The following is a 56,087-nucleotide window of genomic DNA, read 5'->3' on the forward strand; positions in this document are numbered from 1 at the left end:
GCACCGCTCAACGCGTTCGAGATCGCCTTCCCGCAACGACTCACTCCAGGCCGAAAGTAACACTACGACAACCAGTTACACCGTTAACTTGACAGTCTCTCGACAAGGTGCACGCCGCCATCGAGGTCCGACCCGTGGAAGCAGGGGACCCGCAGTAGGAACCTGGAGCGCCGCCCGGGCGTTGGGTGACTATGGCAATGCGGCTGTTCCTGGTCTACGCGGTGGTCGAACTGGCCGTCCTGGTGGCGCTGGCATCGACGATCGGCTTCGGATGGACCGTGCTGCTGGTGGCGGGAACGTTCCTGGTCGGCCTCGCGCTGGCAGGCTCACAGGTGCGCCGCCACTTCCGGCGGCTGCGGTCCGGGTTGACCGCGTCCACTGCTCAAGGGGCGGTCACCGACAGCGTGCTCGTCGCCCTCGGTACGGTGCTCGTCGTGATACCAGGCCTGGCCAGCTCCGTTCTCGGCGCGCTGCTGTTGCTGCCGCCCACCCGTGCGGTCGCACGCCCGATGGTCACCGCGATGGCGGCCCGGCGTGCGCCGTTGATCGTCGGTGTCAGCACCGTCGGCAGTGCCGCGGCGGGCGCCCGGAGGGGTTACGACCCTCAACCCGGGCGCGGTGACTACATCGACGGGGAGGTCCTGGACGTCACCGACGTCACCGATGTGACGCCCGTCGACCAGCCCCGACTTCCGGAGTGACCGCCACCACCCTTCTGCTCAACGGACGGGTGCACAGCCCGGCCATGCCCGATGCGACCGCGATGGCGGTACGGGACGGGGTCGTCGCCTGGCTCGGCAGCGACGACGTCGGCCGCGCACAGTTCCCCGACGCGGAGGTGACCGACCTCGCCGGTGCGTTCGTCGCCCCGGCGTTCGTCGACAGCCATGTCCACATCACCGCGACCGGGCTGACGCTGACAGGGCTCGACCTGCGCAACGCGACGTCGCCGCGGCACTGTCTCGACCTGCTCGGCGCGTTCGCGCGGGCCCATCCCGACGGCGTGATCTGGGCACACGGCTGGGACGAGTCGGGATGGCCGGGTCGCACGGCGCCGAGCAGAGCCGATGTGGATGCCGTCGTGGGCGACCGGCCCGCGTATCTGGCCCGTGTCGACGTGCACTCGGCGATCGCATCGACAGCGCTGCGGCGCTGCGCCACCGGGCTCGACAGGGCCGCAGGCTTCGACGACCAGGGACCGCTGACCGCCGACGCGCACCACCTGGTGCGCCGGGCCGCCCGCGACGGTCTGTCCGCCGGGCAGCGCCGGGACGCCCGGCAGGCCGCGCTCGATGCGGCAGCCGCCTCGGGTATCGCGGCTGTCCACGAGTGCGCCGGTCCGGAGATCGGCGGCCTTGACGACTGGCGCGAACTCCACGCCCTCCACCATGGCGTCGAGGTCATCGGGTACTGGGGTGAACACGTCACCACCGCCGAACAGGCACGTGACCTGATCGCGGACACCGACGCCCGCGGGCTGGCCGGTGACCTGTTCGTCGACGGTGCGCTGGGCTCGCGCACCGCATGGCTGCACGAGCCCTACACGGACGCGCCCGAGCGCTGCGTGGCGCCGACCGGCAACCGCTACCTGACCGGCGACGAGATCACCGCCCATCTGGCGGCGTGCACCGAGGCGGGCATTACCGCGGGCTTTCACGTGATCGGTGACGCGGCCGTCTCGGCCGTGGTGGCAGCGCTGGAGACCGTCGTGGAGCGCTTCGGCCGGGTCGCCGTGGCGGCGTTGGGCCACCGCCTGGAGCACCTGGAGATGGTGACCGCCGAGCAGGCAGCCAAGCTCGGCAGCTGGGGCGTCATCGCCGGTGTGCAACCCAACTTCGATGCGTTGTGGGGCGGTGAGACCGGCATGTACGCGCAACGCCTCGGTGTCGAGCGGGCCCGTGGGTTGAACCCGTTTGCGCTGTTAGCATCCCAAGGCGTGCCACTCGCCTTCGGCTCCGACACCCCGGTGACCGACATGAACCCGTGGGCCACGGTCCGCGCGGCGACGACACACCGCACTCCCGGCAGCGCCATCTCGGCGCGGGCGGCGTTCGCGGCCGCCACCCGCGGGGCGTGGCGCGCCTGCGGGGTCCGTGACGGCGTGACGGGCACCCTCGTTCCCGGCGCGCCGGCCTCCTACGCGATCTGGGAGGCCTTCGGGGGAGAAGATGCGTTCGATGTCAGCGCCCCCGCCGACGCGGTGCAGCGGTGGTCCACCGATCCGCGCTCCCGGGTGCCGGTGCTGCCCCGCCTCGATGGCCGTCTCCCGCGGTGTCGGCAGACCGTGCACCGAGGTGCGGTCATCCATGGCTGACGTCGACCTCGAATCCGACCGTGGCGACGCCACGGGACCGAACACCGCGTCGCGGTCGCGGCTCGAGCGCCTCGGCCGGGCTCTGCTGGACCGATTGCCCGTGCTGTCGGTGACGATCGTCGCCGGACTGGCATTGTGTGTCAGCTTCCCGCCGTTCGGCTGGTGGTACGCGGCGATCCTGGCGTTCGCACTGCTGGGCTGGGTGCTGACCCGGCCCGCTACGACGGCCGCAGGGGGGTTGGGTTACGGCCTGCTGTTCGGCCTGGTCTTCTACGTGCCGTTGTTGCCGTGGATCAGCGGGCTGGTCGGAGCGCTGCCGTGGCTGGCTCTGAGCTTGACCGAAGCGCTGTTCCCGGCGCTGTTCGGACTGGTCGCGGCGCTCGTTCGCCGGCTACCCGGCTGGCCGCTGTGGTTCGCGGGACTGTGGTCGGCCCAGGAGTGGCTCAAGGCGACGGTGCCTTTCGGCGGCTTCCCGTGGGGTGTGGTGGGGTTCTCCCAGACCGAAAGCCCGGTGCTGCCGCTGGCCTCCCTCGGGGGGGCGCCGCTGGTGTCGTTCGCGGTGGTGTTGCTCGGGTTCAGCGTGGCGGCGATGACCTTGGAGGTCATCCGTTGGTGGCGGGGTGATGCCGCGGCCCGCGCCGCTGCGCCGCCCGCGGTCGTGCTTCCCGGCCTGTGCATCAGCCTGGTGCTGTTGTCGACGGCGCTCGCGTGGCCCGACGTCCGCAAGGCCGGTGCGGGCGCAGGCGACGACCCGCTGGTCACGGTCGCGGCGGTGCAGGGCAATGTGCCGCGCCTGGGCCTGGAGTTCAACGCCCAACGGCGCGCGGTCCTCGACAACCACGTGCGCGAGACGTTGCGGCTGGCCGAGGACGTGCGGGCGGGCCGCGCACCGCAACCGATGTTCGTCATCTGGCCGGAGAACTCCTCGGACATCGACCCGTTGGTCAATCCGGATGCCGGCCAGCAGATCGCGACTGCTGCCGCGGCGATCGACGCGCCCATCCTGGTCGGCGGTGTGGTCGCCGCCCCGGGTCACTCGAGGGACAACCCGGTGTCGACCAACTCGGTGATCGTCTGGAACCCCGAGACCGGACCGGCGGACCGCCACGACAAGCAGATCGTGCAGCCTTTCGGGGAGTACCTGCCTTTCAGAAGCTTCTTCAGTCGCCTGTCGCCCTACGCGGACCGGGCCGGCTATTTCATCCCGGGTCAGGGCAGCGGTGTGGTGCGCGCCGCCGGTGTGCCGGTCGGAATCACCACCTGCTGGGAGGTCATCTTCGACCGCGCGGCGCGGGAATCGGTGCGCAACGGCGCCCAGGTCTTGTCGGTGCCGTCCAACAACGCCACCTTCGACGAGGCGATGAGCGAGCAGCAGCTGGCGTTCGGCAGGCTGCGCGCGGTCGAGCACGACCGTTATGTGGTCGTCGCCGGCACCGTCGGGATCAGCGCCGTCATCGCTCCCGACGGTCGCGAGCTGGCCCGCACCGGGTTCTTCGAGCCGGCCTACCTCGACCAGCAGATCCGCCTGAAGACCGCACTGACACCGGCCACCCGCTTCGGCCCGATCGTCGAGGCCGTCCTCGTCGGCATCGGTCTCGCGGGTCTGCTCGGCGCGATACTGCACAATGGATCATTCGTGCCCGCAAGATCGAGGGGTCGGCGATCGACGACCGACGACGGCAAAGGAGCCACATGAGCGCCTCCGGTGGCATGCCCGCTGAGCGTCCCAGCGACCGCACGCTGGTCATCATCCCCACCTACAACGAGCGCGAGAACATCCCGCTCATCGTTGGCCGGGTGCACGCGGCGGCGCCCGACGTCCACGTCCTCATCGTCGACGACGGCAGCCCCGACGGCACCGGGGAGCTCGCCGACGAGCTCGCCTTCGCCGACCCGGACCGCGTCCACGTGATGCACCGAACTTCGAAGGAAGGCCTCGGCGCGGCGTACCTCGCGGGCTTCGCGTGGGGTCTGAACCGCGAGTACTCGGTGCTGGTCGAGATGGATGCCGACGGCAGCCACGCGCCCGAGGAGCTGCACCGCCTTCTGGACGCCATCGACGCAGGCGCGGACGTGGTGATCGGCTCGCGCTATGTCGACGGCGGCGCAGTGCGCAACTGGCCGCGGCGCCGGCTCGTCCTGTCCCGCACCGCGAACGGGTACTCGCGCATCCTGCTCGGCGTCGACATCCACGACATCACCGCCGGCTACCGCGCCTACCGACGCGAAGTGCTGGAGAAGATCGATCTCGCCGCGGTCGATTCGAAGGGCTACGGATTCCAGGTGGACCTGACGTGGCGCTCGATCAACGCCGGATTCACCGTCGTCGAGGTGCCGATCACGTTCGCCGAACGCGAGCACGGAGTCTCGAAGATGGATGGGTCCACCATCCGGGAGGCGATCGTCAAGGTCGCGCAGTGGGGCGTGCGGGCCCGTATCGACAGGGCACGCGGCTCAGCCCGTTGACCGGGCGCAGCTGAACCCAGGGCCGGCGGCGGTCAGCTGCCGCGGCGGCGCGTCTTGATGATGTCGAGCCGCTCCTTGAGCAACTCGTCGAGTTCCTCGACCGAACGCCGCTCCAACAGCATGTCCCAGTGGGTGCGCGGCGGCTTGACCTTCTTCGGTTCCGGGACGTCGCCCTCGATCAGGGTGCCTTCCAGACCGTTGCGGCACAGCCAGGTGCCGGGAATCTCGGCGTCGTCGGCGAACGGAACGTCGAACTCCTCGCCGTTGTCGGTGCGGTAGCGGGCGACCTGACGCGGCGCCAAGTCGTGGTTGCGGTCCGTCTCGTAGCTCACGGCTCCGAGGCGGCTGCCTCTCAAGACACGATCAGCCATCGTCAACTCCTCAATAAACGCAATTCGTCCGGGGTTTCAACGCAGAGGTCCCTCGTAGAGTTCCCGACGCGACCCCCCATGCTACCGGGATCGGGACGGCCCGCGGTTTACAGTCGGCTCGTGACCGCTGTGACGCCTCAGGCACCGCCCAGCGCTACCCGGACGCGGCCCCAGAGCTGCCGGTGGTGCGGCCGCGACGTCGCCGCCACCGGACTGGGCAGACGCAGGCAATACTGCAGGCAATCCTGCCGCCAGCGCGCCTACGAGCAGCGCGCCCTGATGAGAGGCACGGCCGTGCCGGACGACGCGGTGGTCCTCACCGCAGAGGAGGCCGCCCAACTGTCCGACCGGGTGTATCAGGTCAGGTGCGCCGCCGAGGACATGGCGACCGCGATCGAGGAAGGCGCGGACCGCGACGAGCTCCGCGAACTCTGCGACGCGCTGATGCAGGTGGCCCTGGCTGCAGACGGCTGGCGGTAGCGCCGGTCGGCGGTACGCTTAGCGCGATCTGTCCGCCTTCTACGGTCTTCGAGGGTTCTGGTGACTTGTGTCCAGCGCTGAGTCATCCCCGTCGTCATCCCCGTCCTCGCCGTCGGTGTGGCGGTGGGACGACTTCACCCTCGACACCGCCCGCTACGAGCTGCGTTCCGGTCAGACCGTGATCCGGGTCGAGCCCCAGGTGTTCGACGTGCTGACCCAGTTGATCACCAACCACGAGCGGTTCCTCAGCAAGGAGGAACTGTTCGACAGCGTCTGGGGCGGCCGGTTCGTCGGGGAGGCGGCACTGACGAGCCGCATCAAAGCCGCCAGGCGCGCACTCGGCGACGACGGCGAGTCCCAGCGCTACATCCGCACCGTGCGCGGGCGCGGCTACCAGTTCGTCGGCACCCTGCGCACGGAACCGCAACAGGCGCAGCAGGTGCAGGAGGCGCCCGCGACGCCCGAACCCGAACTGCCGCGCCAGCACATCGCGTTCTGCCGTGCGGCCGACGGTGTGCGTCTCGCCTATGCCGTCGCGGGCGACGGCCCCCCGCTGGTGCGTGCGGCGAACTGGATGACACATCTCGGCTACGACACCGAGAGCCCGGTGTGGCGACACTGGGTGCGCGATATGTCGATGCACCACAAGTTCATTCGCTACGACGAGCGCGGCTGCGGGCTTTCGGATTGGGACGCCGCGGATTTCACGTTCGAAGACTGGGTCGCCGACCTGGAATCGGTGGTCGAGGCGCTCGGGTTGGAGCGGTTCCCGCTGCTGGGTGTGTCCCAGGGCGGTGCGGTGGCAGTCGCGTACGCGGCCCGCCATCCGGAGCGGGTGTCCCGGCTGGTGCTGTCGGGGGCCTACGCGCGCGGCCGCTTGGTGCGGGCGTTGACCGACGATGAAAAGCGTGCTGCCGCACTTGATCTCGAGCTGGCACGGGTCGGCTGGGGGCGCGACGACCCGGCGTTCCGGCAGGTGTTCGCCGCCCAGTTCCTGCCCGACGGCACCCGCGCGGAGTGGGCGGCCTTCGACCAGTTGCAGCGGCGCACCACGTCCCCGGAGAACGCGGTGCGGTTCCTGGAACAGTTCGCGCGCATCGATGTTCGTGATCAGGCCGGCCAGGTGCAGTGCCCGACGTTGATCCTGCACTCCCGCGACGACCACCGTGTCCCGATGCGCTACGGCGAGGAGTTGGCGGCGCTGATCCCGGATTCGCACCTGGTGGCGCTGTCGAGCAACAATCACCTGCTGACGGCCACCGAGCCGGCGTGGCGCGTGTTCTGTGACGAGGTCGAGGCCTTCCTGGCGGGCTGAGCCGGCCGCACGGTCGATCTCCACACAATCTCCACGCAATCTTCATGCACCGACCTGCGCCCGCGTCCATGCTGCTCACATGAGAAAACACACCCGACCACTGCTCGTGGGGATCAGCGCGTTCGTCGCGTTGGGCACATTGTCCGGCTGCTCCGGCGGCTCATCGACCGAGGCGACATCACCGTCGCAGCCCGCGCCGACGACGTCGGCCGAGGCGCGGGTGCCCGAATCGGCGCGATACATGGCCGACATGGTCGCCGCCGACGGCAAGACGATGACGATCGGCATCAGCGTCGACGGCGCCGAGATCGCCGCGTACGCATGCAACGGAACCGACGACGAGGCGTGGTTCTTCGGCAACCAGACCGACGGCAAGATCGACGTCAAATCCAGGTTCCGCGACACCCTGCAGGCCGAGTTCGTCGACGGGGACACCGTGAGCGGTGAGGTCACGATGAACGAGGTCGACTACGACTTCACCGCCAACGCGGTGTCCGGCGTGGCCGGCATGTACACCGCCGAGTCCGACGGCGTCCGCGCCTCCTGGGTGGTGCGCCCCGACGGGACGGCGACGGGAGTTCAGTTCAGCGGGTTTCCCGAAGGCGAGCGCAACTTCGACCCGTTCAATCTGGACGGACTGACCGACTTCCAGGTCCGCGACGAAGTCCGCAACAAGCGCAGGCTCGGACCTGCGGGGCCGATCGAATTCCCGCAGGGCAGGCCGCAGTCGAGCATCAACGGAGTGCCGGTGTCACCGACGCTGGTCACCGGCACGTTCCGGCTGGGCTGAGGCGCCGGGTTCGTCTCACGGCGAACCAAACAACCTTCCGCGCCCGGTCGGGGGGTCGTAGCGACCCCCGACCTGGCCGCGCCACCGATGCAGGCCCCCACCGCGGCGACAGGCGGCTGGGCGCACCGCAAACGGGCGCTGATCCGGCTGGCATCCCCCGTCGCGCTCCAGGGGTTGTGGCCACCCGCACCTCGAAGAGGCGTCTTGGTTCGCCGAGGTCGTGTTGCCCATCCTGAAACGCAAAGGGGTCGCCTGACCGCACGATTGACGGTAAAGCTGAGGCGTGGAGGAATGGTTCGAACGCAGTCCGTTCGTCGGGTTCGTCCCGTGGATCATCTACTGGGTCGTCGCCGACGGACCGAGCACATGGATGTTCGGGGCGGTCTGCGCGGTGATCGCCACACTGATCATGGGGGTTTCCGCCGGCTTCGGTGGGCTGCGACTGCTTGACATCGTCACGGTGGTGTTCTTCACGGGCGTGACGATCGCGGGGATGGTCGTGGGCGCTGCGGACCGCGACTGGATGGACACCTACGCAACCGCGCTGTCCAGTGGCGCCCTGGCGCTGATGGCGCTGGGTTCGTTGGCATTCGTCCCGTTCACTGCGCAGTACGCCCCGCCGTCCGCGCCGCGCGAGGAGTGGGAGGAAGCGGCGTTCCGTCGCACCAACCAGGTTCTGACGCTGATGTGGGCGTTGGTGTTCGCGCTCATCGCGGTCCTCGGCTACGTCGCCGTCGCGTCGCCGTCGACGGTCCACTGGACCAAGGCCGTGATCCCGGTGGTGGTGATTGTCGGTGCGATCGGCATGACGCAGACATACCCCCAGAGGGCGAAGGAGCAGGCGCGCCCCGAAGCCGCCTGAAGCGCTACTATCTGCGTATGAATGCAGATAACGAACTCTGCTCCCGGAGGCTGGCGGACGAACAGGCCGATCTCGTCGTCGAGGTCTTCCGGATGCTCGCCGACGCCACTCGCGTGCAGCTGCTGTGGGCTCTCGCCGATCGCGAGCTGTCGGTCAACGACCTGGCCGCACACGTGAAGAAGCCGGCACCGTCGGTGTCCCAGCACCTGGCGAAACTGCGGATGGCCCGGCTGGTGCGCACCCGGCGCGAGGGCACGCAGGTGTTCTACCGACTCGAGAACGACCATGTCCGCCAGCTCGTCACCGACGCCGTGTACAACGCCGAACATGCCGGCGGCGCCCCCGCCCATCACCTGGACGGCGGCACGCTGCGGGTGCTGCACGACGAGGTCCTGGGCTGATGAGCGACCATCACCATCACCGGACTCCGCACAGCCATGACCATGCCGATCGTGTCGATGCCGCCCTGCGTGACAGTCGGCACGGTATCCGCGCCGTCAAGACCAGCCTCGTCATCCTCGGCGTCACCGCGGTCGCGCAGCTGGCCATCGTCGCGGTGTCGGGTTCGGTTGCGCTCTTCGCCGACACCGTGCACAACTTCTCCGACGCGCTGACCGCCGTCCCGCTGTGGATCGCGTTCGCCATGAGCCGACGCGCGGCGACGTCGCGGTACACCTATGGTTTCGGCCGGGTCGAGGACCTCGCCGGCCTGTTCGTCCTCGCGATGATCGCGCTGTCCGCGGTGGTCGCCGCCGTCGAATCCGTCCGTCGGCTGATCGATCCCGTCCCGTTGACGCATCTGGCATGGGTGGCAGCCGCCGGGGTGATCGGGTTCATCGGGAACGAAGCGGTCGCCCTGTACCGCATCCGCGTCGGGAAGCGCATCGGTTCAGCCGCGCTTCGGGCCGACGGGATGCACGCTCGCGCCGACGGACTGACGTCGCTGGCCGTGGTCGGCGGAGCAGCCGGCACCGCGATGGGGTTCCCCGCCGCCGACCCGATCATCGGGTTGCTCATCGCCGGTGCCATCGGCATCGTGCTCGTGGCCGCCGCCCGCGACGTGTTCGGAAGGTTGCTCGACCGTGTCGACCCCGGCCTCGTCGAGACCGCCCGGTGCGTATTGGCCGGACGGCCCGGGGTCCGGTCCGTCCGGCGGGTCAGGATGCGCTGGGTAGGCCATCGGCTCGAGGCGGACGCTGAACTCGACATCGACCCGGAACTGAGTCTCCGCGACGCACACTCGGTGGCACACGACGCCGAACACGAACTCGCACACGCCATTCCGAAGCTGGCCTCAGCAGTCGTCCACGCCTACCCGGGCCATGAGTCCGCGCTCAGCAGCTGAACGTGGGCCCAGCCCCCTGCGCAGGGGTCACCGGCTGCAGGCAGCCGAACGGCACGACCGCGGCGGCGCTGATCCACGCCGCGGTGCGATGCGCGTAGTTCACACAGAGCAGGCCCGCGGCGTCACTGCGGCACCGGTAGTCACCGAATGCCAGCGACTGGCCTTCGGTGAGGCGTGCGCCGATGCCCTTGACGAACGGGCCGGGATCTCCGTGCAGGGAGCCCACCTGCATGCTGGCCCCGGGGTAATCGATCCAGCCCGCTTTCCACTCGCCCTCGACCCCCTCGGGGCGGGGCGCGGGGGCGTCGATATCGAGCAGACAGATCAGGCCGCCGCTGCTGAAGGCCTCATCGGTGATGCACTGGGTCGTGCCGCCAGAGGCCCCGGAAGGTGCGGTGAACGCGATGTCGTCACCGAGCCTGGTGGTGACGCCGTCGAGGTAGGCCTCGTGATACGCGTCCGGGTCGGCGGGCGAGCCCGCCTCGGTCCACGCGATCACCTCGTCGATCGGAGCGCCCTCGCCCGGCGGTGCGCCCGCCGCGGGGGAGGGTCGCGGTGGCACGTCGGTTGTCGCCGTGGTGCTGCTCGGCGGCGCCGACAGCGGTGCGCTTGATCGTTCGGCCTCGCCGCCCACCGACTGCGAGCAGGCCGCCACCAACGCAGTGACCGCTATCAGGCCCGCTATTCGCATCCCGTCAGGCTAACGGCCCGACACGCATTACCTGGCCAGGCAGGGCGGGCAACAGTTCGCTACCGTCGTCAGATGCACGAGGAAACCGTTCGGGTGAAGAGCGCTTCGGGCACTGTCGAGGGTTTCGTGCGCGACGGCGTGAACCGCTGGCGATCGATTCCGTACGCTCGCCCACCGGTCGGCCCGTTGCGCTACCGCGCGCCCCAACCGGTGCAGCCCTGGCCCGGCGTGCGGTACTGCCACGGCTTCGGGTCGTGCGCGCCGCAGCAGCGTATGTACACGATGCTGGCGCCCGGTAAGTACCAGCCGATGAGCGAGGACTGTCTGACACTCAACGTGGTCGCGCCGAAGCGCGCCTCGGCCGGCGACGCGCTGCCCGTCATGGTCTTCATCCATGGTGGCGGATACATGCTGGGCAGCTCGGCGACGCCGATCTACGACGGTGCGTCACTGGCCCGCAAGGGATGCGTCTACATCTCGGTCAACTACCGGCTCGGGGCGCTGGGGTGCCTGGAGCTGTCCTCGTTGTCGAGCGCCGACGTCACCATCGACGACAATCTGTTCCTGCGCGATCTCGTGATGGCGCTGCGCTGGGTGCGTGACAACGTGGCGGCGTTCGGCGGTGACCCGGACAATGTGACGATCTTCGGCGAAAGCGCCGGTGCGCACGCCGTCGCCACACTGATGGCCACCCCAGACGCCAAAGGTCTATTCGCGCAGGCAATCTCGCAGAGCCCGGGTAGCGGAATGATCAGCAGCGCCGACATCGCCGCCGACTACGCCGCACGGTTCGCCAGACAGTTCGGAGCGAAGGGACATGAGGCGGCGCGCACGCTGATGACCGTGCGGCCGGCCGAACTCGTCGACGCGCTCGACCGGCTCGTCGTCGAGGGGCAGCGCGACATGGTCGGCGCTTTCGCGATCGGGCCGACGTACGGGACCCCCTACCTGCCCGAGGATCCCATCGAGGCGATGCACAGCGGCAACGCCCACCGCGTGCCGCTCATCGTCGGCACCAACGCCGACGAGGGGCGCCTGTTCACCCGTTTCCTGAAGTTGCTGCCCACCAATGAGAAGGCCATCGAGCGGTTGCTCGCACACGTGGAACCCGATGCGCGTGAACGGATTCTGGCCGCCTACCCCGAGTACCCGCACCCGGACGAGTGTGTGCGGTTCGGCGGCGACTTCATCTTCGGATCCGCGGTGTGGCAGATCGCCCAGGCCCACTCGGCGCATGCCCCGACGCATGTGTACCGCTACGACTACGCGACACGGGCGCTGCGCTGGTCCGGCATGGGCGCCACCCATGCCACCGAACTCCTCGCGATATTCGACGTGTACCGGTCTCGGTTCGGCAGACTGCTAGCCGCGGGTATCGATTCGCGGACGGCTCTGAAGGTGTCCGACGACGTCCAGAGACGATGGCTGAACTTCGCGGAGAACGGGGCGCCGGGCCACGACTGGCCGCAGTACCGTCGCGACAGGCGTGCGGTCCTGGTGCTCGACCGCCGTCGCCGCGTCGAGCACGATCCGCATGCCGAGCGTCGGATGGCCTGGGAGGACTTCTTCGTTGCGGCTCGCTGACGCCGACCGGCTTGGCCAATCGCTGTGCCACCCGCCGGGGGATGTGATTGCGTTAGCGCGTGTCGCAGCCCAGTGATCCGCAGCGGGGGGATGAGTTCCCCCTCGACCCGCTCAGCGCCGCCGAATTCACCACGGTCGCATCGATCCTGCGCCGCGAGTACGGCGTGGCGGCGGCGCCCGCGACCGCGGGCGATCTGGGGTGGCGCTTCGCTTCGATCGAGCTGACCGAACCGTCCAAGATCGAACTTGCCGCGTTCGAGGGCGGTGGACCGCGGCCGCCGCGCCGGGCGGAGGTCATCTGCTTCAACCGGACCGACAACGCCACCTACAAAGGCGTGGTGTCACTGACCGACGAGCGGGTCGAGGTGTTCGAGCAGATCCCCGGCGTGCAGGCGAACTTCACCGTCGACGAGTTCCTGGAGTGCGATCAGTTGTTGCGGTCGCACCCCGACGTCGTCGCCGCGTTGGCCGGCCGGGGGATCACCGACGTGGATCTGGTGTTCTTCGACACCTGGACCTACGGGGCGGCGGTGGCTCCGCCCGAGTTCCGGGACCGAAGGATCGGCTGGTCGGACAGCTGGGTCAAGGCCGCGCCGGGAGCCAACCCGTACGCCCGGTTGCTCAGTGGCCTGCACTGCGTCGTCGACCTGAACACGATGCAACTGCTGCGGGTCGAAGACGACGGTCCGTTCGCCGCCGGTGGGGTGTCGGCCCCTGAGGTCATGGGTGAGTACGTGCCGGGCCACATCCCCGAGCGCATCCGCGGGGCGACACGTCGAGAACCTCTCAAGCCGCTGCAGATCAGCCAGCCGGAGGGCCCGTCGTTCACCGTCGACGGCAACCTGGTGCGCTGGCAGAACTGGTCCCTGCGGGTCGGGTTCAACCACCGCGAGGGGATGACGCTTCACACTGTGCGCTACCGCGACGGTGGCCGCGCCAGGTCTGTCGCGCACCGGATGTCGTTCGCGGAGATGGTGGTGCCCTACCGTGATCCGTCGCCGGACCACTACCGGCGCACCGCCTTCGACATCGGCGAGTGGGGTCTGGGATTCATGACGACCTCGCTGGAGCTCGGATGCGACTGTCTGGGCGAGATCCGTTATCTCGACGCGGTTCTGCACGACAGCAAGGGGGAGCCCTACACCATCACCGACGCGATCTGCATCCACGAGGAGGACAACGCCGTGCTGTGGAAGCACGTCGACCACGACACCGGCGCCGAGGTGCGCCGCATGCGCCGGCTCACTCTGTCGTTCCACGTCACGGTCGCCAACTACGAGTACCTGGTCTACTGGCGGCTGTATCAGGACGGCAACATCGAATGCGAGGTTCGCGCCACCGGCATCATGGTGACCACGCCGCTGCCGCCGGGGGCGGCCAATCCCAACGGCACGCTGGTCGACGAGCGCACGTACGCCCCGTTCCACCAACACTTCCTGATCGCCAGGCTCGACATGGACATCGACGGTAGCGACAACACGGTGTACGTGTCGGAGTCCTTCGCCGAGCCCATCGGCCCCGACAACCCGCATGGGCTGTCGATGGTGGTGAGTAACACCGCACTGCGCTCCGAGGGCGAGGCCAAGCAGGACGTGAACTTCGCGACGCAGCGCGCGTGGAAGATCGTCAACACCAACGTCGTCACCGGTCTGGGCGCCCATCCCTCCTACAAACTGATACCCGGTGGCGCCATTCCACCGATGTTCGAACCCGGTTCACCGGTGCTCGAACGCGCCCATGTCATCGGCCACACGCTGTGGGTCACCCCGAACAGGCCCGACGAACGTTGGCCTGCAGGGCAGTTCGTCAACCAGTCGCTTCGGGACACCGGACTGGGCCGGTGGACGGAAGCCGACCGGTCCATCGACAACACCGACGTCGTGCTGTGGTACGTGTTCGGAATCCATCACATCACCAGGCCGGAGGACTGGCCGGTGATGCCGGTCGACGTCGTGTCGTTCTGGCTCAAGCCCTTCGGGTTCTTCGACCGTAACCCCGCACTCGATGTCGTTGCCACACCGCCGGATTCCTGCCACACGCCGACGACCAGCACGCACCACTGACACCCATGGTCGTCAAATCGGTATTGCTGTTCGCGCTCGCCGCGATCCTCGAGATCGGGGGTGCCTGGCTGGTTTGGCAGGGTGTCCGCGAGCACCGCGGCTGGTTGTGGGTGGGCGCGGGGGTCATGGCGCTGGGCGCTTACGGATTCGTCGCGGCGTTTCAGCCGGACGCGCACTTCGGCAGGGTGCTGGCCGCCTACGGCGGGGTCTTCATCGCCGGATCGCTGCTCTGGGGGATGGTGGCCGACGGCTTCCGGCCGGACCGCTGGGACGTCCTCGGTGCGGCGGTGTCCCTGGTCGGCGTCGGGCTGATCATGTACGGCCCACGGTGAGCCTCAGCCGAGGCGGGCGCTGTCGTCGTCGAGATCGTCACGGCTCAGGCCCATCGGCGTGCCTGCGGGAACGTCGCCTCCGGCCACCACTTTCCTGGTGATCGGCGTCAGGACGCGGAAGAGGGTCTCCACCTCGTCGTCGCCGAGTACGTCGAGCACCCGCAGGGCGAGCCTGTCGGTGACGTCCTCGATGCGTTGCTTGAGCTCCCGGCCCGCGTGGGTGAGTGCGCCCGCGGCGTCGAGAAGCCCTCGACGCTGCAGCGCCCCACGATGGTGGTCCCACTGCGCATCGTCATAGTCGCGGCTGCGTTTGATCATCGCCTCGGGAACCCGGCCGGCCGCCGCGTGCAGCACGTTGCATTCGCGCCCGGACACCCCCTCGGTCATGAGCACCGCGACATGACCGTCACCGCGGTGTTCCCTCAGCAGGGTGGCCGCGTGCCACAGCCGGGCGAGCGGTTGTCGCGGCCATTCCAGCGCCCGGTTGGCGGCGAACAGGGCACGGCCGCCGATATCGGCGCTCCGTGCGGCCTTCGCCGCGAGCTCGGCGGCTCCATCGGCGTCCTCGTCGGTCACTCCGTAGCGGCGCAGCGCCGCTACGGCTGACTGCTCCCGCACCCGCAGGGCGTCAGACGGCGCGGCGATGTCCCACGCGCCGGGCAGAGCCTTGGCGACGCGTTCGGGGGTGAAGTTGTAGAACGCGGCGGAGACGACGTCGGCGGGCACCACCCCGAACGGAGCCGAGCGGGCGGCGAAATAACCCATCCAGAACCCCCGGTAGCCGAGCGCGTCGAGTTCCGATCGCGCTTCCGGTGCGAAGTAGGTGACGGCGTGAACGGGTTCGATGCGGTCGAAGAGGCGCCGGGCGAGGATGGGGGATCTGTCCACCTTCGCAGTCAATCATGCAGGGATCAGGGGTTCTGCGTGGGTCGCTCCGTGTCCTCGGCCACCGCCGCAGCTGCCTCGTCGATGATCGCGCGCATCGCCCGTTCCGCACCCGCCTCGTCCCCCAACCGGATCGCGCGTGCCACCTCGTCGTGCAGTTCGATGGCCACCGGGTTCGGCGTGGCAGGCATCATGCCGTGATGGGTTCGGCCGCTGAGCACCTCGGCCACCACACCGTTGAGCGCCCTGAACATCTCGTTGCCGCTGGCCTCGAGGAGCGTGCGGTGAAAGATCTTGTCGGCGAGCAGGTATGCCTCGAGATTTCCCGAGCGGCCGTGCACCACCATGTCCGACACCGCCGCCGCCATGACTCGGCAGTGCTGCGGATCTGCCCGCCGCGCCGCCAGCGCCGCGGCGGCGGGCTCGAACCCCTTGCGGAGTTCGGAAAGTGACAGCAGCAGGCCGGCACGGTCTCCCGACTCCAGGCGCCACCGAATCAGCCTGGGGTCGAACACATTCCACTGGTGTGCCGGCTGGATCGTGATGCCCACCCGGCGGCGGGACGCCACCATGCCCATCGACTCGAGCACCCGGATCGCTTCACGTGCGACGCTGCGGGACATGCCGTGTTCGGCGCTGACACCTTCGAGCGTGATCACCTGCCCGGCCGGGTACTCGCCGGACACGATGGCCGTGCCCAGCGCAGTCAGCAGGCTGTTGTGCAGAGCGCCGACTTGCGGTTCCGGTTGCACCCATACATCTTGTCATAGCGTTTGCTGGCCACGATAAAACCGATGTTTCCGTGACCGAGTTGCAATCGTATGATCTTTGGCCGGCGGCCCGGGGCGCTCAGCCCTTGACGACCTGCGTTCCGCCGGCGAATTCGTCGTGCTTGCCCTGCTTGGTGGGGCTGCCGTTGATGGTCACCGCGATGACCACGATGGCGACGACACCGAGCAGGCCGCCGATGAACGGCACTATCGGCAGCAGCGTCCACGAGTTACGGATGGCCGACTGCTGGACCGTCGGCTTGGCCGCTCCACCGGGTCCGCGCACACTCAGGCCCAGCAGCTTCTTGCCCAGCGTCCATCCCTGCGTCACCTCCATGCCCACGTAGTAGGCGAAGGTGATCACGCCGGTGAACAGACCGGTGATCCAGACGTTGGATGCCAGGCCGATCGCGTACACGATGATGCCGCCGACGATGCCGACGATCAGGCCGTCGATTATCCGCGCCGCGAAGCGCAGACCGAGCCCGCCCGGCACGACACCGCCCCATGGAGGCGGATAGGACCCCGGGTACCCGTACTGGCCGGGTTGCTGAGGCGGGGGCGGGGGTGGGTAGTCGCTCGTCATGTCGGTCCGCTCTCTTGTGCGAAGTCAGCGATGCGACCTCACCGTACCGAGTGACCCGATGCCACGGAAGGGATATGACCCGCAGCGACGAAAGCGTGACCCGGCGATCAGCGCCTGCGGTGCTTCTTCTTGACCTCGGCCTCCGCGGTGTCGGCGAGTGCGGCGGCGCGCACGCGCGCCAACTCCGCCCGCTCGCGAGCCAGCTCCGCCAACTCGGTGCTGCGTCCGCGTGCTGCCTCCGCGAGCTCAGGGGCACGATCGCGGGCGACCTCGGCAAGCTCGGAGCCGCGTCCCCGGGCGGCCACCGCCAGTTCGCCGCCCCGTTCGCGGGCGACTTCAGCCAGCTCGGCTCCGCGTTTGCGTGCCACCTCGGCCCATTCGCCGGCCAGCACGCCGCCGCGTTCGCGGGCCACCTCGGCGAGCTCGCCGCCGCGTTCCTGCGCGACGTGAGCGAGGTCGCGGCCGCGCTCGGCGCCGACGTGCAGGCCGTGGCCCACCTTCTCGGCGAGCGCGCTGTCGGTCAGTGTTCCCCCGGTGGCAGCGCCGACGGGCAGTGCCGACGCCACGGCACCGGACACCTTTCGTGCGGCGCGCCGTCCCCGCCAGCCGAGTGAGGGTTTGCCCTCGGTGTCGACGGCGGCGATGATCAGACCGCCGATCAGGCTGATGTCGGTGACGAAGGCGCGTCGTTCGTCGGCCTTGCGCTGCGGCTCAGACTCGTTCCAGAACGCATGTCCGCCAAGCGAACCCGGCACCACGCTCAATGCGAGAGCGGCTGAGGCCACCCGCGGGAGTTTGCCCGTCGCCAGGAGCAGGCCGCCGCCGATCTGCACTGCGGCGTTGACGCGCGCCACCGTCTCGGCGTTGGAAGGGACATTCGTACCGACCGGGTCGGGCAGCTTGCTGAGTTCCTCGAGTGTGTGGCGCGTGGCATCGGCCGCGGGTTTCGGGCTTCGCAGGGCTTCGACTCCGCGGGAGATGAATACCGCTGACAGCATGGGGCGAGCGACACGTCGGATCAACATGGGGCCTGTGTTCCCCGGGTCATCGCGCGGCAAACCCGGCGTATTTCAGCAGAACGACGCCCCCGCCTCGACCCTGCCATCACTCATCGCCGCGGTCCTCGGGGGACGCGGCCCGGGGCCGCGGCCACTGCGGGCGTCCGAGTGGCCCGCCGGGGCGCGGGCGCATCCTGTCCAGAACGGCACGCAGCGGTGACCAGCCGCTGCGGCCGCGCCGGGTGACGGCGTAGGCGGTGAGGATGACGTCGGGGTCCTGTAACGGCAGCACGGTGACCCCGGCCGCCGTGGGCCGGGCGATCGGCAGCAGGCCCACCCCGAAGCCCCCGACGATGAGATCCTCGACGAGATCGAGGCTGTCGATCTGGTGACCGATGGTCGGCGTGAAGCCGGCCAGCGACGCCAGGGCGCGAACCGCGGTCTCGTCGGCGGTGTTGCGCGAGTTGACGATCCATGTCGCATCGGCGAACGCGGCGATGTCATGTGCGGCCTGCGCGGCCGGCACACCGAGCCCCCACCGGATCGACCACAACGGGACCGCGTCGAGCACCGTTCCCGGCGACGCGGGCGCCAGGTTGTAGTCGTAGGTCAGCGCCAGGTCGAGATCGTCAGCGGTGAGCAGGGCGAACGCCTCGACTGGCTCGTACTCGCTGATGACCAGCTGCACCCTGGGATAGAGCGCTGCGAGGTCGGGCACGATCGGCAGCAGCGAAACCCGGATCCCGGTGGCGAAACCGCCGATGCGCACGGTGCCCGCCGGCTCGGCGTCTGGGTCGAGATCGAGACGTGCGCTGTCCACGGCGGCGAGGATGGTGACGGCATGGTCGGCGAGCCGCAGGCCCGCCGGGGTCAGCCGCACACGGCGACCTTCGGGCTCGATCAACTGGGTTCCGGTGTCGCGGGCCAGGGCCGCGATCTGCTGGGAGACCGTCGACGTGGTGAGATGGTGTGCCTCGGCGACTGCGCGCATCGACCCGAGCCGCGACAGAGCCAGCAACAGTTCAAGGCGGCGAGTGTCCACTTCAGGATTGTGCCCGCCACGCCGCCGGTAAGTTCGCGACATGACCGACCTGACCGTCACCGTCGCTGACGGCGTCGCGTTGTTGACGCTCGATCGGCCCGAGCGACGCAACGCCTACACCGCGTCGATGGGTGAGCAACTCGGCCGCGCCTACCGGCGCTGTGATGACGACGACGATGTGCGGGCGATCGTGCTCACGGGTGCGGGGGAGACGTTCTGCGCCGGCGCCGACTTCGCCGCGCCGACGCACCCCTTCGCGGCGGCGGCCGAGCGCGCCGAGTTCACGGCGTCGCCGATCGATCCGGCCGCCTTCGAGCTGCGGACACCGGTCATCGCGGCGGTGAACGGACACGCGATCGGCATCGGGCTGACGATCGCGCTCCAGGCAGACATCCGGATCATGGCGGCCGACGCGAAGTACGCGGTCGCCCAGGTGCGCCGCGGTGTCATACCCGACTGCATGTCCCATTGGACCTTGCCGCATCTGGTGGGCGGTGCGGTCGCCGCCGACCTCCTGCTGACCGGGCGGACCTTCGATGGCGCCGAGGCGGCGGCGATGGGCATCGCGACCCGCACCGTGCCCGCATCGGACGTCCTCGACCACGCGATGTCGGTGGCGGCCGACATCGCCGTCAACGTCGCCCCGATGTCGGCGGCGCTGAGCAAGAGACTGCTGTGGGACACCATGATCGGCGGCTACCGGCCGCGCGACGTCGCCGCCCTCGAGACCGAGTTGCACCAGCGGGTGATGGGCACGGCCGATGCCCGCGAGGGCGTCGCGGCGTTTCTCGAGCGCCGCGCGCCGCGCTGGAGTACGTCGGTGTCGCGGCAGTGGCAGCCCCTGCCCGACATGGAGTTCGCGATCACGACGCAGCATCCGGATGACTTGGGGGAAAAGGGCTAAGCCGGGGCTAAGCCCCCGGCCGCAATCGGGTGAGCGTCCGCGTTCGGCCGTTACGGGGCGGGAACGCTGCCGCAGGCCACGCCGGGAATGCAGCCACTGGCTCCGCCCGGGCCTGCGACGCCGCTCGGCCCGCCCGGGTACGGCCCCGCGTCTACCGTCCATGAATTCTGAACGGTATGTCCGCAATAATCGCGTGGACCGAAATGGTCAGGGTCCCGTTCAATACGCTGGTGACCAACGATCAGGCCCGCGCCGGCGCGCTCATGGCGGTGGGATCCATGGTGTGCGTCCAGTTCGGCCTGGCGATCGCCGTCACGCTGATCGACGAGATCGGCGTCGAGGGTGCAGCGTGGCTGAGACTGGCATGGGCGGGGATCCTGCTGCTGGTCATCGTCCGTCCGCGCCGTGTCGCCTTCATCTGCAGCAGCTTTCTGATGTGTGTGCTTCTCGGCATCGTCACCGCGGCGGTCACGCTGTTGTTCATGGCGGCGTTGGACCGCATCCCGCTCGGTACGGCGAGCGCGCTGGAATTCCTCGGGCCGCTCGGCGTCGCGATCGCCCGTGGCCACGGTCGGGGTCGCCTGCTGTGGCCTGGTGCGGCGGCGGTGGGAGTCGTGCTTCTCACCCAGCCGTGGAGCGGCACGGTCGACCCCGTCGGCGTCGCGTACGCGCTTGCGGCGGCGTGCTGCTGGGCGGGTTACATCCTGCTGACCCAGCGGGTGGGGGACGAGGTGGCCGGGATCAACGGTCTGGCGGTGTCGATGCCTGTCGCCGGGTTGATCGCCACCCTCACCGTCGGCCCCGCGGTCATCGACCGGATGACCCCGCAGATCCTGCTGATCGGTCTCGGCCTGGCGGTGCTCCTGCCGGTGGTGCCGTTCGCATTGGAGTTGCTTGCGCTCCGCCGGTTGACCACCGCGGCGTTCGGCACCCTGATGAGCCTCGAACCTGCGCTGGCGATGGTCGTCGGCCTGCTTGTGCTCCATCAGGTCCCCGGCGCTCTCGCGATCGCCGGCATCGGTTTCGTGGTGGCGGCCGGCGCCGGCGCGGCGCGCGCCGGGGCCCGCCCCCCGGTGCCGCTCGAAGTGGGCTGAGCGCATCCTTCGGTGCGCGGTTACTTTGGTTTCATGGCTCGCGGAATACTCAACTCGCGCATCGTCGGTGTCATCAACGGGGGCGCGTCGCGCCTGACGAAGGCGCCGGTGCTCGGCCTGGTGGTGCGCCGCAGCATGGTGGTCATCCGATACACCGGCCGCCGGTCGGGCGGGTCGTTCGAGACGCCGGTCAATTACCGGCGCTCAGGTGACGACGTCGTGATTCGGGTGATGACGCCGGATTCCAAGAATTGGTGGCGCAACTTCACCGAGGACGGTGGTCCGATCACCCTGGTCGATTTCGACGGCACGGACCGCGCCGGACACGCCGTCGCTCGCCGCGACCAGCGCGGACGGGTGACGGTCACGGTGCATCCCGACGCGTCCTAGCTGCCCGAGGGACCTTTGGCCATAAGAGGCGGTGGCCTGTTGCCCTTCCCGTCGTCGCGCCGGATGTGCCCATGATGGAGGCCCGACGGAAGGGTTGCTCATGAAGGCGAATGTTGGCGACTGGCTGGTGATGAAGGGCACGACGATCGATCAGGCTGACCACAGGGGGCTGATCACCGAGGTGCACTCGACCGACGGGTCGCCTCCGTATGTGGTGAGGTGGCTCGACAGCGACCATGTGGCGACGGTCTTTCCGGGCTCGGATGCCGTCGTCGTCACGGCAGCCGAGCAGGAGGCCGCCGACGAGCGGGCACGGCATCGGTTCGGAGCGGTGCAGTCGGCCATAGCGCACAGCAAGGCCGATAAGAGCAAGTAGGCGGTCTCCTGGCCGGGTGGGCCGGCAGACTTGCGGCTGCGATCGGCTCTAGTACGTCCCAACGTCTTGCTCGGGAGGAAGCGTGCCGGTCGCCTGGAAGACGACCCGCCTGCCGATCTCGACGGCATGGTCGGCGAACCGCTCGTAGAAGCGTCCGAGCAGCGCGACGTCGACGGCCGCCGGGACCCCGTGCTGCCACTGCCGATCCATCAGCTCACCGAAAAGCAGGCGGTGCAACTCGTCCATCGCATCGTCTTGTTGCCGAATGAAGGCGGCCTTGCCGGGATCGCGTGTCGTCACCACTTCCTGCGCGCTTTTCGCCAGTTCGACTGCGATCCGGCCCATTTCGGCGAAGTGGCCCTCGAACTCCGGCGGCAGCACATGCTGCGGATGTCGCTGCCGGACGATCTTGGCGACGTGTACGGCCAGCGCGCCCATCCGATCCACGTCACCGATGGATCGAATCCAGCTGACGATGCTGCGCAGTTCGCCCGCGACCGGCTGCTGCAGTGCGAGCAACGTGACGGCCCGCTCTTCCGCGCGGGTGCTCATCGCTGTGATCGTGGCGTAGTCGCCGATCACCTGCTCGGCTGCGTCGAGATCGGCGTGCAGGAGGGCCTGGGTTGCCCGCTCCATCGCGGCCCCGGCCCGACCGCACAACTGGCTCAGCAACGTGCCGAGCTCCGAAAGCTGTTCGTGGTAGCCAGTTCTCATTCGGACCGGCCTCCTCTCGTTGTCGGGGGTCCGGGTCTTTACTGGCGGGCCACGACCGGGCTCAAATGGCCGATGAACCAGTCGCACGCCAATGTCGCGACCTGTTCGAGCGTGCCGGGTTCCTCGAACAGATGCGTCGCACCGGGAACCACGCTGAGTTCGCACTTCCCGGGGATGGCCGCCTGTGCCTTGCGATTGAGGTCGAGGACCACTTCGTCCCGTCCGCCCACGATCAGCAACGTCGGAGCGACCACGTTCGCCAGTGAGCGGCCTGCGAGATCGGGACGGCCGCCGCGGGAGACGACCGCGCCCACCTCCGCTCGGGGATCGGCGGCCGCCACCAGCGCCGCACCCGCTCCGGTGCTTGCCCCGAAGTAGCCGACCGGAAGGGACGCAGTGTCGGGCTGGTGCGCCACCCACCGGGTGACGTCGACCAACCGTCCCGCGAGGAGTCCGATGTCGAAGACGTTGGCGCGGTCGCGTTCTTCGGCGCGGGTGAGCAAGTCGAACAACAGCGTCGCGAGGCCTGCGGCGTTCAGGACCTCGGCGACATACCGGTTGCGCGGGCTGTGCCGGCTGCTCCCGCTGCCGTGCGCGAAGATCACGATGCCCGTGGGGCGTTCGGGGATGGTCAGGTGCCCGGCCACGGTCACCGGCCCGGCCGCCACTTCGACTTCCTCGTCCCGCAGCGGCGGGTCGTCCGCGGCACCGGCCGCCGACGCAGAACCGTCCCTCGCCCGGTCGAGCAGTGCGACGACCTCGTCGTCGGAGGTCTGCGTGAAGTGGCGGTATCCCTGCCCGACGGCGGAGAAGAACGCGGGCGTCGTCAGGCAGACCACATCGTCGGCGTATCCGGCGAACGTCTCGACGAGATCGTCCGGGCCGATCGGCACCGCCAACACGACCCTGCTCGCACCGTGCGCGCGGGCCACCTGGCAGGCTGCCTTGGCGGTGGCTCCGGTGGCGATGCCGTCATCGACGATGACGGCGATCCGCCCCGTCAACGAGATTCGGTCGCGCCCGCGGCGGAAGCGTTCCGCGCGGCGGCGGAGTTCGGTTCGCTGCTCGCGTTCGACGGCGTCCATCGCGTCGGCGTCGAGGTAGGTCTCGCGCACGATGCGGTCGTTGAGCACCCGCACGTCACCCTCGCCGATGGCGCCGAAGGCGAGTTCGGGTTGAAACGGCACGCCGAGTTTGCGGACCACGAGCACGTCGAGGGGGGCGTGCAGCGCCGCGGCGACCTCGAACGCGACCGGCACACCGCCACGCGGCAGGCCGAGGACGACGATGTCCTGACCGCGGAGGGGCTCCAGACGCTGCGCCAACCGACGTCCAGCGTCGATACGGTCGTCGAAGGGTCTCATCAACCGAGTGTTCATCGAAGCGATGGGAGCCGGAATGGAACTAAGTCCTCAAGCAGACCGACTTGGGTCCCCAATCATCGCCGGTGCGACGGTCACGGCGGTAACCCGAGCGCCGCTTCGAGCTCACTCAATGACTGCTCGGTCAGCGGTATCAGTGTCTCGATATCCGGTAGTACGTCGCGGCCTGCGACATAACCGAAGCCGATGCGATCGGCATAGGAACATGTCGTGACATTCAGTGCCTGACCGTCGTAGACAGCCGACACGGGATACATCTCCTCGACATGCGCGCCGTTCCAGTACATTTCGGTTGCCGGGCCGGCGACGTGGGATATGGGCAGGTTGTATCCCGTTCGCAGCCGCGGTACGAACGGCACCATGGGCGACAGGACCGTCGCGCCGATCGCGGTGGCGAGGAGCAACAGCGATGCCCCCGATCCGCGGCTGGCCACTCGGCTCTTGCCCACCGACATCGTCCGGTGGATGACGTCCAGCCGGTCGAGAGGGTCGGGCAAGTGGGTGCCCAGCGGGCACAGCCAGGCACCGAACATGTTGTTGTGACGGTCGTCCGCCGCATGCCCGCGGTCTCGCACCGTGATCGGGCAGATCGCGACCAGCTGGCGTTCGGGTAGCTCCCCGCGATCGAGCATCCAGCGACGCAGCGCACCCGCCACGACTGCTGTCACGACATCGTTGCCGGTCACCCCCGCCTTGTCCTGCACCGCCCGGATGCGCGTCCTCGGCCAGCTGGCCGCGGCGACCGCGCGGTCGTGTCCAAGCCGGCCGTTGAACCGGGTGTAAGGCGCGGCCAACGGCGTGACGGTGGTGTCCCCGGTCATGCTGGCCACCACATCCGAGACCTCGCCGGTGATGACACGTTCGACGAGTGTGACCCCCGATGCCGCCGCGCCTGCCAGGGACCGAACCATCGGGACGGGGCCGGGAGGTCGCCGGCTGCCGCGGCCACCACTCCGGTCGCTGCGCTCCCGAGGCCGTCGCGCATGGAACTGGGGCATGGACCGGCGGTTCGGGTCGCTGCTCAGCGCGTCGGCGATCATCTGGAAACCGGCCACGCCGTCCACCAGGGTGTGGTGGACCTTCACGAACAGGGCGAAGCGACCGTCGTCGAGACCGTCGATCAGATACGACATCCACAGGGGGCGGGACCTGCGCAACGGCGCGGCATGCAGCCGGCTGATCAGCCGCCACAGGCCGTCGCGTCCGGCGCCTGACGGCAGGGAGATGCGCCGGCAATGTCGGTTCAGGTCGACGGTGTCGGCTTCCCGCCAGACCCAGCCGCCACCGGTGTCCACGCCGCGATGGGGGTAGCGGCGCAGCCGCGGATCCACCGGGTCCCGTCCCGAAACGGCATCCCGATGAAGGTCGTCGACGTATCCCGGACCCGCGTCTTCGGGCGGCGACAGGATCAGCACCGCGCCGATGTTCAGCGGACGCGACAGCACCTCCGCGGTCATCATCGCCGCGTCCAGCGGGTCGAGCCAGTCCATCCCGACCTCCACGCTCAGGCGGGTCGATCGGTCCTGCGCACGATCGGAGCCCCACCGATGAGCCCCGACTGCATCAGGGCGTCGTCAATGAAACGCTGCACCGGTCGCGCCTCGAAGAAGCCGGTGTGGCCGCCTTGATACCAGACGATCTCAGGCTTGCCCCAGTGCTCCCACAGGCGGACGACCTGCTGGCGGGGCTGGACCAGCCGGTCGGCGATGCCGCCGTAGATGAAGCGCCCGGACATCGGCACCCGGGGGTCCATGGACAGCGGAGACACCATCCTCCCGATCGGTTCTGCGAGCGTCATCGTCTTGCGGCGCGGGTCGTCGGCGCGCAGGCCGGCGTGTCGACCCAGTAGCTCGATCAGATCGGCCACCGGAACGCCGAGGATGGCACAGGTGAGGTCGTCTTCGAGGCTTGCGACGAGGGACGCCACGTAGCCGCCCAGCGAGATGCTGTTCAAGCCGATCGGCGACTCGGGCTGCTGCGACCGTATCCACGACAGCAGCCGACGAATGTCCCAGACCGCCTGCGCGGCCGCATGCACGTTGTCCATCACGTCCTCGCCGGGGAACACGCTGCCCTTGGGCAGACCCCGGGCCCTCGGCCCGTGCATCGGGAGTACGGGCAACACGACATTGAGGCCGAGGTCGTCGTGCAGGTGCCACGCCCGGAACAGCGTGAGGTCCAGGGCTGCGCGGCCCATCTCGGCGCCGTGAATGCACACCAGCCACGGTCGAGGTTCTTCGTGGCGCAACATCAGCGCGTACTCCCGGTCGTTGGCCGTATAGGCCGACCACCGTTGCGCGCCGGGTTCGCCAGGGTCGGGGGTGTAGCCGCTGTCGAAACTGATGCGCTCATGGGGATGCCTGCGGCTCTTCACCTGCTTGACGGTGACGTCGGTCAACGGCGGGGGTGGCGAGAAGAATCCCTCGGTGTCCTCCAGCCACCCTCTGCGGCCGTAGAAATCAAGCGCTGCGACCACTTCGCCGTTGATCCGGTCGAACGCATGGACGTCGCTGACCGGTCGGCGGGCCCGCAACCCGAGAAGCACGATCTCGTCGCGAAAGGCGTGCGCGGCAAGCGAGATCGTCGGCCGGGCGACTGGGAGCTCACGTGGTCGGCGGTCGAGGTAGTCGCGCCACGACTGAGCGTAGTAGCTGCCGGTACGGGCGAAGGGCCCGATCGCCGCGCCCAGTGCCGCTGCACCGGGAGGCTGACGGCGAGGAGGGCTCGTCGGGGGGGTGTCCGCGTCGTCGCGGTCAGATACGGCCATACTTCAGGACGTTACGACCGTGACGACGGGCCTCGGCAGAGGCTTCGCGCACAGGTCCGAGGGCCGTTTGGCCACCCTTGTTCAGGACCAATGCCTCCAGCGCCGGGGGAGCACCGCCTTCTAGCGTCACCGGAGGTGGCCCGATCGCAAGGGGGTGGCGCGAGATGTCGAATCCGATCTCACATCACGGAGTCGTCGTGGGCACCGACGGTTCCCCGTCGGCGCAGGGGGCGGTGCGGTGGGCTGCGCGGGAGGCGGCGATGCGCCGCGTGCCGCTCACCGTCGTTCACGCCGCCGCCTCGCCGGTGGCCGCGACGGCGCTGGGGTGGCCCGCCGGCCGAGTACCCGACGAGGTTCTCGAGATCGTGGAGAGCGATGCCCGTCGTGTCGTCGCCGACGCGGTCGAGATCGCCGAGGAACGCGCCGCGGGCGATGACCGTCCGGAGGTTCACAGTGAACTGCTCTTCGGCGGACCCGTGCCGACCCTTGTCGATCTGTCCAAGGAGGCCCAACTGGTGGTGGTGGGATGCCGGGGGCGCACCGGGAAGCACCGTCGTCTGCTCGGGTCGGTCAGCACCGGCTTGATCCATCACTCCCATTGTCCTGTCGCGGTGGTGCACGATGAGGTCCCGGTGTCGCCGAAACCTGGGCAACGCCCGGTGCTGGTGGGCATCGACGGGTCACGGGCATCGGAGTCGGCCACGGCGATCGCGTTCGACGAAGCCTCCTGGCGCGGTGTCGATTTGGTGGCGTTGCACGTGTGGAGTGACGCGGACATGGCCACCGTTCCCGGCTTGGAGATCTCGGCTCTTCAGTCCGCGGCGGACAAGACGCTTGCCGAGCGGCTGGCCGGCTGGCAGGAACGGTATCCGGACGTGAAGGTTCATCGTCTGCTCGAATTCGAGGAGCCTGCCCGCCATCTGCTCGAGCAGGCCGAGAGGGCTCAGCTCGTGGTCGTCGGCAGCCACGGCCGTGGCGGCTTCGCCGGGATGTTGCTCGGTTCGGTCGGCATGACCGTGGCGCAGGAGGCGCGCGTGCCGGTGATCGTCGCACGCGGGAACTAGCACCGGGGAGCCGGGGCGTCGACCGACACAACCGGACAACAGATGAAGGGAACGCCGAATCATGAGCACTCCGTACGGCACGGGCCCCGCGGCGGGCGAGTACAGCGTGGATGACGAGAACCAGCTTCAGCCCGAGGACACGCTCATAGACCGCGGCGTCGACGATGCGCTGGAGGAGGGCTACTCGCCGCCCGAACAGCCCTATGGAAGAGGGGCATCCGGCCCGCGTGAAAGCATGGACCAGCTGCTCGCGGAGCAGGAGCCCGATCCGGCGTCGCGGCTCGACAGCCTGCTGGACGAGGACGAACAGCAACGCTCCGACGATGACGAGCGCGAATCCGAGTTTCCGCGGCACGACGAGGTCGGAAGAGCGCGGGCCGGCCGACTTGTCGCTCCCGACATGGGGTTCGGCGAGGACGCCGAGTCAGACCTGGTGGCAGACGACGTCGGCATCAGCGGGGGAGCAGCCTCAGCCGAGGAGGCCGCGGTGCACGTCATCGACGAAGACGACGAAGACGACGACGAGTAGGGGACGGCCCTGCTGGACCGACGGCTGGGCCGCTGTCGGGACATCTGACAGCGATAGACGGGACCTTCGGCCCCAGCCATCTCGTGGTTGCGTCAGTAACGTCGAGAACGTCGAACCGAAGATCCGGAGGAAGTCATGAGGCAGCAGATGGATCCCAGCCCGACTGCCCGGCAAGCCCGGGCCCGCGATGCGCTGGACGCCCTCGGCGATGAACGAGACGACCGTGCACTGGTGCGGGTGCGCTGCGGTCGAAGCCACCACGTCGCAGCGGTTTTCGATACGTCAGCGGGCCCGGTCTTCGAGTCGCTGATCGGTCCACATGCACATGGGGACCGCGATTTCGTCGACACGGCGCATCACGGTGACCGGAAAGGCACGCGCTTCGTCGACGTCCTCGACGCCGGCAGGTTCGCCGATGATCTGGTGCCGGCCACCTGCGAATGCGGTACGCACGAGCTCTCCCGGGCGGAGTTGCAGCACGCAGTGGACGTGAACCAGCGCACCATCTTTCTGACCTGAAGAGACTGCTGCCGGAAGTGATTCCGGCAGCAGTGCGCGTCAGCCGACGAATTTCTTGCGCCGGTACAGCGTTCCCACCGCCAGCAGGAGCAGGCTCACCACCAGGATCGCGGTCGCCAGGACGTTGATCTGCGGGGGTACCGCCGCCTTGACGGCCGCGTTCACGTACAGCGGATAGGTGACGGTTGCGCCGCTGACGAAGTAGGTGATGATGAAATCGTCGAGCGACAACGCGAACGACAGCATCGCTGCCGCGACGATCCCGGGCACGATCAGCGGCAGCGTGACCTTGAAGAAGGTACGGGCGGGGCCGGCGCCGAGGTCGAGCGACGCATCCTCGAGTGTCCAGTCGAAACCGCGGACCCGGGCGCGGACCGTCATCGCGATGAAGCTCACCTCGAAAGCGATGTGCGCGATGAGGATCGTGGTGTAACCCGCCGGCCAGCTCAGATCCAGGAACAGGGTCAGCAAGGCCGCGCCCATCACCACCTCGGGAGCCGTCAGGGGCAGGATCAGGAAGGTGTCGACGGCGCGCTGCCCCCGCCATCGTTGGCGCACCAGCGCGATCGCGACGAGTGTCCCCAGCACCACCGCGACCGCGGTGGACACCGCCGCGACGTTGAGGCTGAGCTTGAGCGCCTCTGTCAGCGGCGGGTACTTGAACGGGTCGGCCCAGTTCTCCAGCGTGAAACCCTGCCAGGTGTAGTTGAACTTGCCCGCGGGCTTGTTGAACGAGAACAGGATGATCACCAGGATCGGCAGGAACAGGTACAGCAGCACCAGTCCGGCGACGAGGCGCAGCAACAGGTCACCCCAATTGCGCCGGCCCTTCACCTTTTTCGCCCGGGGAGGCTGCTGCGCTGCGGTGGCGATCGCCGCGCCTGCCTGCGTGGTCACACCAGGTCCTCGGTGCCGAGGGCGCGCGTGTAGAGCAACACGCCGACGAGGATGATGAACATCAACCCAAGGCTGAGCGCCGCCGCGGCGGGGTAATCCTTGACCACCAGGAACTGCTTCTGGATGACGTTGCCGATCATCGTCGTCTGCGTACTCCCGAGGTAATCGGCGTTGATGAAATCGCCTACGGCGGGGATGAACACCAGCATGCTGCCGGCGAGTACACCCGGCATGGACAGCGGCAGAATCACCTTGCGGAAGCTTCGCGGCGCCGAGGAATAGAGGTCCTTGGACGCCTCGAGCAGGCGCGGGTCGATCTTCTCCAGGCTTACGTACAACGGCAGGATCATGAAAATGATCCAGTTGTAGGTCAACCCGCCGATCACCGCCCAACTGGTGGACAGGAGTCGCCCCTCGTCGGGCAGCAGGCCGATGGTGCCCAGTGCGGTGACGACCCAACCTTGGTCGGCCAGAATCGTTTTCCACGCGATCGTGCGGATCAGGAAAGTCACGAAGAACGGCAGGATCACCAGGCCGAGGATCAGGTTCTTGAACCTGCCCGCCTTGAACGCGATGACATAGGCGAGGGGGAACGCCAGCAACAGGCACAGCACGGTCGCCGTGAGCGCGTACCCGAGCGACCGGAAGATCTGTTCGCGGTACAGCAGGAATGCGTCGAGGTAGTTGCCGAAGTCCCACGCGAACGTCAACGTCGGCATGAACACCGATCCGCCCGTCGCCGACAGCGACGTCCGCGCCAGCGAGAAGAACGGCACCACGAAGAAGATCCCGAGGTACACGAGCGCCGGCAGGATCATCAGATACGGAGCGAGCTTGCTCCGTTGCCGACTGCTGGTGGCGACACCGGCCATTATTGTCAGCCGCCGGTGACGGCGGCGTACGCGGTGTTGTACTCCTGCGTCTGCTCGTCGGTAAGTGCCGCCCAGCCCTTGGACCTGTCCAACACGTCCTTGGGCGGGTTGATCAACGGGTTGCTCGCCGCGGCCGGATCGACCTTCTCCAACTCCGCGGTCATGTCCGACAGCACCGGGACGAACTGCGTGTAGGCGACCAGCTTGGCGTAGTTGGGCTTGTCGTAGACGTAGTTGATCCACGCCTCGGCGGCCCTCTGGTTCTGGGTGGTGTACGGAATCACCATGGTGTCGACGAACGTCGTGCCCCCCGAGTCGGGAACGATGAACTGGAGGTCGGGATTGTCGGCCTGCAACTGCACCACGTCACCCGAATATGCCTGTGCCACCGCGATGTTGCCTGCAGCGAGGTCGTCGGCGTAGTCGTTGCCGGTGAACCGGCGGATCTGGCCCATGTCGTTCTGTTCCCGAACCAGGTCGATCGCCTGCTGGACACCCTCGGTGGTCGGGTTCTCCGGCGAGTTGCCTTGGGAGAGCATGATCATCCCGAGACCGTCCTGCGCGTCGGAGAACAGGCTGACCCGGCCCTTGAACGCCGGATCCCACAGGTCGTCGATCGTCCTGATATCCCGGCCGGTGGCCGCCCGGTTGTAGGCGATGCCGACAAGCCCGGACATGTACGGGGCGCTGAACTTGCGGCCGGGGTCGACGCTGGCCTCGAGAAGGTCGGGGCGGATGTTCTTCTTGTTGGGCACGCCCTCGTCGCTGATGTCGTTGAGCCAACCGAGCTGGTGCAACCGCACCGCCAGGAACGACGTAGGCACCGCCAGGTCGGCGCCGATGTCCTGCTTGCGTGACAACGGCTCCTTGACCTTCGCGAACCACTGCTCGTTGTCGTTGAAGTCTTCCTTGTAGTCGACGGTGATGCCCGATGCCGTCTGGAACTCCGCGATGAAGCCGTCGGCCATGTAGAGAGGCCAGTTCGAGATGCGCAGGGTGCCACTCGCCGGACCGCCGTCCTCGGTGGTCGTGCCCGACGTGCTGCTGTCGGAACCGCAGGCGGTCAGGAACGACGAACCGAGGGTCAGCGCCGCAGCGGCCGCGGCGCCGCCGCCGATGAAGCGACGCCGAGACGTCCGGCTCGCGGTCATGCGGGCGAGCAGCTGTGGGTCGATGGGGGAGGAAAATTCACGGGACATGGCGACAGTGCCTTTCGTCGGCTCCGGAGGGGGACGGGTCGCGCCGGTGTGCCGGCGTCGGCAGCAAGCATCAGGAGTCGTCGAGCATCTCCTCGAGATCCTCGGTGGTCGGGATGTCGGCACCCGGCAACACCAGCGACGCGTCGGGAGCCCAGCCCACGTAGACCTCGTCGCCGGGACGCAGCAGCGGTAGCTCCTGCTCCGGTCCGACGTGCGCGATGACCGTCGACTCGTCCGGCGCGCTCAGCGAAAGCCGCACGACCGGGCCCTGGAACGTCAGGTCGGTCACCGTGGCTCGCACGCCGACCACGTCGCCGGCCGGGGCGTCCATCGAGACCCGCACCCGCTCGGGGCGCACCATCAAGGTGGCGTGGCCGCCGGGTTCGATGGTGGTGTCACCCGGTCGGGCTTTCAGCGTCGAGCCGAGAACCTCCACCTCGACGAATTCGCGGTTGGCGCGACCCGTTTGACGGCCTGCCCACAGGTTGGCCTGGCCGATGAAGCTCGCCACGAACACCGTGGACGGGCGGTCGTAGATCTCGGTCGGTGTGCCGATCTGGTCGACGTTGCCCGCGTTCATGACCGCGATGCGGTCGCTCATCGTGAGCGCTTCCTCCTGGTCGTGGGTCACGTAGACGAACGTGATCCCGACCTCGCGCTGAATGCGTTTGAGCTCGAACTGCATGGCATGGCGCAGCTTCAGGTCCAGCGCGCCCAGTGGTTCGTCGAGCAGCAGCGCGCTGGGATAGTTCACCAGCGCACGGGCCAGGGCCACCCGCTGCTGCTGCCCACCCGACAGTTGGGCGGGCCTGCGTTCGGCGAAGTCGCTGAGGCGCACGGTCTCGAGGAGTTCGTCGACGCGCTTGCGGACCTCTCCCTTGTCCTTCTTCGCACTGCGCGGGCCGTACGCGACGTTGTCCCACACCGACATGTGCGGGAAGAGCGCGTAGTGCTGAAAGACCGTGTTGACGTTGCGCTTGTTCGGTGGGGTCCTCGATACGTCCGCACCCTCGAGGCGGATGGCGCCCTCGGTCGGTGTCTCGAACCCCGCGATCATCCGCAACGTCGTCGTCTTGCCGCACCCGGACGGGCCGAGCATGGAGAAGAACTCGCCCGACGCGATGGAGAAGTCGGCGTCGGCGACGGCGACGTAGTCGTCGAAGCGTTTCGTGACATGGTCGATCTCGATGACGGGGCCGCCCGTGGCGCGGGTGGTCTCCGACCCCGCCGTCTGGTCTACAGCGGTCGTATGTGTGCCGGTCAGCGCAGGTCCTCCTCAGGAGCAGCCATCGGGGGCTGTCGATAAACCTTCGCGGATGACGCGGACCTTCGCAAGTGATTCCGCAACGAATTTACATTTCCACAATGGAATCCCTCGCTGTGTACGGGTGTAGGTCCTGATTCCGCGCGCCGGGGACGCGCGACGGAGTCGCCGGAGTGTGGGTCCTCCCGGCGCTGCGATGGTGGCCCACCCAGTGTCGCAGCGGGAGCTTTCCGATACCCGGAAATCCGGCCGCCGGGTCGGCACCGTTTACCGCGCGCGTCCCCGGGGGTAGTGAGTAGGCATGGCATGTGTCGATGTGGGGGTTTCCTCTGACCTGAGTCCGGAGCGCGCCTGGGAACTGGCCTCGGATCTGCGGCGGTTCGACGAATGGCTCACGATCTTCGGTGGCTGGAAGAGCGAGGTGCCCGCGACCATCGACGTCGACACCCAGGTGGCGTCGTTGATCAAGGTAAAAGGGTTTCGCAACGTCATCCACTGGCGTGTGACCCGCTACGACGAGCCCAAGGAGATCGAGCTGGTCGGCACCGGCCGAGGCGCGGTGTGCATCTCGCTGACGATGCAGGTCGAGCCCGAGGACTCCGACGGGTCCCATTTCCGGGTGATCGCCGAACTGTCCGGCGGTCTGCTGAACACCCCGATCGGTGGGGTGGTGGCCAGGATCATCAAGGGCGACGTGCGCAGGTCGGTGTGCAACCTGGCCGAACTTCGCTGACGTCCCGAACTGCGCTGACCTTCTCAGCCCCACTCGTGGTTCATGGCGCGCGACTCGTACTGTGCCTCGGCCGACGGGACCGTCGGGGTCTTCTGCCGTGACAGCGCGATGAGGACCATCGCCAGCCCGGCCGTCGCCGCACCGCCGATGAAGATCGCGACGAAGCTGCTCTCCATCGGCGTGCCCGCGAGCGTGGTCCGGCCGAGAACCACCGCGACCAGCGCGGCGGCGGTGGAACTGCCGACGGTGCGGGCGATCGCGTTCATGCTCGTCGCCACCCCGGTCTCACCGGCCTCGACCTCGCCGACCACCAGCGCGGGAAGTGCGCCGTATCCCAGGGCGATGTAGGCGTTGGCCAGGATGCTGGCCATGATCACCTGCCACGGTGAGGAGTGCGCGAAGGCGATGAACAGGAAGCCCGCCATCCCCGCGAAGGCGGCGACCATCAGCACCGGCCTGGCGCCGAACCGGTCGATGAAGCGGCCGCTGACCAAAGCGACGACGAAGCCGGTCAGCGCGCCCGGCAGCAGGTAGATCACGCTGGCCTCGAGCACCGTCGCGCCGAACCCGTACCCGGCGACGTCCCGGGGGATCTGGACGAACTGCGTGAGGCCGAGAAAGGCGAAGTACAGGCCCATGCCGACGAAGATCGTCGCGAGGTTGGTGAACAGCATCGTCCGCCGGGACAGCATCCGCGTCGACACCAGCGGCCGCGCCGTCCGCTGCTCCCACAGCCACCAACCGATCAGCACGACGACACCGCCGACGGCGGTGACGATCGTCGCAGGAGAGCCCCAGCCCCACGAGTTGCCCTGGGTGATCGCCAGCAGGATCGACGACAGTCCCGCGGCCAGGCCCAGCGCTCCCAGCCAGTCGATCGAGCCCGTGGCGCTGCGTGGGCGGTCGGGGACCACGACCAGCACGATCGCCAGGACGAGCACCGTGAACGCCGTCGTCAACCAGAAGACGCGGTGGTACCCGGCGTCGCCGCTCATCAGAAGACCGACCACGACGAGGCCGGTGCCGCCGCCGAACCCCAGCGTGCCCGACAACACCGCCATCGCCGACCCCATCCGGTCGGGGCGCAGTTCCTCGCGGAGGATGGCGATGCTGATCGGATACAACGCAAATGACGCCGCCTGCAGCACCCGCGCGACGATCAGCAACGCCAGCGACGTCGTCGTCGCGGCCAGCAGGGAGCCGGCCAGGACCACCGCGAGCACGACGAGCAACACGCGCTTCTTGCGGTGCAGATCGGCGAGGCGTCCGATCAGCGGCGTCGCACCGGCGGCCGCAAGGAGGTTGGCCGTCACGGCCCAGCTGACCGCCACCATCGAGGCGTCGAGCTGGTCGGCGATCACGCCGAGCACCGGGACCACCGCGGTCTGCAGCACGGCCACGGTGAGCACCACCACGCTCAGCGCGACGACCAGCAGCCGTGGCCGCTTCACCGGCGTCGTCGATGACGGATCGACCGGCGTGCCGGAACGCTCGGTACCCGCCTCGTACACGCCCGCTCCGATCGTTAGCCTGTCTTGATTCTGCTCGATTATCACGCCTTCCCGAGCAACACCGACAACCGGTCGAGCGGAAGACGCGGCGAGCGGTGACCGTCGCGGCCGACCATGTCGGCGTTGACCACCAGAGCGTTGAGCACCGCTTCCTCCACGGCCTGCACCACCGCGGTGTACAGGGGGTGCCTGACAGCTCGATGCCGAGGCCCCTGGCCCGCGGCCGGCCGTCGGTGGTGTGGGTTGCGAATCCTGTCTCGGTCAACTCATGCATCATTCGCCAAGCGGGGCGGCGGGGTCGAGTCCGCAGGGCCATGGTCGAATATGGCCCATGACCCCAGGAGCCTCTAGAGGAACCTCGCCGGAGCTCCATCCCAGTGCCCTGACCGAGGCGGCTTTCAGCGGCAACCGGCCCCTGGGCCCGGGTGACCTGTCGGTCGAAACCCATGGAATCGCGCCGATCCCGGAGGATCAGCGCTACGGCACGCCGGGGCGACTGTTCACCGTGTGGTTCGCCCCGCAGGTGAACATGACCGGCGTTTTCACCGGGACGCTGGCGATCGTGCTGGGCCTGGGCTTCTGGCTGGGAATGCTGGCAATGGTGATCGGCACCGTCCTCGGCTCGCTGGTGGTGGGCTATCTGTCCACCTGGGGCCCGCGCACCGGCGCGGGGCAATTGCCGAATGCGCGAATGGCTTTCGGTGGTGGAGTGGTCATTCCCGCTGCGCTGCAATGGCTTTCCTCGATCGCGTGGGACGCGCTGGTCGGGCTGTTCGGTGGTGAGGCGCTTTCGGTGTTGCTGGGCATCCCGTTCTGGCTTGCGGTCCTGATCGTTCTCGGGGTGCAGGGAGTCGTCGGGTTCTTCGGCTACGAGCTGATCCACCGGCTACAGGCCGTGCTGACGGTGGTGCTGTTCGTGACGTTCGTGGTGTTCACCGTCAACCTCGTGAGCGGACACGAGATCGTCACCCCGGCGACGGTCACCGGCCCCGACCTGCTGGGTGCGTTCATCCTCGAGGTGACGATCGCCTTCAGCCTCGCCGTGTCCTGGGCGACGTACGCGGCCGACTTCAGCCGCTACCTCCCCTCCGGCGTGTCGGCGGCCAGGGTGTTCGGATTCACCGTCGCCGGAATGACGTTGGCGTATGTCTTCGTCCAGGGTGTCGGTATCGCGGCCGCGAGCCTGGTCGGTGAGCACACTGCCGAGGGCGTGCGTTCGGTGATGGGCGGTGGTGTGCTGGGTGGTCTCGCGTTGTTGGTGATCGCCGTGGCGTCGATCGGCTCAGGGGTGATGAACGACTACAGCGGTTCGCTGGCGCTGCAGACCGTCGGGGTGCGGGTGCGACGGCCGGTGTCGGCTGTCATCGTCACGGCGCTGGCCTTCGTCCTGATCCTGTGGTTGCACGCCGCCGACACCGCCACCAGGTTCACCGACGTGCTCCTGCTGGTCAGCTACTGGATCCCGGCCTTCGTCGCGGTGGTGGTCATCGACTGGCGGATCCGCGCAAGAGGACGGCCCACCGTGAATCCGGCGCTGGAGACCACCGGCCGTCGCGACGCGGCAGCAGCGCTGATCGTCTTCGTCGTCGCCTACGCGGCGGCGATCCCGTTCATGAACACGTCACTGATCCAGGGTCCCATCGCCACCGCGTGGCACGGCGCCGACATCGCGTACTTCGTCAACATGCTGGTGGCCGCCCTGCTCTACGGCGGATACCGCGCTTACGCGGGTCGCGCCGCGTAGCACGCGGAACGTCAACTCAGCACAATTGATTCGGCGCGCCGGGATTCGGGTATTGACGGCAGGTGCCAGGCAGTGCGGTGCCGCCTGCGGAAAGGACCATCATGCGCCCGTCCACGCTCGCCAAGACCGCAGGCGCAGCGTTCGCCGCCGCCGCGCTCGGCGGTCTGGCCACCAAGCCGGCTGTCGAGTCCGCCTGGTATCGGCGTCTGAACAAGCCCAACTTCCAGCCGCCGAGCCTGGCATTCCCGATCGCGTGGAACCTGCTCTACAGCGACATCGCTGCGGTGTCGGCGTCGACCATCGACACGCTGAACGAGCGAGGTGAGGCCGCGCAGGCACGCGCATACAGTCGGGCGCTGGCCGCCAACCTGGTACTCAACGCCAGTTGGAGTTGGGTCTTCTTCAATCGGCGGCGGCTGGGTGCTTCGGCGGTGGTGGCTGGCGCGCTGACCGCCAGCAGCGCCGACCTGGCGCGTCGGGCCGCCGCGGTGAACGCGTCCGCGGGTGCCGTCCTGACCCCATATCCGCTGTGGTGCGCGTTCGCGACGGTACTGTCGACTCGCATCTGGCAGCTCAATCGCTGAGGGGGCGCACCGGCCATGGCGGCGAAGGAGCCCGAACCTGAGCCCGAGGAGGACGCGGAGGAGCGTCAGCGCCTCGCCGACCGTGTCCTGAGCATCTTCGAGGACGCCATCTACTGGGCGATCGCCGTGATGCTGGTCGTCGGTTCCGGGGCGCTGCTGGTCAGCCAGTTCAACACCATGCTGCGGTTGCGCGAGATGCCCGCCAACACCGTGATGCTCGAGATCCTCGACGGTCTGCTGCTCATCTTCATCTTCGTCGAACTGCTGTACGCGGTCCGCACGTCGCTGCGCTCCCATGAGATCGCCGTCGAACCCTTCCTCATCGTGGGCATGCTCGCCGGCATCAAGGAGATCGTGGTGCTGTCCGTCGAGGCGGCCAAGTTGCTCGACAACGGGCCGAACTTCGCCCGCGCCGTCGTGGAGATCGGCGTGCTGGGCGCCGTGGTGTTGATCCTGGCTGTGGCCGCGTACATCCTCCGCGGCCGCCGCGGCAGGGAGCACGGCGGCACGCGCGCCGTGAAGGAGGAGACCTCTTCGTCGAGTTGACGCACCGCCGCACCGCCGCAGGTTTGCTTTACGATCGGCTAGTGAAGTACTTTACGATCGTAAAGGAGTTCGGCGACGGGAGGCGGCCGTGGCATCCACCGATGTCGAAGGTCGACCTGCCGCCGACACCCGGGCGCGGCTGATCGGGGTGGCTGTCGACCTGTTCACCAGGCACAGCTTCGCAGGCACCTCCCTGCAGATGATCGCCGACCACATCGGATTCACCAAAGCGGCCATATACCACCACTTTCGGACTCGCGAGCAGCTCCTGCTCGCCGTGCTCGAGCCGCTGCTGGAGGAGCTGCGAACAGTGGTCGACGCCGCTGAGGCGAAGCGGTCCGTCAATGCCAGGGCCGATCGGATGCTGACCGGTTACGCGACACTCGCCGTACGCAACCGGGGTCTTGTGGGGGTCCTCGCGGCAGATCCCAGCGTTGCCTCGACGCTGGAACAACGCGCGGAGTGGACGCAGCTCATCGCCCGGCAACTCTCGCTTCTCGCCGACGTGGACCCGCAGCCGGCCGGCAAGGTCAAGGCGGTGATGGTGTTCGCCGGGATGGCCGCTGCGGCGGGGCCGGCCTCGGCAGAACTCGACGACGACGAACTACGGGCGTACCTGATCGATGCGGGACGCCGAACTCTGGGTGTGCGTGCGCCACGGCGCCGGGAAAAGGAGCAGAAATGAAGACTGCGGTAGTGACCGGAGGCGGATCGGGGATCGGCCGTGCGGTGGCGGAGCGCCTGAGGGCAGACGGCCACTCCGTGGCGACCGTCGACCTCAACCCCTCCGAGGAGGAGTTCGCCCACGTCGCCGACGTGACGGATCGGGCTCAGGTGGACGCCGCCCTGGCCGCGGTCCGCGACAAGTTGGGGCCCGTCTCGATTCTGGTGAACGCCGCGGGCCTCGACGGGTTCAAGCGATTCACCGACATCACCTTCGCCGAATGGCAGCGCGTCGTCGACGTGAACCTCAACGGCGTCTTCCACTGCGTGCAGGCGGTGTTGCCCGACATGATCGACGCGGGCTGGGGCCGCATCGTCAACATCTCGTCGTCGAGCACCCACTCGGGGACGCCCTACATGTCTCATTACGTCGCGGCGAAATCCGCGGTCAACGGCCTGACGAAGTCGCTTGCGCTGGAGTACGGCCCGGCAGGCATCACCGTCAACGCCGTCCCGCCGGGTTTCATCGACACCCCGATGCTGCGCAGTGCGGAGTCGCGCGGCGTACTGGGGGACGTGCAGGCAACGATCGAGGCCACGCCGGTGCGCCGGATGGGACGGCCCGAGGACATCGCCGCGGCGTGTGCGTTCCTCATCTCGGAGGAGGCCGGCTACATCACCGGACAGATCCTCGGCGTCAACGGCGGCAGGAACACCTGAGTGACGGCGGATCCGGCGCACTTCACGGTGACGGACGGCGGCTTCATGCCGACCCGATTCGCGCAGAGCCACTGGGGCGAGGACCATCTCAACGGTCCGGCGGTCGTCGGCTTGGTGGCTCGCGGTCTCGAGAAGGAATGCGGATCAACCGAATTCCGCCCGGCGCGGCTGACCGTGGACCTGTTCCGCGCGGCGCGCAACACCGTGACGACACTGGTCTTCAGGGTGGTGCGTGACGGTCGCAGGGTCCGGAGCGCGGAGTGCGACGTCATGCAGGACGGGCGCGTGACCGCCCGGGCGACACTCGTGCAGTACCGGCCGTCGACCGCGCCACCGGGGAGGCTGTGGAGTTCGGCCGCGCGTTTCCCCGATCCGCCGCCGCAGGACGGAACCCTGCTGCCTTACGTCGGCAGCGACGAGGCCGGATGGACGCGTTCGCCTGCCGCCCACCAGAACGACTCCCGAAAGCGCTTCTACAACGACGGCATCAGAGTTGTTGCCGGCGAGGCGAACTCGCCGTTAATCCGGGCGGCGATGGTGGCGGAGGCGACCAGCCTGGTGACCAATCTGGGCAGTGCCGGGATCGGCTACATCAACGGCGACCTGACGGTCGCGCTCTCCCGTCTGCCGGTCGACGAGTGGATCGGCATCCAGGCCGACTCCCACCACGCCGCCGACGGCATCGCGGTCGGAACCGCGACGCTGTTCGATCGCCACGGTGCGTTCGGGACGGGAATGACCACCGCAGTCGCCAATCCTGCTGCCCAGATCGACTTCTCGACAAGAGATTTCCGCTCCGGCATCAACTACGAATAGCCGGCTACAGGCCGATCCGTTCGCACGCCTCGTCGAACTCCTCGAGCGCCGCTTTGTCGCCCTTGCCGTCGGCCAGGGCGCGTGTGTAGACGGCGAGGACATCGTCCTGGAACTCGGCGAACCTGGCGTCCCAGGTCTCCGAGTCGGATCTCCAGTAACCGGTGATGTCGTACTGGTCGATCGTCCAACCGAGTCCGCGCAGGTACTTGCGGACGGCGCGGGATTCGCCCGCCTCTCCGGCGAACCAACAGTATCCGCGGCCGTCGGGCAGTGTCAGATCACGAACCATCCGTGCCAGGTTGCTTGGTGCGCAACCGTTTCCGGTGCCGATGCTGGGACTGACCGTGACACCGTGATGAGCGGGCAGATAGTCGAGATCCTCCGCGGCGGCGACCTCGACGAGGAGGGTCGCGGAGGACTCTGGTGGTAGTTCCTCGATGATGCGCGCCGTGGCGGGCAACCCGGACAGGTCACTGACGAGCAGTTGCCATCGGGTCGTCTGCTCCGGCCGGTACCACGAGCGGGCGTGATCGAGTCCGACACGGTCGCCCCGGTGTGTCCTCGCCGCCCACGTCGTTCCGGGGCCGTGGCCGTGCAGCACCACATCGAGGGTGATGCGGGCGCCGTCGTGCGACCGGACGGAGTAGTTGCGTCCCGCATCCCCGGCGTCCGGGAAGTAGACCCCGACCGCGGGGTCGGCAGCAGGGGTGGCGCCCAGAGCCTCGGGATCGTCGATGTGTAACACGATCCTGCGCATGCGACTGCTCAGCGCTGTGGTGTCGATGACTCGGGCGGACGAGAAGGCCACCCGTGGAGGTTAACTACACACACCCGCTGAAGCCTCCGTCGGCTGCCCCAGCGCGGAGAGCGCCAGGGTCACCAGACACAGTCCGGCCGATCCGACGACACGCGTAGCCCACACGCCCGGGATGCTACCGCGCTGGCGCGGGCCGCTAGTGCAAACCGTTGGACAACGTGATGGCTTCGCCGCTCTGGCAGCGACCCTGGTCGGACACCAGAAAGAGGACGGCATTCGCGACGTCTTCGGGTTCCAGCAGTCCAGGCCTGGGCCTGCCCTTGGCGAAGACCTCCTCGACATCGTCGCGGCCCGGATTCGGCAGGTCGGGGCGGATGATCTGGTAGGTCGACGGATTGTGGATCATCGCTGTGTTCACCCCGGCGGGAAGCACTGCGTTGACGATTATCGCGTGGTCTGCCACCTCGTGGGCCAGCGACCGTACGAGAGCGACGACCCCGGCCTTGGCGGCGGCGTAGTGGCCGGAGTTGGCCGCGCCGGTGCGCGCGACGGACGACGAGGTCGCCACCAGTCGCCCCGATCCGCGGGCGATCATGTGGGGGAGCACGGCTCGGAACGTGTTGAACACACCGGTCAGATTGACGTCGATCATGGTCTGCCACCTCGCCGCGGACATCGTCGCGATCGGGGCGGCGCTGGCGATTCCCGCGTTGGCCACCGCCACATCGATGTGACCGCACTGGGCGACCGCCGTGTCCACCACTTGCTGCATGGCCTGGAGGTCACGCACGTCGGCGGTCAGCGCGATGCAGCGCCGGCCCAGGGATTCGACCGCGGCGACCGTCACGTCGACGTCCGCGGCGGTGGCCAGCGAATAGTCGATCTCGTTCATCTCAGAGGCGATGTCGCAGAACACGATGTCGGCCCCTTCGCGTGCAAGCGTCACGGCGTGGGCGCGTCCCTGCCCGCGCGCTCCTCCGGTGATCAACGCGACCTTGCCGTCCATCGCTCCCATGCGAGCATCCCTCCGTTCGCCGGTGTCCGACCGAGGGTATTGACCGGCGCGGTGCGCCGATCTCATCGCGCCCACCTCAGGGATGCGCGTCGCCCTGGCCCGCTTCGAGCGCTTCCCGCTGGATGCGATCGAACTGGGCGCCCATTGCGTCGGCCAACACCGTCGCGCCGGACAGCGGACGCACCATCACCATGAGGTCGTCGATCAGGCCGGCATCGTTGACATGCAGGAAGTCACATCCGGTGATCGTCTTGCCTGCCACCGTCGCCTCGAAGATGAGGGCATGGTCGCGGCCGTTGGCGTCGGCGATCTCGCGGACATACCGGAAGTCCTCGAACACCCGCATGACACCGCGCAGGATCGCGGCGGTGATGGGCTTTCCCGGATAGGGCTTGAACGCGACGGGGCTGACGAACACGACGTCGTCGGCCAGCAGCGCTTCGATGGCGGCTTCATGGCGAGCTTCGACGGCCTTGCGAAATGGATGCATCACACACCTCGTGTCTCATTGGGCCTGGCTCGTTGCCGACCCCGCCATGACCGTAACGCCGGCAGGCGTGACGAGACCGAGTGATCAATCAGTGGCGTTCGGATGCCACGACCGCAGTTGCCGCAGCAGATCTTCCTTCTTGTAGTGGTGCTCGGTCATCCGCTGCAGGATGTCGCCGAGGACGACGACCGCATCGTCGATGTGGGGACCCTTGTTGAGCATGACGCATTCGGCGCGTTCACCCATTGCCGCGTCGCTGATCTCGGCGCGCGAGGGCAGACCGCTCTTCGCCAGCTGTTCGAGCACCTGAGTCGCCCAGATCACCGGCAGGTGGGCGGCTTCGCACAGCCACAGGATCTCTTCCTGCAGTTCGGCGAGCCGTTCGTAGCCGACCTCCACGGCGAGATCGCCGCGGGCGATCATCACACCGACGCGGGGCCGGCGCATCGCGGTGAGCAGCAGCTGCGGAAGCCGCTCGAACGCCTGCCGCGTCTCGATCTTGAGCACCACCCCGACCCGGTCGCCGCCGAGCCGGGCCAGCGTCTCATGCAGCAGTGTGACGTCGGAAGGGTCTTGGACGAAGGACATCTCGACAAGGTCGGCGATGTCGACCACCGTGGCCAGGTCTGCGATGTCCTTCTCGGTCAGCGCCGAGATGGGCAGGCGGGTGTCGGGCACGTTGATGCCCTTTTCGGCCTTCAAGCGTGAGCCTACGGCCGCGGCGCGCTCGATTCGCACCCGTATCGCCTCGCCGTCCACGGCGATGATCTCGCCGCCGATCCGGCCGTCGTCGAAGCGGATCTGGTCGCCGACGTTCGCGTTGTCGAAAACCTCCGGCAGTGTGCAACCGATCCACGGGTTTTCGGCGTCGTCGACCGCGGCAGGTGAACAGTCCCTCGTGACGGTCAGGATGTCACCCCGCCGCAGCAGCAGGCTCTGCTCTCGCTCCGGCAGCGGACCCACCTCGGCCGGGTCGTCGGCGTCAGCGACGCGCAACACGGTGCCGGTGGCCAAGTAGGTGGTCTTGTCGCAGGTGGCGACGACGCCCGCGGCTTGGTCATCGGGTCGGGTCACCACGAGTTCGCGTTTCGCGCCGCGGGAATCGTGCAGGTACACGACGTCACCGTCGCGACGACGGGCCAGCCACTCATCCGGGACCGGCACCGACGCCATGCCCGTTCCCGGGGCCGCAGCCGGATCATCCTGCGCGGTCAACCGCACTTCGGCGGGGGTGATGACGCGGCCGAGTGCGTCGCGGGTCGGACGCACCTTGACCACCCGAGGCCCCGGCTGGACCGGACCGGTCCGCAGCTTCGGGCCCGCCAGGTCCATCGCCACAAGACAGCTGCGGCCCGTCTGCTCCCCGGCCCGGCGCACGTGGCCTGCCATTGCGCGCCAGGCGTCAGGGTCGTCGTGCGCACAGTTGATGCGCGCGAGGTTCATCCCGCGTGTCACCAGCGCGAGAACCAGGTCGGGGTCTGTCGCCGCCGACGACGGCAGGGTGACCATGATCCGGGTGTCGCGTTCGGCCGGCGCCGGCCCCAACAACTCGATGGCGCGTCGCCGCAGAAGTTGCGGTCCGTCGTTGGAGCGAATCGCCGGCGGGTGCCAGGTGTCTTCCAGCATCGCGATGACGGCGGCCCGCACCAACCGCAGTGTCGCCTCCACATGCGGTTCGCTGCGACCCAACGATGACAGGCCGAAGGCGGCGAGACGGCCCTGCAAATCGCGAAGATCGCTCTGTCGAAGAGCCCAGTAGTGGATCATGTTCGTGGCGCTGCCGCGGTAGTCCGCGGGCACCGGGGTGAGCCATTCTGACCATTCCGCCTCCGCCTCCGCGAGATGCTCGAGGAGTTCGTCCAACTGCTCGAGCAGGCGAACGAGTTCGCGTTCGGTCGGCGCCAAGAGGGCCGATTCAGACAGTGACATGGAATTGCTCCTGGTGTGGCACGAGTGGGCCACGCTATCGGCCGTCGGTTACCTGCGGGTGAACGTCGCCGGTCTCGCCGGCGCAGCTGTCATGCGATTGATAGCTGTAGCTGCGACGACGGGAGTGCCCACCGGGCAGTGGAGGTGTGCGCCGTGCGCATCGCTTTGCTGAAAGTGTCCCGATTCCCAGGATCCGCCATTGGCCCTTTTGGCGGTGCGTCTGTGCGACAATTTCTGTTCAGGCTTTCGGCAAAATGGTGATCAGGCCGCTGGTGAGGGGAGGTGCTGTCGATGCAACGCCTACGCGGTGCGACGGGTGCACTGGTGCTCTCGACCGCTCTGCTCATCGGGAGCGGAGCCGGGGCGATCGCCACAGCCGACACCGGTACCGGCGACCCTTCCCCCCGCAGCTCGCGCGCTCCGGACACGGCGGATCAGGGTTCTGGCCCGAGCAGTCGCCAGTCCCCGTCGACTTCGTTGCGTGACGCCGCCCGCAGCGCCGCGAGCAACGTGGAATCGCATCTCGATCGTGTGCCGTCATCTGAGGAAGCCGAATCTCGATCCTCGGCCACCGATGGCGATGCCGCCGGCACGGACGGCAGCGATGAGTCGGATGCCGCCGTCGAGGATGCCGTCGCCGTCGACGCGGACCTGGCGGACGAGCAACCGGCTCCGGCGGTCCCGACGACAGTCCCCGAGCCGGCCCTTCCCGTGGTCGAGACGCCCATACCCGTGGAGCCTGTGCCCGTTCCGGATGTGACCGAAGCCGCCCTGTCCAGCGCCGGCAGCCGAAATGGCGGGACCTACGACGGGTTCGGTTCGTCGACCTCGCCCGATCCCGGCGCTGTGGCCTCCGGGCCGGACAGTCTGGACGAGCCCGCAGGCGATGACGAACCGGCGCCGATTGAGCCGCGCCCGATCATTCGGGTGGTCACCACGATGACCACGGTCGTGGTGTCGCTGGGAAATGCCGTCGCCGCGGTTCCGCCGGTGATCTTGGCGCTGCCCTTCTCGTCGACCCCCGTCTCCGACGTCATCACGATGCTCGAGACGGTTCTGGCGTCGGTGACAGAGTCGGCCTACGCGGCCGCGCGGTTACCGTCGGACGTGGCCGCGCTGTTCGGCCTCGACGCCATCGGCACCGCCCCCGGCGGGATCGCCGCGCCGTCCGATCGCACGCTGGAGCCGGTCGTCACCGTCGGCACCCCGGAGGCCGGTCTGCCGGCGGTGCCGGCGCTGCTGCCCATGGTGCCCGAGCAATCGGTCGGCGACGTCGCCGAGAGTGCGCGGCCCAGTCTGTTCATCCCGGCGGCTCTGGCGTCCTTCTCGGCGCCACTGCATTCGGCTCCCGCGGCGGTGCCCGCCCCGGCCGGCGAGCACCGCTCCCTCATCGATCGAGTGTTCGGTGGGCTACTGGTGCCGCTGTCGCTGTGGGCGCTGGCCACCGGTGCACTCCCTGGCCTCGCCGGCTTGCTGGTCCTTCTGGGCGCCGGTGTCCGCGTCGGATACCGGCAGGCGAAGGCGGGCATTGCAGTGCGGGTAGCCGGGATCGGGCGATTCGCGGGCCCGGGTCCGTTGGGTGTGGTCCGATCGGCGTCGCTGATCGCACTGCATCAGCGAAAGACCGGCGAGCACATGGGCATCCAGCGGCCGATGCTCGGCGACCAGGTCGCCTGAGCCGTCGCACGCGCGCGGGCGCTCTGGTGCCGCGCAGCACAGCTCCTGAGAGTTCGCCCGCAGAGTCCTGTAGGGTTTGCCGCGGCGAGCCGGGAAGTCTGGTCGGCAACATCAGCGCTGTCGCGTCACCGGAACGCCGGTGGGCGGCGGTGGGTGTTCGACTGAAAGGCCCGTGCCGTGCGCCCCGCCGAGTCTCCCGGTTCGTCTCGAACCGACCGCCGCCCTTCACCCCGCGACATCGTGTATCTCGTTGCGCCGGGCGGACATCCCAACTATGGCGACGAGTTCATCCTGCGCGCCTGGCTGAATCACCTCGCTCGGGTGCGGCCAGACGCTCAGGTCATCGTCGACTGCCATACACCGGGCCAGGCGGCGGTCCTGCTGGGTGGCTGCCATCGCCATGTCACATTCGTCGACACGATCTGGCGGATCTGTTTCGGCACCGCCCATCTCGAACCGTCGGAAGCCGTCGCGACCGCGGCGCGCGTGGTCGGTGATCCGGGTCAGATGCCCAAGCTCGTCTCCGGGATCGAGATGCTGGCCGCCGCGCACACAATCCACCTGATCGGCGGCGGCTACATCAACATCGTGTGGCCACACCATCTGGCGCTGCTGGCGGCGGCCACGGCCGCCGCACAGCGCTCGGGCGGTCGCGCGGTGGCGACCGGGCAGGGCCTGATGCCCGTCGGTGTCCCCGAGCGAGAGGCTCTGCTTCGCGAGCTATTTGGCCATTTCGCCATCTTCGACGTGCGCGACACCCCATCAGCTCACGCGGTCGCCGGCACGGGCGGTGACGAGTCCTGCACCGGCGATGACGCCTGGCTGGGAATCAGGGACCCGGAGGTCTACGACACGGAATCGGGGGCAGCGCAACGTCCCTTCGGGTTCTGCCTGCAATCCGATCTGATGGACGACTTCGCCGGAGGACGGGGAACCGATGGCCTGACCGAGGCGGTATCGGCTCTCATCGACCAATGGGGCATACGGGGTGAAGACGTTGTCGTCGTCGAGGCGATCCCAGGCGCTGATCGGCTCGTCTACGACCGGATAGCTCACCGTCTGCCGGGAGCGATCTTCGTGCCGTTCACCGAGCTGTGGCGGCGCGGCCTGCCGGCGCGTAGCGGCCAGACCTGGGTCAGCACGAGGTTTCATGTGCACCTGCTGGCTGCTGCCGCCGGTGCGAGCGGGCTGGCGCCGCCTGGACGCATCGATTACTACCCCGTCAAACACCAGTCGCTGATCGATGCCGGATCTCATTGGCACATCGTCGATTCCGCGGATCTTCCGTCGGCTCCGATACGCTCCGGCGGGTTCGACCCGGACACCGTGGACGTCCTCCATCAAGGCAAGGTCGCGCTGGCCGACCGCATCTATCCGCCGCCGTCGTGGCGCCGCAGGGGACTGACGGCGTTACGCAGCGTCACCGCGCGCTGAACGAGGTTGCCGGGACACTCGTCGGCCGCCGGTCACCGCTGAGTCTTGGGGGTCGACCGACCCTTGGTGGTCCGACCCTTGGTAGCCCGGGTCTTGGTGGGTGTCGCAGCTGGGCCGCCGCGGGTGGCCAGCCGCCCCAGAGTGGAGAGGCCGGGGACGGACGACACGGCTTTGTACACGTCGTTTCCCGTCGCGACGAGTGCCTCCAACTGCGGCAGCATCGCGTCCATCGTCCGGATCATCGGGTCGGCGAGCGCGAGGTAGCGCTCGGCCCGGTCGATCGCCGTGTTGAGCCGCTCGGTGGCGGTCGCGAGGTTCTCGATGAGTTCCGGGATCTCGGTGGCAAGCTGAATCGACGTGGGCGGCAACCGCATGGCACTGGAGGCCACCGCCTGCGCCGTCTCCGCGGCCGCCTGCGCCGCGGCTTTGATGTCTTTCGGGCTGGGGACCTTTTGGCTCGCCATGCTCTCAACGATGACGCACGTCGACCCGACATGGGCGGTTTGCCGCAATCTTTTGGGCAGCAGTGCGACGGCCTGCGCGACGGCCTCTGTGGCCCAGGTACTACCGGACACCGAGGACTCGTCGGGATAAATTCAACAGCGAATCGGTCGGTCGACGAGGTTGGCGACCGTCCATGCCGATGCGCTAGGGGACCCGTGTATGACAGTTGTCGCGATCTATCTCGTCATCACCTTTGGCCTCGGGGGCCTCGCCCTGGCGGTACGCCTGCCCCCGTTGGTCGGTTTCCTTGCCGCGGGTTTCGTCATCAACGCCCTCGACGTCGAGGAAGTGCCACAACTGGAGGTCATGGCGGACTTGGGCGTGACCCTGCTGCTTTTCGCAATCGGTCTCAAGCTCGACGCGCGGATTCTGCTGCGCCGCGAGGTGTGGTTGACGACCTCCGTGCACATGGTCATCAGCGTGGTGCTCGGAGGCATCGTCCTGTGGTTGGTCGCCGTGGCCGGGGTGGCCATGCTGGCGGGGCAGAGCATGCAGACAATCGCCCTGCTCGCCTTCGCGCTGTCGTTCTCCAGCACGGTTTTCGTCGTCAAGGTACTCGAGGAGAGGGGCGAGTCGCACGCGCTCTACGGCCGCGTCGCCATCGGAATCCTTGTGACACAGGACATCGTCGCCGTGATCTTCTTGACTGCTACCAGCGGTCACCTGCCGAGTCCCTGGGCGTTGACGCTGGTGGGACTCTGGCCGCTCACTCGGGTTCTGCGCAAGATCTGGAGCCGATTGGGTCACGGCGAAATGCAGTCGCTGTTCGGCATCGTGATGGCGTTGGTGCCCGGATACGCGTTGTTTTCCGCGCTCGGGCTCAAGGGTGACCTCGGCGCCCTGATCATCGGGGCGCTCTTGGCCTCGCACCCCGCGTCCAGCGAGCTGGCGCGGTCGCTGTTTCACATCAAGGAACTGCTACTCGTGGGATTCTTCGTGTCGATCGGCCTGACCGGGCTGCCGGATCTGCCGACCATCGGAATCGCGCTGCTGATGGTGCTGCTCCTGCCGTTCAAGGCGGCCTGGTACGTCCTGTTGTTGTCGCGCCTGAAGCTGCGATACCGGACCGCGCTCCTGGCCGGCCTGAGCCTGATGAACTACTCCGAATTCGGCCTGATCGTCGTGTCCGTCGGTGTGTCGGTCGGGATGCTGGCAGAGGCCTGGCTGGTGGAGATGTCGATCGCCGTGGCCATCAGCTTCGTGGTGTCGGCGCTCGTCAACGGGCGCGGGCACCTGATGGTGGAGAAGATCGCGGCGCGGCTGCCCGCGCAGGACGAACTCAGCCTGCACCCGGAGGAACGGCCCGGTGACGCCGGCGACGCTGAGGTCGTCGTCATCGGCATGGGCCGTGTCGGGTTTGCCGCCTACCAGCGTCTGACCGATCACTACCGGCTCCGGGTCGTCGGTGTCGACTACGACGGGCCCCGCATCGAGCGACTCGCGGCCGAGGGCCTGCGGGTCATCGAAGGTGACGCCACCGACCTGTACTTCTGGAACCAGCTCCGACGCTCCGGCTCGGTGCGCATCGCGGTGCTGGCGATGCCGCGTCACGGCGCCAACGTCACCGCCCTCGAGTGTCTGCGCGAGTCAGGGTTCAGCGGGAAGGTGGCCGCAGTCGCCAGATACGACGACGAGGTGCAATGGGCCAGGGACCACGGTGTCGGCATTGCCTTCAATGTCTATGCGGGCGCGGGACTGGAGCTGGCCGATCAGGTGGCCGGTGGCAACGCACCCCGAGTGGTCGAGCGCGAATCGGAGGCGGACGGCGACAGCGTTGACAGCGGGTAGGTGCCGGTGAAGCGCACCTGGCCCACGAATGCCGCACCATCACCGGTTGAACCTGATTGACGCAATCAGGTTGGGCTCGATACCGTGGACAGCACGCTCCAGGGTCATCGATAAGCCATGGAATACGCTATGCCACTAGCTAATCCACGCCGAGTTCGCCTATCGGGTGGCACCGAGCTCGCAGTCGAGATCGCAGGGAACTCCGCACAGCCGACGGTGCTCCTCCTACACGGTTTTCCGAGTTCGGCGCGCACCTTCCGGAACATCATTCCCGTGCTGTCGGAAACCGCTCACGTGATCGCGCCCGACCTGCCGGGGTTCGGCCGATCCGATGTGCTGCCACACGTATCGTTCTCCGCTATCGCCGACGCGATATCCGAACTGCTCGAACGACTGTCGGTGGGTCCTCGCTGCATCTATCTGCATGACTTCGGGGCACCAGTCGGACTGGACATCGCCATGAACGCACCGGACCTGGTCTCCGGCTTGATTGTTCAGAATGCCAATGCCCACAGCACAGGCCTGGGCCCACAGTGGAGCGACACCTTCGACTACTGGGCGGATCCGAATCCAGGCAACGAGGCCGCAGCCACCGCCCATCTGACGTTCGAAGGAACTCGCGACCAGTACATCGCCGGGCTACCCACGGAGGTGGCGGCCAGGATCGATCCGGAGGTATGGGCAGAGGACTGGCGGGTTATGTGCCTACCAGGCCGAATGAACACCCAGCATGCGCTGATCGCCGACTACGCCCATCACGTGGCACGGTTCGACAGGATCGCCGACTACCTGTCGGCTCGGCAGCCGTCCGCCCTGATGCTCTGGGGGCGCCACGACGCCTACTTCGAAATCGCCGAGACGCTTTCGTGGATGCGGGCGCTGCCGAGGATGGAGGCGCACATCTTCGACGCCGGCCACTTCCTCTTGGAAACGCATGCAGCGCAGGCGGCGAGGCTGATAGCCGAGTTCATGGCGAGGCATGCCAACTAGGCGCACGATCAAGATCTGGCGTGATCGCCTGGATCGAGTATGCCGCGTGAAAGCGGACGGCATCGGTGTTCGGATACAGGAGTCGCGCGCTACCTAGCTTCTTCGACCAGGAGGTTTGATGGCGGCGGGGTCGCCCCCTAGCGGTGGAGGCGACCGCGTCCGGATTGGGCACGGTGCCACGTCGATTCAGTGATCTCCAGGGGTCGGCACACCTCGTTGTTGTGTTCTTGACCGGTTCCGCCGTGCCGGTTATGCGTGACAGTGGCATGTCGTAGCCCGATCCGCGTCGTCGGCCGGTTCACCGGATTCGGTTTCATCAGACGCCGGGTGCCAGTCGAAGGGGAAGTGCTTGCTCGAGCCACCGAGGTGCTCGTGGGACCAGTCGAAGCCGACCGCGTGGTCTCGCTTGACGACTCCCCACGTCGCAACCTGGCCTGGGCCGACCTCTGCCCCAGGTGCATTGGTTGTGGTCACCCGGCGACTCGTATCGGACGTCGGGCCGGTCAAGGCCTCCACCAGCAGGTCGACCTTGCCTGGTATCTCGGCACGCCAGTAGGCGAGGTCATCGGCAGCGTCGAATGTGATGGGGGCGTACTCGATGCCACGCAGTCCCTCGATGAGGCTGGCGAACTCTGCCGGCCAGCCACCCACTTCGCCGGTGAAGATGCGCTCGAGCGCCTGCCGCTGATCCGCGTCAGCTTTCGAGTCGATGTAGAACATCAATTTCATCATCGCGTTCGGGTCGCCGATCCACATGTTGCCTGCGAACTCCCCGAGAGAAACCACGCTGAGACCCGCCAGGTCGACATCGCGAAAATGCCCTTCGCGGATGTGCCACACCAATGTGAACAGGCAGTCTCCGTGGGTGGGCTCCTGGGCGAAGCTGCATGGGCATGGCAACTTGCAGCTGCACACGTCGAACCAGTCGCCGCGCAGACGCCAGTCAACCTTCGCCGATGAAGTGGTCATCGATTCACTCCCTTCCAGTAATACCCTAGGGGGGTATCGGACGAGAGGACGGTAACACTGCTCTGCGCGACGCACAAGTACCCCTGGGGGGTATGAAGCCGCTATGGGTTCAGGGCGCTGGCTCGGGCGGCACATTTCACCCAAACAGGTGCTCGACGAGCCGACCGCGCCAACGGCGCCGCGCGCTCATACGCCGGACGTCGGCCCCGGGGCGATCCAATCTGACCGTCATTCGCGGACTTCGACAACGCCATGGGCGCCCCGGTCGGCGTCGACCATCGCGTGCGACACGAAGGGGTAATTGCCGGGCTCGGGGAAGCTCAACTCGGCAAAGCCGCCCTGCGAGGGGAACAGCCCCAGCGTCTGGGAACCGCCGCCTCCAGGCCTGAGCCGGTAGGCGCCTTCGGCCCACACCGAGTCGAACTGTCCGCCGACCACATGGAACGCCGTGCCACGGTTGGGCCCGGCGGCCAGTACCCAGAACCGGACCCGATCGCCTACCCGGGCGGTCAGCGGGGCATGGTCGTACTGCTGGGCGTAGCCGTTGAACACCACCAGATCTGGGGTGTCGGCGGCGACCTTGGCGGCATCGGCCTCACCGCCGCGGGCTCCCAGGTACAACTCGGACTGCACGATCAGGTACTCGCGGTCGACCGGCGGCAGGCCCGGGGGGTCGATGATGACGGCACCGAACATGCCGTTGGCGACGTGTACCGACATCGGCATGCTGGCACAGTGGTAAAGCCAGACACCGGCCCGCGTGGCGGTGAACCGATAGACCAACTGCTCACCGGGTTCGATGGTGCGCATGGGTCGATCGGGTGCCAGTGATCCGGCATGGAAGTCGATGGAGTGGCCGATCGTGCCGTCGTTGATCAAGGTGATCTCGAAGACGTCGCCGATCCTGCCGCGCAGCGTCGGCCCGGGTGCGGTGCCACCGAAAGTCCACAGCCGCTGCGTGATACCGGGGGAGACTTCGCGTTCGACTTCGGTGACTTTCAAGGTCACCCGGCGATCGACGATCCCTGCGGCGGGCAGGTTCGGGTCGCGCGCGGCGAATCCGGGGCCGGGAAGGGTTCCGAGACTCCGGGCGATGCCCGGCGCGGTCAGGGAGACGTCGGGAGCGTGGGCCGCTGGATCGTGCTCGGGTCCACCGACCGGCGCAGTTCCGATCGCCTTGATCGTCAACGTCATACCCATCTGTCGGTGCCCGGCAATCGAGCACCATCCGTGCACGTCGGAACCGATGACGCCGGCATCGAGCACCGCCGTGACACCCGGCGCGATGCGATCGGTGCGGGCACCGTTGGACAGCACCAGATCATGTCGATCGGTCCCGGTGTTGTCGAAGGTGATGCGCAGCCGATCGCCGGCGGCGACGGAGATCGTGTCGGGCACGTAGCGCATACCCTCCACCCGGACCTCCACTTCGGAGGTGTGACCGGTCGGTGCGGGCGATACCTCTGGTGCAGTGGCGCTTTCGCGGGTGGCTGGATCGACGGCGACCCCCGCGGCGACGGCCAGGATCACGACGCCGAAGCCGGCGGCGGCCACCCCGAGTCGTTGCCGCAGCGGTGCCGGTTCCGGTCGTCCCGGTGTCGAGGGCACACCGCTGTTGCGCTGGGCGAACCAGGCCGCGCGCGCCAGAAGCGGCAGGAACGCGCCGTAGGCCACCAACACCAGCGCCGAGGTCGCCACGCGAACCAGGCCGGGGACGGGCAGCACACATATCAGCAGCCCGGAATTGGCCACGCTGAGCCGCCAGGGCGCACCCTTTTCCAGTACGGCACTGGCTGCCAACGCCGACGCGCGACCACCCATCACCATCGGGACCAGATACGCCAGCGAGCCGAACAGGACCTGTACCAGGAATCCGGCCAGCAGTGCCGGGCCCGCGGCGGAGGCCCTGTCGCTCGCCGCAATCCAGTTCGGCGCGGTCAGCAGCCCGACCGTGAGGTAGGCCAGTGACCCCAGCAGCCACGCGACACCGCACAGCACCGACAGAGTGGGGAAGTCGGCAGGCCTCTTGCGCCGCACCTCGTCGATGTGCGGCCACAACACGAATCCCACCGAGGCAAGGAAGCCGAGGGCTCCGGCACCGATGATCTGCGCCGAACCCAGAATCGCGCCGGCGACGGCGATGGCCAGGCTCAGCACCAGGGCGGGCAGGCCCCGGCGGGCGGCTCGCTCGACCCCGTCGGCCAGTCGGGTGCGCAACATCGTCGGCCACAGCGTGACCAGGGTGCCCAACACCGTCAAGCCGACCCAGCCGAACAGGTTCAGTACCGTGTGGGCGGTGCGAAATCGCTCTGCCAGGATTCCCGGCAGCGCCGAGTTGGCCATCGCCACACCGAGACCGGCGCCGACGGCCAGCAACGCCGCTGCTGCGACGTAGTAGTGCACCGTGACACTGAATCGAGCAGGCAGAGCCACGCGCAGGAACCGCACCAGATCGACGGCGTGCACGAGAGCGACGGCGGCGACAGCGATGCCACCCACCGACACCACCGGCCACCAACCGCCCAGCATTCCGGTGATGACGGTGACCGCGCCGACATTGAACACCAGCAACCGGATCACCTGCCCCGGGTAGGGCGGATCCGGGCTGCGCCGCAACAACGCATCGGCGAAGTGCCGGCTCCAGATCAGGATGGCGTTGCTTGCAGCACCGAGGCCGAGCAGGTGGACCAGCAGCCAACTCGACAGCGGGAGGAACGGCTGCGCGACCGCCACCACGACCAATGCGACGAGCCAACCGAAGACCACCGACCCGGCGCGCAGGTGCCAACTGGAACGCTTCATGCCGCGACCTGCTCGTCCCGGCGAAGCGCGGAGGTCAGGCTGGCAAGCACCGCAAAGCCGCCAGGGATCAACAGCAGTGACCCCGCCGGGCTCCCGGATCGCTTCATGGTCTCTTCCTTTGGGGCACAACCGGATCGGGAAGGAACAGTCGACATGCGCCGGGTTCGGCGAACGGGATCAGTTCGGGTTCGGTGGCGGTGATCGCGCCGGCGCGCTCGAGCACTCCGTCGATGATGCCCAGATGCACCTGGCAGACGATGCCGGGGTAGCGGCGCGCCGCTTCCAGCAGCGGGCAGCTGCGCAACGCGATGCTTCCGTCCGGATCGTCGGTGTCGGGGCCGAAGCCGAGGCGGGTCAGCACGGCGAGCACCGTGCCCCGCGGGTCGTCTGTGGCGGCGGCGTCATCGCACAGTTCGTGCCCCCAGGTGATCCCGGCGGCTCGCGCGTCGCGTTCGGGGTCCGTGCTGGTGCGGGCGAGGTGGCCCGCCAGCGCGGTGGCCAGCCCGGCGTAATCCTGTGCGGGCAGCGTGGGGTCGGCTGCCGACGGGCGGTACAGCGCAGCGGGCCGTCCACGCTTGGTGGGTGTTTCCGAGACGCGTTCGACAAGACCGTGTCCGGTCAGTGCGTCTAGGTGCTCGCGGACGGTGTTGGGGTGCAGGTCGAGGCCGGCGGCGACGGCGGCGATGCGTACCGGCGCGTGCGCGCGGACGTAATCGAGCACACAGAAGCGTTGCCGGGACAGCGGCGGATACCCGGCCAGGGTCGGCGTCGGCAGCGGCCCCAGAGTGGGGCCCTCTTTATTCACGGAATTTACTGTAGTAAATTGGAGCTGTTGAGGCCAGCGGCGGGACGACATGCCCGCGATGCAACGAATAGGAGGCCGCGATGTCTGTCAACGAGGTGATCGTCTCGTCCACAGCTGCCGACGCCGAGGCGGTCGAGACCATCAAGAACCACCACGCGCAACTCGCGGGAAGCCTCACCGCCCTCACCGAGGCGATGCTGACAGCGGCCGAGCGAGGCGGTGACCTCGGGTCGGCCCGCGCGGCGACCGTGCAGTTCGTCACCGAGCAACTGCTGCCGCACGCCTCCGCCGAGGAGGACGCGCTGTACCCGGCTGCTGCCCGGGACGAGCGGGCCCGGCCGCTGATCGAATCGATGATCGCTGCGCACCGGGTCATCGGGGCCCTCGCGGAGCGGATTCGCAGTGAGCCCTCGGGGCTACGTGCGACCGCTGCGGCCGAAGCGCTCCGGGTCGTCTTTGATGCGCACCTGGCCGACGAGAACGAGCGGATCTTGCCGATCGTGGCTGCCGACCCCGGTGTCTCACTGGCCGATGTGACCCACGGTATGCATGAACTGCTCGTCGAGCATGCACATGCCGAAGCCGGTCACAACTGTGCCTGCGGTGCGGTCGAGACCGATGATCCGGTGCTCGATGTCCGCGAAGTGCCGCATTCCATCAGGCACGCAGCAGTTTTCGGAGCCTTCGATGCGGTCGAGGTGGGTAGGGCGCTGATCTTGGTCGCCCATCACGATCCCATCCCGTT

General features: G+C 68.1%; 57 protein-coding genes (1 of these 57 running past the window's edge). 32 read left to right on the forward strand and 25 right to left on the reverse strand.

Annotated features, from left to right (window positions below; genetic code table 11):
- The first annotated feature begins 191 nt into the window (after positions 1-191).
- Genes H7I57_RS06840 through H7I57_RS06855 form a run of 4 tightly spaced genes read left to right on the forward strand, consistent with a single transcriptional unit; the run spans position 192 to position 4,780 of the window.
- Positions 192-701 (forward strand): FxsA family protein, encoded by a 510-nt coding sequence (locus tag H7I57_RS06840; protein WP_264022619.1) that lies wholly within the window; start codon positions 192-194, stop codon positions 699-701.
- 44 nt (positions 702-745) lie between these two features.
- On the forward strand, positions 746-2,314 hold the full coding sequence (locus tag H7I57_RS06845) for an amidohydrolase (RefSeq protein ID WP_264022785.1): 1,569 nt from the start codon (positions 746-748) through the stop codon (positions 2,312-2,314).
- Positions 2,307-4,010, forward strand: a complete 1,704-nt coding sequence (gene lnt, locus H7I57_RS06850; RefSeq protein ID WP_264022620.1) for an apolipoprotein N-acyltransferase — start codon at positions 2,307-2,309, stop codon at positions 4,008-4,010. Before H7I57_RS06845 ends, lnt begins: the two co-directional genes overlap by 8 nt.
- On the forward strand, positions 4,007-4,780 hold the full coding sequence (locus tag H7I57_RS06855; protein WP_264022621.1) for a polyprenol monophosphomannose synthase: 774 nt from the start codon (positions 4,007-4,009) through the stop codon (positions 4,778-4,780). The genes lnt and H7I57_RS06855 overlap by 4 nt, the downstream gene beginning before the upstream one ends.
- 32 nt (positions 4,781-4,812) lie before the next feature.
- Here H7I57_RS06855 and rbpA read toward each other — a convergent pair whose 3' ends face one another.
- Positions 4,813-5,151 (reverse strand): RNA polymerase-binding protein RbpA, encoded by a 339-nt coding sequence (rbpA, locus tag H7I57_RS06860; protein WP_264022623.1) that lies wholly within the window; start codon positions 5,149-5,151, stop codon positions 4,813-4,815.
- 129 nt (positions 5,152-5,280) lie between these two features.
- Here rbpA and H7I57_RS06865 point away from each other — a divergent pair, with 129 nt between their 5' ends.
- The 6 genes from H7I57_RS06865 (at position 5,281) to H7I57_RS06890 (ending at position 9,943) form a co-directional block, all read left to right on the forward strand.
- Positions 5,281-5,631: a hypothetical protein gene (locus tag H7I57_RS06865; protein ID WP_264022786.1), complete on the forward strand. Its 351-nt coding sequence runs from the start codon at positions 5,281-5,283 to the stop codon at positions 5,629-5,631.
- A gap of 67 nt (positions 5,632-5,698) precedes the next feature.
- Positions 5,699-6,946 carry an alpha/beta hydrolase gene (locus tag H7I57_RS06870; RefSeq protein WP_372510137.1) on the forward strand — a complete coding sequence of 416 codons (1,248 nt, stop codon included), beginning with the start codon at positions 5,699-5,701 and terminating at the stop codon, positions 6,944-6,946.
- 79 nt (positions 6,947-7,025) lie between these two features.
- Positions 7,026-7,736 carry a hypothetical protein gene (locus tag H7I57_RS06875; RefSeq protein WP_264022624.1) on the forward strand — a complete coding sequence of 237 codons (711 nt, stop codon included), beginning with the start codon at positions 7,026-7,028 and terminating at the stop codon, positions 7,734-7,736.
- Between the two features lie 283 nt (positions 7,737-8,019).
- Entirely contained in the window at positions 8,020-8,598 is a 579-nt protein-coding gene (locus H7I57_RS06880; RefSeq protein WP_264022625.1) for a DUF3159 domain-containing protein, read from the forward strand.
- Between the two features lie 17 nt (positions 8,599-8,615).
- Positions 8,616-8,999 (forward strand): ArsR/SmtB family transcription factor, encoded by a 384-nt coding sequence (locus H7I57_RS06885; protein WP_264022626.1) that lies wholly within the window; start codon positions 8,616-8,618, stop codon positions 8,997-8,999.
- Entirely contained in the window at positions 8,999-9,943 is a 945-nt protein-coding gene (locus tag H7I57_RS06890) for a cation diffusion facilitator family transporter (RefSeq protein WP_264022627.1), read from the forward strand. Before H7I57_RS06885 ends, H7I57_RS06890 begins: the two co-directional genes overlap by 1 nt.
- On the opposite strand, the gene H7I57_RS06895 is transcribed toward H7I57_RS06890, so the two are convergent.
- Complete coding sequence (locus tag H7I57_RS06895) at positions 9,933-10,634, reverse strand: hypothetical protein (protein ID WP_264022629.1); 702 nt, start codon at positions 10,632-10,634, stop codon at positions 9,933-9,935. The two genes, H7I57_RS06890 and H7I57_RS06895, sit on opposite strands and share 11 nt — an antisense overlap.
- Positions 10,635-10,706: 72 nt before the next feature.
- Here H7I57_RS06895 and H7I57_RS06900 point away from each other — a divergent pair, with 72 nt between their 5' ends.
- Genes H7I57_RS06900 through H7I57_RS06910 form a run of 3 tightly spaced genes read left to right on the forward strand, consistent with a single transcriptional unit; the run spans position 10,707 to position 14,613 of the window.
- The gene (locus tag H7I57_RS06900) at positions 10,707-12,218 is read left to right on the forward strand and encodes a carboxylesterase/lipase family protein (protein WP_264022630.1); all 1,512 of its coding nucleotides are present in this window, start codon (positions 10,707-10,709) and stop codon (positions 12,216-12,218) included.
- 59 nt (positions 12,219-12,277) lie between these two features.
- Complete coding sequence (locus tag H7I57_RS06905) at positions 12,278-14,281, forward strand: primary-amine oxidase (RefSeq protein ID WP_264022631.1); 2,004 nt, start codon at positions 12,278-12,280, stop codon at positions 14,279-14,281.
- A gap of 5 nt (positions 14,282-14,286) precedes the next feature.
- Entirely contained in the window at positions 14,287-14,613 is a 327-nt protein-coding gene (locus H7I57_RS06910; protein WP_264022632.1) for a YnfA family protein, read from the forward strand.
- Between the two features lie 3 nt (positions 14,614-14,616).
- Here H7I57_RS06910 and H7I57_RS06915 read toward each other — a convergent pair whose 3' ends face one another.
- The 5 genes from H7I57_RS06915 to H7I57_RS06935 form a co-directional block, all read right to left on the reverse strand.
- Entirely contained in the window at positions 14,617-15,501 is an 885-nt protein-coding gene (locus H7I57_RS06915) for an SCO6745 family protein (protein WP_264022633.1), read from the reverse strand.
- Between the two features lie 23 nt (positions 15,502-15,524).
- Complete coding sequence (locus tag H7I57_RS06920) at positions 15,525-16,250, reverse strand: FadR/GntR family transcriptional regulator (RefSeq protein ID WP_264022634.1); 726 nt, start codon at positions 16,248-16,250, stop codon at positions 15,525-15,527.
- A gap of 97 nt (positions 16,251-16,347) precedes the next feature.
- Positions 16,348-16,854, reverse strand: coding sequence for an RDD family protein (locus H7I57_RS06925; RefSeq protein WP_264022635.1), 507 nt, complete (start codon positions 16,852-16,854; stop codon positions 16,348-16,350).
- A gap of 107 nt (positions 16,855-16,961) precedes the next feature.
- Positions 16,962-17,879, reverse strand: a complete 918-nt coding sequence (locus H7I57_RS06930; protein WP_264022636.1) for a DoxX family protein — start codon at positions 17,877-17,879, stop codon at positions 16,962-16,964.
- Between the two features lie 79 nt (positions 17,880-17,958).
- Positions 17,959-18,894, reverse strand: a complete 936-nt coding sequence (locus H7I57_RS06935; protein ID WP_264022637.1) for a LysR family transcriptional regulator — start codon at positions 18,892-18,894, stop codon at positions 17,959-17,961.
- 40 nt (positions 18,895-18,934) lie between these two features.
- On the opposite strand from H7I57_RS06935, the gene H7I57_RS06940 reads away from it, so the two are divergent.
- The 4 genes from H7I57_RS06940 to H7I57_RS06955 all read left to right on the forward strand — a co-directional run bounded on the left by H7I57_RS06940 (position 18,935) and on the right by H7I57_RS06955 (position 21,658).
- Positions 18,935-19,798, forward strand: a complete 864-nt coding sequence (locus H7I57_RS06940) for an enoyl-CoA hydratase/isomerase family protein (protein WP_264022638.1) — start codon at positions 18,935-18,937, stop codon at positions 19,796-19,798.
- Positions 19,799-20,028: 230 nt separating this feature from the next.
- Entirely contained in the window at positions 20,029-20,892 is an 864-nt protein-coding gene (locus H7I57_RS06945) for an EamA family transporter (protein ID WP_264022639.1), read from the forward strand.
- A gap of 33 nt (positions 20,893-20,925) precedes the next feature.
- A complete protein-coding gene (locus H7I57_RS06950) occupies positions 20,926-21,282 on the forward strand; it encodes a hypothetical protein (protein WP_264022640.1) in 357 nt (118 codons plus the stop codon).
- A gap of 100 nt (positions 21,283-21,382) precedes the next feature.
- Positions 21,383-21,658 carry a DUF1918 domain-containing protein gene (locus tag H7I57_RS06955; protein ID WP_264022641.1) on the forward strand — a complete coding sequence of 92 codons (276 nt, stop codon included), beginning with the start codon at positions 21,383-21,385 and terminating at the stop codon, positions 21,656-21,658.
- Between the two features lie 48 nt (positions 21,659-21,706).
- On the opposite strand, the gene phoU is transcribed toward H7I57_RS06955, so the two are convergent.
- From phoU to H7I57_RS06975, 4 genes are all read right to left on the reverse strand, one after another.
- Positions 21,707-22,372, reverse strand: a complete 666-nt coding sequence (gene phoU / locus H7I57_RS06960) for a phosphate signaling complex protein PhoU (RefSeq protein WP_264022643.1) — start codon at positions 22,370-22,372, stop codon at positions 21,707-21,709.
- A gap of 38 nt (positions 22,373-22,410) precedes the next feature.
- Complete coding sequence (locus tag H7I57_RS06965; RefSeq protein WP_264022644.1) at positions 22,411-23,736, reverse strand: phosphoribosyltransferase family protein; 1,326 nt, start codon at positions 23,734-23,736, stop codon at positions 22,411-22,413.
- A 92-nt stretch (positions 23,737-23,828) separates the two neighbouring features.
- Positions 23,829-25,244, reverse strand: a complete 1,416-nt coding sequence (locus tag H7I57_RS06970; protein WP_264022645.1) for a wax ester/triacylglycerol synthase family O-acyltransferase — start codon at positions 25,242-25,244, stop codon at positions 23,829-23,831.
- 14 nt (positions 25,245-25,258) lie between these two features.
- A complete protein-coding gene (locus tag H7I57_RS06975; protein WP_264022646.1) occupies positions 25,259-26,521 on the reverse strand; it encodes an alpha/beta hydrolase family protein in 1,263 nt (420 codons plus the stop codon).
- 164 nt (positions 26,522-26,685) lie between these two features.
- Here H7I57_RS06975 and H7I57_RS06980 point away from each other — a divergent pair, with 164 nt between their 5' ends.
- From H7I57_RS06980 to H7I57_RS06990, 3 genes are all read left to right on the forward strand, one after another.
- Complete coding sequence (locus H7I57_RS06980) at positions 26,686-27,585, forward strand: universal stress protein (protein ID WP_264022648.1); 900 nt, start codon at positions 26,686-26,688, stop codon at positions 27,583-27,585.
- Between the two features lie 61 nt (positions 27,586-27,646).
- Positions 27,647-28,114, forward strand: coding sequence for a DUF5709 domain-containing protein (locus H7I57_RS06985; RefSeq protein ID WP_264022649.1), 468 nt, complete (start codon positions 27,647-27,649; stop codon positions 28,112-28,114).
- Positions 28,115-28,249: 135 nt separating this feature from the next.
- Complete coding sequence (locus H7I57_RS06990; protein WP_264022650.1) at positions 28,250-28,633, forward strand: hypothetical protein; 384 nt, start codon at positions 28,250-28,252, stop codon at positions 28,631-28,633.
- A gap of 39 nt (positions 28,634-28,672) precedes the next feature.
- On the opposite strand, the gene H7I57_RS06995 is transcribed toward H7I57_RS06990, so the two are convergent.
- The 4 genes from H7I57_RS06995 to H7I57_RS07010 form a co-directional block, all read right to left on the reverse strand.
- The gene (locus H7I57_RS06995; RefSeq protein WP_264022651.1) at positions 28,673-29,530 is read right to left on the reverse strand and encodes an ABC transporter permease; all 858 of its coding nucleotides are present in this window, start codon (positions 29,528-29,530) and stop codon (positions 28,673-28,675) included.
- Positions 29,527-30,402, reverse strand: a complete 876-nt coding sequence (locus H7I57_RS07000; RefSeq protein ID WP_264022652.1) for an ABC transporter permease — start codon at positions 30,400-30,402, stop codon at positions 29,527-29,529. Before H7I57_RS07000 ends, H7I57_RS06995 begins: the two co-directional genes overlap by 4 nt.
- A gap of 5 nt (positions 30,403-30,407) precedes the next feature.
- Positions 30,408-31,601: a polyamine ABC transporter substrate-binding protein gene (locus H7I57_RS07005; RefSeq protein ID WP_264022653.1), complete on the reverse strand. Its 1,194-nt coding sequence runs from the start codon at positions 31,599-31,601 to the stop codon at positions 30,408-30,410.
- A 70-nt stretch (positions 31,602-31,671) separates the two neighbouring features.
- Complete coding sequence (locus tag H7I57_RS07010; protein WP_264022654.1) at positions 31,672-32,700, reverse strand: ABC transporter ATP-binding protein; 1,029 nt, start codon at positions 32,698-32,700, stop codon at positions 31,672-31,674.
- Positions 32,701-33,166: 466 nt separating this feature from the next.
- Between H7I57_RS07010 and H7I57_RS07015 the strand changes: the two genes are divergently transcribed.
- Positions 33,167-33,598 carry a type II toxin-antitoxin system Rv0910 family toxin gene (locus tag H7I57_RS07015; protein ID WP_264022655.1) on the forward strand — a complete coding sequence of 144 codons (432 nt, stop codon included), beginning with the start codon at positions 33,167-33,169 and terminating at the stop codon, positions 33,596-33,598.
- Positions 33,599-33,621: 23 nt separating this feature from the next.
- Here the strand turns inward: H7I57_RS07015 and H7I57_RS07020 are convergent, their stop codons facing one another.
- On the reverse strand, positions 33,622-35,109 hold the full coding sequence (locus tag H7I57_RS07020) for an MFS transporter (RefSeq protein ID WP_372510138.1): 1,488 nt from the start codon (positions 35,107-35,109) through the stop codon (positions 33,622-33,624).
- 41 nt (positions 35,110-35,150) lie between these two features.
- Complete coding sequence (locus tag H7I57_RS07025) at positions 35,151-35,276, reverse strand: hypothetical protein (RefSeq protein ID WP_264022656.1); 126 nt, start codon at positions 35,274-35,276, stop codon at positions 35,151-35,153.
- Positions 35,277-35,440: 164 nt separating this feature from the next.
- Between H7I57_RS07025 and H7I57_RS07030 the strand changes: the two genes are divergently transcribed.
- The 6 genes from H7I57_RS07030 (at position 35,441) to H7I57_RS07055 (ending at position 40,182) form a co-directional block, all read left to right on the forward strand.
- Positions 35,441-36,853 (forward strand): purine-cytosine permease family protein, encoded by a 1,413-nt coding sequence (locus H7I57_RS07030; RefSeq protein ID WP_264022657.1) that lies wholly within the window; start codon positions 35,441-35,443, stop codon positions 36,851-36,853.
- Positions 36,854-36,954: 101 nt separating this feature from the next.
- Positions 36,955-37,437, forward strand: a complete 483-nt coding sequence (locus tag H7I57_RS07035; protein ID WP_264022659.1) for a TspO/MBR family protein — start codon at positions 36,955-36,957, stop codon at positions 37,435-37,437.
- Positions 37,438-37,452: 15 nt separating this feature from the next.
- Positions 37,453-37,983, forward strand: coding sequence for a phosphate-starvation-inducible PsiE family protein (locus tag H7I57_RS07040; RefSeq protein ID WP_264022660.1), 531 nt, complete (start codon positions 37,453-37,455; stop codon positions 37,981-37,983).
- An 88-nt stretch (positions 37,984-38,071) separates the two neighbouring features.
- Entirely contained in the window at positions 38,072-38,668 is a 597-nt protein-coding gene (locus H7I57_RS07045) for a TetR/AcrR family transcriptional regulator (protein ID WP_264022661.1), read from the forward strand.
- Positions 38,665-39,366 (forward strand): SDR family NAD(P)-dependent oxidoreductase, encoded by a 702-nt coding sequence (locus tag H7I57_RS07050; RefSeq protein WP_264022662.1) that lies wholly within the window; start codon positions 38,665-38,667, stop codon positions 39,364-39,366. The genes H7I57_RS07045 and H7I57_RS07050 overlap by 4 nt, the downstream gene beginning before the upstream one ends.
- A 45-nt stretch (positions 39,367-39,411) precedes the next feature.
- A complete protein-coding gene (locus H7I57_RS07055) occupies positions 39,412-40,182 on the forward strand; it encodes an acyl-CoA thioesterase domain-containing protein (protein ID WP_264022790.1) in 771 nt (256 codons plus the stop codon).
- A gap of 4 nt (positions 40,183-40,186) precedes the next feature.
- Here H7I57_RS07055 and H7I57_RS07060 read toward each other — a convergent pair whose 3' ends face one another.
- The 4 genes from H7I57_RS07060 to H7I57_RS07075 form a co-directional block, all read right to left on the reverse strand.
- Positions 40,187-40,990 (reverse strand): siderophore-interacting protein, encoded by an 804-nt coding sequence (locus H7I57_RS07060; protein WP_264022663.1) that lies wholly within the window; start codon positions 40,988-40,990, stop codon positions 40,187-40,189.
- 145 nt (positions 40,991-41,135) lie between these two features.
- On the reverse strand, positions 41,136-41,954 hold the full coding sequence (locus tag H7I57_RS07065; RefSeq protein ID WP_264022664.1) for a mycofactocin-coupled SDR family oxidoreductase: 819 nt from the start codon (positions 41,952-41,954) through the stop codon (positions 41,136-41,138).
- A gap of 76 nt (positions 41,955-42,030) precedes the next feature.
- Entirely contained in the window at positions 42,031-42,444 is a 414-nt protein-coding gene (locus tag H7I57_RS07070) for a nuclear transport factor 2 family protein (RefSeq protein ID WP_264022665.1), read from the reverse strand.
- A gap of 84 nt (positions 42,445-42,528) precedes the next feature.
- Positions 42,529-44,373: a pyruvate kinase gene (locus H7I57_RS07075; RefSeq protein ID WP_264022666.1), complete on the reverse strand. Its 1,845-nt coding sequence runs from the start codon at positions 44,371-44,373 to the stop codon at positions 42,529-42,531.
- 291 nt (positions 44,374-44,664) lie between these two features.
- Here H7I57_RS07075 and H7I57_RS07080 point away from each other — a divergent pair, with 291 nt between their 5' ends.
- Positions 44,665-46,050 (forward strand): hypothetical protein, encoded by a 1,386-nt coding sequence (locus H7I57_RS07080; RefSeq protein ID WP_264022667.1) that lies wholly within the window; start codon positions 44,665-44,667, stop codon positions 46,048-46,050.
- A gap of 240 nt (positions 46,051-46,290) precedes the next feature.
- Entirely contained in the window at positions 46,291-47,484 is a 1,194-nt protein-coding gene (locus tag H7I57_RS07085) for a polysaccharide pyruvyl transferase family protein (RefSeq protein ID WP_264022668.1), read from the forward strand.
- A 32-nt stretch (positions 47,485-47,516) separates the two neighbouring features.
- Here H7I57_RS07085 and H7I57_RS07090 read toward each other — a convergent pair whose 3' ends face one another.
- A complete protein-coding gene (locus tag H7I57_RS07090; protein WP_264022669.1) occupies positions 47,517-47,948 on the reverse strand; it encodes a hypothetical protein in 432 nt (143 codons plus the stop codon).
- A gap of 199 nt (positions 47,949-48,147) precedes the next feature.
- Here H7I57_RS07090 and H7I57_RS07095 point away from each other — a divergent pair, with 199 nt between their 5' ends.
- Together H7I57_RS07095 and H7I57_RS07100 are read left to right on the forward strand one after the other, a co-directional pair.
- Positions 48,148-49,776, forward strand: coding sequence for a cation:proton antiporter domain-containing protein (locus H7I57_RS07095; protein WP_264022670.1), 1,629 nt, complete (start codon positions 48,148-48,150; stop codon positions 49,774-49,776).
- 129 nt (positions 49,777-49,905) lie between these two features.
- Positions 49,906-50,766 (forward strand): alpha/beta fold hydrolase, encoded by an 861-nt coding sequence (locus tag H7I57_RS07100; RefSeq protein ID WP_264022671.1) that lies wholly within the window; start codon positions 49,906-49,908, stop codon positions 50,764-50,766.
- A 249-nt stretch (positions 50,767-51,015) separates the two neighbouring features.
- Here H7I57_RS07100 and H7I57_RS07105 read toward each other — a convergent pair whose 3' ends face one another.
- The 3 genes from H7I57_RS07105 to H7I57_RS07115 form a co-directional block, all read right to left on the reverse strand.
- Positions 51,016-51,735: a DUF1326 domain-containing protein gene (locus H7I57_RS07105; RefSeq protein WP_308204321.1), complete on the reverse strand. Its 720-nt coding sequence runs from the start codon at positions 51,733-51,735 to the stop codon at positions 51,016-51,018.
- 228 nt (positions 51,736-51,963) lie between these two features.
- Complete coding sequence (locus tag H7I57_RS07110) at positions 51,964-54,537, reverse strand: multicopper oxidase domain-containing protein (protein ID WP_264022672.1); 2,574 nt, start codon at positions 54,535-54,537, stop codon at positions 51,964-51,966.
- Between the two features lie 103 nt (positions 54,538-54,640).
- Entirely contained in the window at positions 54,641-55,342 is a 702-nt protein-coding gene (locus tag H7I57_RS07115; protein WP_264022673.1) for a helix-turn-helix transcriptional regulator, read from the reverse strand.
- An 80-nt stretch (positions 55,343-55,422) separates the two neighbouring features.
- On the opposite strand from H7I57_RS07115, the gene H7I57_RS07120 reads away from it, so the two are divergent.
- On the forward strand, positions 55,423-56,087 hold the 5' portion of the coding sequence (locus H7I57_RS07120) for a DUF2249 domain-containing protein (RefSeq protein ID WP_264022674.1). Its footprint extends 97 nt past the window's final position; the window shows 665 of its 762 coding nt (coding positions 1-665); it begins with the start codon at positions 55,423-55,425; the stop codon falls past the right edge of the window.

This window comes from Mycolicibacterium pyrenivorans, assembly GCF_025821625.1.
Classification (GTDB): Bacteria; Actinomycetota; Actinomycetes; order Mycobacteriales; family Mycobacteriaceae; genus Mycobacterium; species Mycobacterium pyrenivorans.

Excerpts from the sequence above, each read along its gene's own strand:
- H7I57_RS07105 (WP_308204321.1), bottom strand. The coding sequence starts at position 51,735 with ATGACCACTTCATCGGCGAAGGTTGACTGGCGTCTGCGCGGCGACTGG.
- H7I57_RS06975 (WP_264022646.1), bottom strand. The coding sequence starts at position 26,521 with ATGGCCGTATCTGACCGCGACGACGCGGACACCCCCCCGACGAGCCCT.
- H7I57_RS07110 (WP_264022672.1), bottom strand. The coding sequence starts at position 54,537 with ATGAAGCGTTCCAGTTGGCACCTGCGCGCCGGGTCGGTGGTCTTCGGT.
- H7I57_RS06980 (WP_264022648.1), top strand. The coding sequence starts at position 26,686 with ATGTCGAATCCGATCTCACATCACGGAGTCGTCGTGGGCACCGACGGT.
- H7I57_RS07090 (WP_264022669.1), bottom strand. The coding sequence starts at position 47,948 with ATGGCGAGCCAAAAGGTCCCCAGCCCGAAAGACATCAAAGCCGCGGCG.
- H7I57_RS06970 (WP_264022645.1), bottom strand. The coding sequence starts at position 25,244 with ATGGACTGGCTCGACCCGCTGGACGCGGCGATGATGACCGCGGAGGTG.
- H7I57_RS06895 (WP_264022629.1), bottom strand. The coding sequence starts at position 10,634 with ATGCGAATAGCGGGCCTGATAGCGGTCACTGCGTTGGTGGCGGCCTGC.
- H7I57_RS06990 (WP_264022650.1), top strand. The coding sequence starts at position 28,250 with ATGAGGCAGCAGATGGATCCCAGCCCGACTGCCCGGCAAGCCCGGGCC.
- H7I57_RS07100 (WP_264022671.1), top strand. The coding sequence starts at position 49,906 with ATGCCACTAGCTAATCCACGCCGAGTTCGCCTATCGGGTGGCACCGAG.
- H7I57_RS06890 (WP_264022627.1), top strand. The coding sequence starts at position 8,999 with ATGAGCGACCATCACCATCACCGGACTCCGCACAGCCATGACCATGCC.
- H7I57_RS06840 (WP_264022619.1), top strand. The coding sequence starts at position 192 with ATGGCAATGCGGCTGTTCCTGGTCTACGCGGTGGTCGAACTGGCCGTC.
- H7I57_RS07050 (WP_264022662.1), top strand. The coding sequence starts at position 38,665 with ATGAAGACTGCGGTAGTGACCGGAGGCGGATCGGGGATCGGCCGTGCG.
- H7I57_RS07005 (WP_264022653.1), bottom strand. The coding sequence starts at position 31,601 with ATGTCCCGTGAATTTTCCTCCCCCATCGACCCACAGCTGCTCGCCCGC.
- H7I57_RS07065 (WP_264022664.1), bottom strand. The coding sequence starts at position 41,954 with ATGGGAGCGATGGACGGCAAGGTCGCGTTGATCACCGGAGGAGCGCGC.
- H7I57_RS07055 (WP_264022790.1), top strand. The coding sequence starts at position 39,412 with ATGCCGACCCGATTCGCGCAGAGCCACTGGGGCGAGGACCATCTCAAC.
- H7I57_RS07075 (WP_264022666.1), bottom strand. The coding sequence starts at position 44,373 with ATGTCACTGTCTGAATCGGCCCTCTTGGCGCCGACCGAACGCGAACTC.
- H7I57_RS06900 (WP_264022630.1), top strand. The coding sequence starts at position 10,707 with ATGCACGAGGAAACCGTTCGGGTGAAGAGCGCTTCGGGCACTGTCGAG.
- H7I57_RS07035 (WP_264022659.1), top strand. The coding sequence starts at position 36,955 with ATGCGCCCGTCCACGCTCGCCAAGACCGCAGGCGCAGCGTTCGCCGCC.
- H7I57_RS06925 (WP_264022635.1), bottom strand. The coding sequence starts at position 16,854 with ATGACGAGCGACTACCCACCCCCGCCCCCGCCTCAGCAACCCGGCCAG.
- H7I57_RS07070 (WP_264022665.1), bottom strand. The coding sequence starts at position 42,444 with ATGCATCCATTTCGCAAGGCCGTCGAAGCTCGCCATGAAGCCGCCATC.
- H7I57_RS06885 (WP_264022626.1), top strand. The coding sequence starts at position 8,616 with ATGAATGCAGATAACGAACTCTGCTCCCGGAGGCTGGCGGACGAACAG.
- H7I57_RS07080 (WP_264022667.1), top strand. The coding sequence starts at position 44,665 with ATGCAACGCCTACGCGGTGCGACGGGTGCACTGGTGCTCTCGACCGCT.
- H7I57_RS06955 (WP_264022641.1), top strand. The coding sequence starts at position 21,383 with ATGAAGGCGAATGTTGGCGACTGGCTGGTGATGAAGGGCACGACGATC.
- H7I57_RS06965 (WP_264022644.1), bottom strand. The coding sequence starts at position 23,736 with ATGAGACCCTTCGACGACCGTATCGACGCTGGACGTCGGTTGGCGCAG.
- H7I57_RS07000 (WP_264022652.1), bottom strand. The coding sequence starts at position 30,402 with ATGGCCGGTGTCGCCACCAGCAGTCGGCAACGGAGCAAGCTCGCTCCG.
- H7I57_RS06985 (WP_264022649.1), top strand. The coding sequence starts at position 27,647 with ATGAGCACTCCGTACGGCACGGGCCCCGCGGCGGGCGAGTACAGCGTG.
- H7I57_RS07040 (WP_264022660.1), top strand. The coding sequence starts at position 37,453 with ATGGCGGCGAAGGAGCCCGAACCTGAGCCCGAGGAGGACGCGGAGGAG.
- H7I57_RS06930 (WP_264022636.1), bottom strand. The coding sequence starts at position 17,879 with ATGTTGATCCGACGTGTCGCTCGCCCCATGCTGTCAGCGGTATTCATC.
- H7I57_RS06845 (WP_264022785.1), top strand. The coding sequence starts at position 746 with ATGCCCGATGCGACCGCGATGGCGGTACGGGACGGGGTCGTCGCCTGG.
- H7I57_RS06940 (WP_264022638.1), top strand. The coding sequence starts at position 18,935 with ATGACCGACCTGACCGTCACCGTCGCTGACGGCGTCGCGTTGTTGACG.
- lnt (WP_264022620.1), top strand. The coding sequence starts at position 2,307 with ATGGCTGACGTCGACCTCGAATCCGACCGTGGCGACGCCACGGGACCG.
- H7I57_RS07030 (WP_264022657.1), top strand. The coding sequence starts at position 35,441 with ATGACCCCAGGAGCCTCTAGAGGAACCTCGCCGGAGCTCCATCCCAGT.
- H7I57_RS06875 (WP_264022624.1), top strand. The coding sequence starts at position 7,026 with ATGAGAAAACACACCCGACCACTGCTCGTGGGGATCAGCGCGTTCGTC.
- H7I57_RS07010 (WP_264022654.1), bottom strand. The coding sequence starts at position 32,700 with ATGCTCGGCCCGTCCGGGTGCGGCAAGACGACGACGTTGCGGATGATC.
- H7I57_RS06910 (WP_264022632.1), top strand. The coding sequence starts at position 14,287 with ATGGTCGTCAAATCGGTATTGCTGTTCGCGCTCGCCGCGATCCTCGAG.
- H7I57_RS06950 (WP_264022640.1), top strand. The coding sequence starts at position 20,926 with ATGGCTCGCGGAATACTCAACTCGCGCATCGTCGGTGTCATCAACGGG.
- rbpA (WP_264022623.1), bottom strand. The coding sequence starts at position 5,151 with ATGGCTGATCGTGTCTTGAGAGGCAGCCGCCTCGGAGCCGTGAGCTAC.
- H7I57_RS07015 (WP_264022655.1), top strand. The coding sequence starts at position 33,167 with ATGGCATGTGTCGATGTGGGGGTTTCCTCTGACCTGAGTCCGGAGCGC.
- phoU (WP_264022643.1), bottom strand. The coding sequence starts at position 22,372 with ATGAGAACTGGCTACCACGAACAGCTTTCGGAGCTCGGCACGTTGCTG.
- H7I57_RS07095 (WP_264022670.1), top strand. The coding sequence starts at position 48,148 with ATGACAGTTGTCGCGATCTATCTCGTCATCACCTTTGGCCTCGGGGGC.
- H7I57_RS06855 (WP_264022621.1), top strand. The coding sequence starts at position 4,007 with ATGAGCGCCTCCGGTGGCATGCCCGCTGAGCGTCCCAGCGACCGCACG.